Consider the following 57,671-nt stretch of genomic DNA (forward strand, 5'->3'; position numbering starts at 1 on the left):
GACTGGCCCCACCTTTAATCGCCGCCGTTGAGGCGTGCGTAAGGGTCCGGAAAAACGCCTTCTGGGTTACATCCGACTGAAAGCACAAGCGCTGATCACGAATAAAAAAACAGGAGTTTTGCTCCTGCAGCTGGCTTCCACGCTGGTTAGCAAGCACCAACATACCCCGGTTATTCAGAACAAAGGCGGCATCAGGAATCAGCTCCACTATTGCGGAAAGCGACTGTTCAGTATCCGGGCGCTGATGAAACGAGCTTGCCAGGCCAACCGCTTGCCGTATGAATGGCACAAGGCGGCTCATAGCTTCAAGCTCTTCAGGGAAATAAGGCCCTTGAACAACAGTGCGCTGCACAGTAAGAAGAATGATGTGTGTGTCTGAGGCATCCACTACCAGCCATGCAGAATCAAGCATGCTCTGGTCTGTCTCCCACCGGTCGTAGTTATCACCCAGGGAGGTATCACCCACTACCGACAAAGCCGAGCTGAACACCCCGGGCTGCTGGGTAATGGCATAATTGGTTACCGCATCGTGTGCGATCATATTGTTATCCAGATACCAGTCTACAAACTCATCCGATAACCCGGCATGCCAGATATGTTCGATAACTACCGGGGACTTCCGGATAAAGGAGAGCTGGGCCGCACAGCCGTTGACAGCTTCAGCCAGCATCGCCAGAAAATCATGGAAGCCTGCCTTGTGCTGCAACGACTCGTATAAGCACTGAATAAGCTCAGGCTCATTGGATAGAACATTCTGAGGATCCAACACCCCATAAGGCAACCGACACTCCATTGGTTCTCCTGCTCGCTTGACGTATAAAATGGCGCTTTGCCTGTTTTTTATAGAATCAAACTATAGAAGACTTTTGGCTAATGTGTAGTGCCAGGGGGTATATTCTGGATTTTAGACAGGATGACAGACTATCTGGTTAAAGATAGTCCGCCAGGATCGATAAGCTCAATGCATCAACGTATAGAGCTTACGACGATATGTGCGCACATCCGGGTTACCGCTACCCAACTTCTCAAACAACTCAACCAATGTCGTTTTGGCTATTTCATCCTTATATTTGCTGTCTACCTGCATCAGGCGAATAAGCAATTCCATCGCCTCTGCATTTTTCTCTTGCAGGACATTGTGAAGCGCCAGCAAATGCAGGGCATTGGGATCTTTCGGATCCTGCTCCAGCGCCATTTCCAGATCTTTCACCGGCGGAAGCTCGGCGGACTGTTTCAGAAATTTTATTCTCGCAGCCAGCTGCTTTGCCTGGTGCTGCAACTTTTCTTCTGGCGGCAGACTTTCGAGAACCTGCTCGGCAGTTTCAATATCACCCGTTTCCGCTTTCAGCTGGGCAAGGTCAATCAACACCTTAAGATTCTCAGGATCTTCTTTGTTCAGTTCAGAAAGAATTTCCATCGCTCCGCCGATATCGCCTTCTTCCCAGATACGGTGAGCTTTCTCATAAGGAGGTTCTTCAGGCAATTCCACGTATTTCTCGAGAACCTTGCGAACTTCACTCTCTGGCAGCGCTCCGTTAAAACCGTCAACGGCCTGTCCATCTTTCACCAGGATCACTGTCGGCAGGTTTCGCACACCGAGGCTGGCAGTCAGTTGCTCCTGCTCATCTGCATTTACCTTGGCCAGCCGGAATGCACCCTGATACTCATTCGCCAGTTTCTCCAGCAGGGGCATAAGCTGCTTGCAGGGCGCGCACCACTCGGCCCATACATCCACAAGAACGGGCACAGACGCAGATGCATCCATAACTTCCTGCTGAAAATTTTCCATAGTGGCTTCGAATATATAGGGAGAGCTGCTCATGTCGGGCACCTGAAATGTTCATTTGATTAATGCGTAGAGATGGGGCGCTCTACCCCGGAATTCAAGAGTGCCGGATCAGGGTATTCGTGGCACCCATGCTTGAAAATATGACTTTTGGCTCTAATTAGAGATAAGACACTCCTTCTACCGGGAAATAGTTACCGCATGAATCACGACAACGAAAACGACTCGCTGGAAGAATTCGAGGAAGACGTTACCGAATACATAGGCAAGAACGAACACAGCAAAGCCCTGGCCTTGCCACAGCATTCTCTGCCCAAACGGATATATGTACTGCCAGTTTCTAACCGGCCGTTTTTTCCTGCACAAGTCCAACCGGTCATGGTTAACCAGAATCCATGGCAGGAGACACTCAAGCGCGTAGGTGAAACCGACCACAAGATGCTGGGCATCTGCTTTGTCGATGATCATCAATCGGGGCAGGATATCCCCGAAAGCAGCGAGCTGGCACCGGTTGGCTGCGCCGTGCGAGTGCATCACGCGCAAAACAAAGACGGGAACCTTCAGTTTATCGCCCAGGGGCTGCAGCGTTTCCGCATCGTTCAGTGGCTCCGCCGCAAGCCACCGTATCTGGTGGAAGTTGAGTATCCGCAAGAGCCTGAAGAAGATGCAGACGAAACCAAGGCTTATACCCTGGCGATCATCAGTGCCATCAAAGAGTTATTGCGCACCAACCCGCTCTACGGCGAGGAAGTAAAGCAGTACCTTTCACGCTTTGGCCCGGAAGACAGCTCTCCGCTGACAGACTTCGGCGCATCCATGACCAGCGCCCCGGGCAGCGAACTGCAGGACATCCTGGATACCCTGCCTCTGCTGAGACGCATGGAAAAAGTGCTTCTGCTGATGCGCAAAGAACTGGAAGTGGCGCGCCTGCAATCCGAGATCAGCGAAGAAGTGAACGAAAAGGTGCAGAAGCATCAGCGAGATTTCTTCCTGAAAGAACAGCTGAAGGTCATCCAGCGCGAGCTGGGCATGTCGAAAGACGATAAAACGGCAGATGCAGAACGCTTTGAAGCCAGAATGGCGGAGCTGAACCCGCCCGAGGCCGTGCAGGAGCGCTTTGAAGAGGAATTGAACAAACTGCAGATCCTTGAGCAGGGTTCGCCGGAATATGGCGTTACCCGTAACTACCTGGACTGGCTGACCCAGGTGCCATGGGGACAACACTCGGAAGATCGCTTTGATCTGACAGAAGGCCGCAGCATACTCGATCGTGATCACGATGGCCTTGATGATGTGAAAGACCGGATTATCGAGTTCCTGGCAGAGGGTACATTCAAAGGCGAAATCAGTGGATCAATTCTGCTTCTCGTTGGCCCTCCGGGTGTAGGTAAAACTTCAATTGGCCATTCTGTTGCAAGTGCTCTGGGGCGTAAGTTCTATCGCTTCAGCGTTGGAGGCATGAGAGATGAGGCCGAAATCAAAGGCCACCGGCGAACCTATATCGGTGCCATGCCCGGCAAGTTTGTACAGGCCCTGAAAGATACCAAAGTAGCCAATCCGGTTATTATGCTCGACGAGATCGACAAAATTGGTACTTCCTATCAGGGAGACCCGGCTTCCGCGCTTCTGGAGACTCTGGACCCGGAACAGAACAGGGAATTTCTGGATCACTACCTTGATGTCCGCATGGACCTGTCCAAGGTACTGTTTATCTGCACGGCAAATCAGCTCGACACTATTCCGCGGCCGCTTCTGGACCGGATGGATGTGATCCGCTTGTCAGGCTATATCAGCGAGGAAAAGCTGGCCATCGCCAAGCATCACCTGCTCCCACGCCTGCTGAAACGGGCCGGGCTACTGAAAAAACAATTCAACATAACCGATGCTGCCATCCGTCAGATAATCGAAGGCTATGCCCGTGAAGCGGGCGTCCGGAATCTGGAAAAACTACTGCACAAGGTTATGCGCAAAGGCATAGTAAAACTACTGGAATCCCCGGATGAGCCGGTAAAAGTGAGCGTATCCGACCTGCAGGAATATCTGGGACAGCCTGCATTCCGGAAAGAAAAGTCTCTCAAAGGTGTCGGCGTAGTTACTGGCCTGGCCTGGACCGCCATGGGAGGCGCAACCCTGAGCATTGAAGCCGCACGGATACACAGCAGTCAACGCGGCTTCAAACTGACCGGTCAGCTCGGTGATGTAATGCGGGAATCGGCAGAAATTGCGTACAGCTACGTCAGCTCAAACCTGAAGCGGTTCAAAGGTGACCCGGGATTTTTCGATAAGTCCTTCGTTCACCTCCATGTACCCGAAGGTGCAACACCCAAGGACGGCCCCAGCGCCGGCGTCACCATGGCAACGGCTTTGCTCTCTATTGCCCGCAGAGAAGCCCCTCAGCAAAATACAGCGATGACAGGGGAGCTGACTCTCACCGGCCAGGTGCTTCCTGTTGGCGGTATTCGCGAGAAAGTTATTGCCGCACGCCGCCAGAAAATCAGCAACCTGATCCTGCCAGAGGCAAACCGCGGGGATTATGAAGAGCTGCCGGATTATCTCAGGGAAGGGCTGACTGTCAATTTTGCCCGGAATTACAATGATGTCTTCCAGGTGTGCTTTGGCAGCAAGCCCCGAAAGGGCTCGTCAGTTCACTGAGTTCAGAAGAATAAGGAAAAGGCTCAGGCCTTTTCCTTTTCTTTCCAGCCATCATCTTTCAGGACCGGGCCAACATCCAATACCGGTGACGCATCAATGTCGTCGGCATCCATCATGTTGGCAACCCTCTGTAGCGAAGCGAGAATCATATTCTGCTCCCATTCATGAAGGCTCTGAAACTTCTTGATGAAATCTTCCTGCAGGGGACTGGGTGCCCGGGAGAGTATATCCGCACCATCCTCTGTCAGGTGTGCGTGCACTTTACGCTTGTCCTGCGTGCTACGGACACGGTAAACCAGCTGGCGGTGTTCCAGGCGATCAAGAATGGTCGTAACCGTCGCCTGACTGAGACTCACCTTGTCGGCGATAGTCCCTATGGTAACCTCACCCATATCCCGGATTGTCCGCATGATCAACAGCTGCGGGCCGGTGAGACCGGCATTCTTGCTTAGGCGCTTGGAATGAAGATCCGTTGCCCGGATAACACGCCTGAGCGCTACCAGAACATGGTCATAATTATGCACTGTGTTACTTGCTCCACTGAAGCCTTTCAATATTTTGTTTACACCACTAACCATTAGAGGTCTTGCCCCCCTCAAATGCAAGTAGCAGTTTCCCGCAAACTGCACTTTCCCATATCATCCCCATGATGCCAAAGCCTGAGCCACTGGTTGTTAAATAATAAAAGAAGCCCGGGGCTAACTTGACAAGGCAGGATGTGTAGTGTTTGTTTAGATTTCTGAGAACATTAAGAATATCCCTGAACCTGACAGGACAGATACAAATGACAACTTCACTCAAAAAGCTCGTTACCGCTGTTAGCACTTCCGTTGCCCTGATGGGCGCCGGCCACGCAGCTGCGGATATTCAGATCGGCATCGCAGGCCCAATGACAGGCCCCGTCGCCCAGTATGGCGACATGCAGTTCTCCGGCGCGCGCATGGCCATTGAACAGATCAACGCCAAAGGCGGCGTTATGGGCGAGAAGCTCGTCGCAGTAGAATACGATGACGTGTGTGACCCCAAGCAAGCGGTCACTGTTGCAAACCGCCTGGTTAACGATGGCGTCAGCTATGTGATCGGCCATCTGTGCTCCAGTTCCACCCAGCCTGCCTCGGACATCTATGAGGACGAAGGCATTCTCATGATCACACCTGCATCAACCAGCCCGGAAATCACCGAGCGTGGTTATGAACTGGTGTTCCGCACTATTGGCCTTGACAGCATGCAAGGCCCGGTTGCCGGCAACCACATAGCCAAACAGAACCCGGAGCGGGTGGCAATCGTTCACGACAAGCAACAATACGGTGAAGGCATTGCAACAGCAGTACGCGATACCCTGAAAGACAAAGGTATCGAAATTGCCATGTTTGAAGGTATTACCGCAGGCGACAAAGACTTCTCATCCCTGATAACCAAACTCAAACAGGCTGATGTGGACTATGTTTATTTCGGCGGCTACCACCCGGAGCTGGGGCTGATCCTGCGTCAGGCACGACAGGCGGATCTGGACGCCATCTTTATGGGCCCTGAAGGCGTTGGCAACAAGGACATTAACACCATTGCAGGTGAGGCTGCTGAAGGGCTTCTGGTAACTCTGCCACCAAGCTTTGACGAAAAAGCAGAAAACCAGGACCTGGTAAAAGCCTTTGAAGCCAAGGGTGAAGATCCCTCAGGCCCATTCGTACTGACTTCTTATGCCGCCGTTCAACTGGTTGCTGAAGGCATCGAAGCTGCCGGTTCCAAAGACCCCTTCGATGTTGCAGCAGCACTTCGCAGCGGCAGCTTTGAAACACCGATCGGCACTGTGCAATACGATAAAGCCGGCGATATGAAGTCATTTGAGTTTGTTGTGTACGAATGGCATTCAGATGGCAGCAAAACTCCGGTAAACTAAGCCGAATCGTTAACTAACGGTAATACAAGAGAGCACCTTCTCACCGCGATCCGGGAGAGGGTGTTTTTCTAGGCTCCTTATGATCCTGCTTCACTTATGGCCCGGTTATCCCGTGTCTTCTGTGTTGCAGGGAAGGGAGCAGGCCTCCGGAGTCAAACAACAATGCAAGATCTGCTGTATTTCTCTCAACAGCTCATTAACGGGCTGACGATCGGAAGCGCCTATGCCCTGATCGCCATCGGTTACACGATGGTTTACGGCATCATCGGCATGATCAACTTTGCCCATGGTGAAATTTATATGATTGGCGCCTACACCGCGCTTATCGCCATTACGGGCCTCACTGCCCTCGGCCTCGCCTGGCTTCCCCTGATCCTGATCGTTGCACTTCTCTGCGCCATGATCGTTTCCAGTTCCATGGGATGGGCTGTAGAACGGGTAGCCTACCGACCGGTACGCGGCCGTCACCGCCTGATCCCGCTGATCTCTGCCATCGGCATGTCCATCTTCCTGCAGAACTACGTTCATCTTGCCCAGGGTTCCCGTAACGTCGGCTTCCCGGCACTTATTGAGGGCGGGTTTAACTTTAGCGCTGACGGCGCGTTCGAAATGTCGCTGTCTTACATGCAGATCACTATTTTCATAACGACGCTGATCTGCATGACCGCCCTGTCGCTATTTATCTCCCGCTCCCGTACCGGCCGTGCCTGCCGGGCCGTTTCACAAGACCTTGGCATGGCCAGTCTGCTGGGCATTGATACTAACCGAATCATATCCGCAACCTTCGTAATAGGCGCCGCACTGGCAGCGGTTGCCGGCCTGTTACTGGGCATGTATTACGGGTCGGTCGATCCATTGTTCGGTTTTATTGCGGGACTCAAGGCCTTCACCGCCGCGGTGCTCGGAGGCATTGGCAGCATTCCCGGCGCCATGCTCGGCGGGCTGATTCTCGGCGTTTCCGAAAGCATGACTTCCGGCTACCTGAGCGGTGAATACAAAGACGTTGTCTCCTTCGGCTTGCTGATCCTTATTCTGCTGTTCAAACCAACGGGCCTGCTTGGCAAACCGGAGGTTGAGAAGATCTGATGGCTGCTAAAAATTACAGACACGCCCTCTTCTGCGCGATTGTCACGCTGATAATCTCGTTTCCTATCCTCGGCTTTAACCTTGAGGCCAAAGGCATCAGCGTCACGCTCACCGGAGCAGAAACCTCAACGGTCATTGCGGTTGTTCTGGCGGCGGTGGCAGTTTTTGTTTTCCAGGCATACCGTGACTCCTTCACGGGACTCCTCGGCAAGCTACCCAGGCTCAATCCTCTCGCAGGCCGGGAGCCCATGGAGCAAGCCAAAAAAGCAAAGCTCGAATCCTGGATACTGACAGGCATAGTTGTGCTTGCATTATTCTGGCCATTTGTTGTGTCCAGAGGCTCTGTAGATCTCGCCACGCTGGTTCTGATCTACATCATGCTGGCACTTGGCCTTAATGTTGTTGTCGGCCTTGCCGGCCTGCTGGACCTCGGATACGTGGCCTTCTACGCAGTTGGCGCCTACACCTTTGCCCTGCTGTCGCAATATACTGGCATCTCGTTCTGGATGGCATTGCCAATCGGCGCTTTGCTTGCCGCCCTGTTCGGGTTGATGCTGGGTTTTCCGGTATTGCGACTACGCGGGGATTACCTGGCGATTGTCACCCTCGGTTTCGGGGAAATTATCCGTATCCTGCTCAATAACTGGACAACGCTGACCGGTGGACCCAACGGCATAGGAGGCATTCCCGAACCGACACTGTTTGGTATGGAGTTTGGCCGGCGTGTAAAAGAAGAAGGCAATACATCCTTCCATGAAACCTTTGGCATCGCCTATAGCGGCGAACACAAAGTCATCTTCCTGTACCTGATCGCACTGGTGCTGGCGGTTATTACCGCGCTGATCATTCGCCGGTTTATGCGCATGCCTGTAGGCCGCGCATGGGAAGCCTTGCGTGAAGACGAAATTGCCGCCCGCTCGCTGGGCCTGAGCCGCACTGCTGTCAAACTTTCCGCCTTTACTATTGGCGCTTTTTTTGCGGGCTTTGCGGGCACTGTATTTGCCTCCAAGCAAGGTTTCATCAGCCCCGAATCCTTTGTCTTTCTTGAGTCTGCAATAATCCTTGCGATTGTGGTTCTCGGTGGCATGGGCTCGCAGCTTGGCGTCATCCTCGCAGCTATCGCAGTGACCATTCTGCCGGAGCTGGCACGGGAGTTCTCCGAATATCGAATGCTGATTTTTGGCGCTGCCATGGTCCTTATGATGATATGGCGACCACAGGGCCTGCTACCCATGCGCCGCATTCATATCAAACTGAACAGGCAGGAGTGACAGACGATGCTTGAAGTACAGAATCTGTCCATGCGCTTTGGCGGCCTGCTGGCGGTAGATGGCGTTTCGCTGGACATTCAGGAACGGGAAATTGTTTCCATTATTGGCCCTAACGGAGCCGGAAAAACCACCGTATTCAACTGTATGAGCGGTTTTTACAAACCCAGCGGTGGCAAGATCATTTTCGAAGGCAAAGAGGTCCAGGGCAAACCCGATTATAAAATTTCCCGGCTGGGAATGGTAAGAACCTTCCAGCATGTTCGCCTGTTCACTCAGATGTCCGTGGTGGAAAACCTGCTGGTAGCCCAGCACCGCCACCTGAATACCAACATGCTTGCCGGGCTGTTCGGCACTCCCGATTACAAACGGCGGGAACAGAAAGCCCTTGACCGGGCCGCGTACTGGCTTGAGCGTGTAGGCCTCCTGGACCTTGCCAACAGGGATGCCGGCAACCTTGCATATGGTCAACAGCGACGGCTTGAAATAGCGCGCTGCATGGTCACAGAACCGAAACTCCTGATGCTGGACGAGCCGGCAGCCGGCCTCAACCCTGCGGAAACCAAAGAACTCAATCAACTTATCGTGAGTCTGAAAGAGGATTACAACGTTTCTGTCGTGTTGATTGAGCACGATATGAGCCTGGTCATGGATATCTCCGACCGGATCAACGTCATCAACCAGGGATGCCCCCTGGCCAGTGGCACTCCGGAAGAAATCCGCCAGAACGACGACGTGATCAAAGCTTACCTGGGTGAGGCCTGAATATGAGCATGCTTGTACTGGAAGACGTCCACACCCATTACGGAAAAATTGAAGCCCTTCACGGAGTTTCTGTTGAGGTGAACCGGGGTGAAATCGTTTCACTGATCGGCGCTAACGGTGCCGGAAAAACCACTCTGCTGATGACCGTATGCGGGACTCCGCAAGCCAGTTCCGGGCGCATAATCCTGGAAGGCCGGGATATCACCAGAGAACCCACCGCACGCATCATGCGCTCCGGGCTTGCCATAGTGCCGGAAGGCCGAAGGATATTCTCCGGCCTTACCGTTGAAGAAAACCTGCACATGGGCGGTTTCTTCAACACCAAATCCGAAATCCGCAAAAGCCTGGATCATGTATATGAGCTGTTTCCGCGCCTGCAGGAACGTGAGCACCAGCGCGCAGGAACCATGTCTGGCGGAGAGCAGCAAATGCTGGCCATTGGCCGGGCCCTGATGAGCAGGCCAAGCATGATTATTCTGGATGAACCATCACTGGGGCTGGCCCCACTTGTTATCAAACAGATATTCGAGATCATCAGCCATCTGCGGGACGAAGGCATCACCGTATTTCTGGTTGAGCAGAACGCCCATCAGGCGCTGAATCTGGCCGACAGGGGCTATGTTCTGGAAACCGGAAAAATCCGTCTGCACGACACAGGCAAAAACCTGCTCGCAAATCCCGATGTGCAGAATGCATATCTGGGCGGATAGACCTACCAGACAGATTAAAAAAACCGGAGTTCCTCCGGTTTTTTTGTGCCCTTATCAGCTACTCTTTTTACCCGAAAAAAGCAAAATAATTACTTAAAATCAAATGGTAACGTAAATATAGACTTGTCGCCGGCAAATCTGCACTATACTCAAGGCAGCGGTCTTTATACCTGTTTACAGGAATACGTCAGGGCCGTTCCCACATATTCAGCATCCGAGTTGGTTATGTGAATTTTGCGACAACAGCTAAAACATAAATCTAGGAGTGGATAATGAAAAAACTGATCGCAGGTGCAATTCTTCTGGGCGCTTCTTCCATGGCCTTTGCTCAACCTGGCTGCGGCGTTGGCGCCATGATCTGGAAAGGACAATCCGGCGTTGCTCCCCACGTGCTGGCTGCAACAACCAACGGTACATTCGGCAACCAGACATTCGGCATGACTACTGGCACCCTGGGCTGCCAGACCAACGAATCTGTGCAATCCATGGCTATGTACATGGACAGCAACATCGATAAAGTAGCCCGTGACATGTCACGCGGCAACGGTGAAAACCTGGAAACCCTGGCCATTCTTCTGGGTGTAGAAGAAGCTGACCGTGGCGCTTTCCGCCAGGTTCTGCAGGATAACTTCGCAACTGTATTCCCAAGCTCCGACACCACCGCTGGTGAAGCAGTCGACGCAATTGTCGCTCTGCTGGAACAAAATGAGTCGCTGAGCAAATACGTAGCGGCCTGATAACTGAAGTGCAGGGATGCCAGGGCGCCAAGGATGGCGCACTTCCCCGTTTCATCACCTCTAACGGAACCCGCATTACCCATGGGCAACTCGCTTCGCATTGGGCCAGCTGTGCTTTGGCTCATCACCAGCTTACCTCTGCAGGCTCAGACACAAGTCGCCGAAACTCCACTACACCTCGACCCCGCCTGGCTCACACTGGTTCACTACCAGCCGGACCAGTTTGGTGCCGGCTATACCAGCCAGGCCGATGATGCTGATTTTTTTCTGAGCGAAAACGGCAAAACTTCTCCAAAAGCCGAGCTTGAGGCCACCCTTGAGGCAATACAACAACCGGGAGATGGCGATAGTCACGCACGGTGTCGCTTCCCTGCGAGGGACAGCTGGCTTCGCAAGCAACTCGATATGCCGGCAGAAGCCCCGGAGTGCCCTGAATATGAGGAATGGACTGAAACGCTTAACACCGAAAGCGTTACTCTGGTGTTTGCAGCCTCGTACCTGAACAGCCCCTCATCAATGTTCGGCCATACCTTTCTCCGGCTGGACCCGCCACAGGAAGATGAACAGACAAACCTCTTGCTCGCCAACACAATTTCCTATGCCGCCGACGCTGCTGCCCATGACAGCGAACTGCTGTTCGCCTACCGTGGAATTTTCGGAGGCTATCCCGGTATAACCACTGTTCAGCCTTATTATGAAAAAATCCGGCTCTACTCTGATATTGAGCACCGGGATCTATGGGAATACAAACTAAACCTGAACCAGCAGGAAGTAGACTTCATGCTGGCTCACGCCTGGGAAATCCGGGATCGTAATTTCGACTATTACTTTTTCGACGAGAACTGCGCCTACCGCCTTCTTGCTCTAATTGACGTAGCCCGCCCGGGCACCGATCTTCTGGGTGAAGTAACCACGCACGCCATACCATCCGATACTGTGCGCTGGGTAATCGACAAAAACCTGGTTGAAGCTGTGCACTATCGCGCATCGGCAGCCACTGCCGTAGCACACAGCCTGTCGACGCTCCCCCAACCGAACAAGACGCTTGCAGCAGCCATTGCCAATGGATATGTGAAGCCGGACAGCGAGGAAGTCCGAGCCCTCCCGCCTCGTGAGCGTGCTCACTTGCTCGATGCCACCTATGACTATGTGCGCTACCAGAGCGAAGCAGATGGGTGGCCGAGAGAGATAGCCGCCCCGCTCTCTCACAGTCTGCTGCGGGAACGCAGTAAAATCGACGGGATTGCGCCAATAGAACAGCCACCAGAACCCGAGGTTCGCGACGATCAGGGCCACGATACGTTTCGTCTGAGTCTGGGAGCAGGGCAGATAGCCCACCGGGAGTTTACCCAACTGACATTCCGGCCTGCATACCACGACATTCTCGACCCTCCCGCTGGCTATCGCAGCGGCGCCCAGCTGCAATTCCTGCGTCTGGACGCCCGCTACTACACAGACAACGATGAACTGCAGCTGGAACAGCTCACCGGCGTGGAAATCCGTTCCCTGAGCCCGAGGGATGCCTTCTTTTCGCCCCTGTCCTGGCAGGTGAGCTTTGGTGGGCGTCGCACTGATACCGGCGAAAGCCGTGTTCTGACCCCATACCTGGAAGGCGGGGCAGGTGGTAGCTGGCGCCTCAGCCAACAAACACAGGCCTTTGCCATAGCCACTGCAGATCTCGAAATCGATGACGACCTGCGCCGTGGCTACGATGCCGCGCCCGGCGCTGACATCGGGCTTCTGCACCAGAACAACCATTTCAGTCTGGTTGCCGGAGCCAAAACCAAAGCCTGGATCGTGAGCAGCCAGCACCGGCAAGATCAGGTGTACTTGAAAGCCAACTGGCATATAGGTCGGGAGTTCAGCCTGTTTGCAGAATTCACCCGGGAAGATCACTACGACAGGTACCAGAGTACATGGCAAACAGGACTCCACGCTTACTTCTGAAAATGCCCGGGGTCAAAAGTGGCTTACTGACCCTGTTCCTCGCTGCCACTGTTTTGTTGCAAAGCGGGTGCAGCAGCCTGTTTTTCTACCCCGACAAAACCACTTACATAACGCCAGACCGCCTCAATCTGGAATATGAAAACGTCTATCTGGACACCGCAGACGGAGAAACCCTGCACGGCTGGTGGCTACCGGCTGAAAGCGAAGCGTTGGGAACCGTCTATTTCCTCCACGGCAACGCCCAGAACATCAGCAGCCACCTGCTTAACGTCGCCTGGCTACCCTCTGAAGGCTACAACGTCTTCACTATTGACTACAGGGGCTATGGCGAATCCTCTGGCGCCCCGGACATCGAAGGCGCCCTTCACGACGCTGAGACCGGACTGCGCTGGCTGGTCAGTGAACCCGATACACAAGACACGCCAGTATTCCTCCTTGGCCAAAGCCTTGGCGGGGCCCTGGGTCTGGCTCTCGCCAGCGAATGGGAAAAAAGGGGTGAAACGCCGGAACTCACCGGCGTCATACTCGACGGAACCTTCTCCGGCTTCCGCGGCATAGCCCGGGAAAAACTGGACAGCTTCTGGCTCACCTGGCCGCTTCAGGCTCCTCTGAGCTGGACAATTCCAGATGAATACGAAGGCATAGACCTGATTGCCAACATCAGTCCCGTACCCGTGATGATCATCCACAGTGTCCGCGACGGCATCATTCCCTTCCATCATGGCCAGGCCCTCTATGAGGCCGCAGCTGAGCCGAAAGAATTCCTGCAGACAGATACGCCCCACGCGGCAACCTTTATTATTCCGGCATACCGAAACGCTGTGCTGGAATTTCTTGACCAAAAGTAAGTTCTCCGACAACAGGTATTGGGCCGGGCTTTTCAAAACTGTGCGGAGCCATGGATGGCGGAGCCAAGCGTACAGGGAAGTATTCACAGCGTGTTTTGAAAAGCCCGGCCCAATACCTGCCCCTTCAAAGCTAAAAGCCAGAAAACAAAAAACCCGCCAATCCAGAGGAAAGGCGGGTTTTTTGTAGCTGCTAGCTATCAGTCAGAAAAGTCAGTCGGCTGCTCGCCTTCTTTCACTTCCTTCATGGAAAGCTTCACACGGCCACGATTGTCCACATCCAGTACCTTGACCAGAACTTCCTGACCTTCGCTCAGCTCGTCAGTCACGTTCTCGATCCGGCGATCGGAGATCTGGGAAATGTGAACCAGACCATCCTTGCCAGGCAGAATGTTAACAAAAGCACCAAAGTCCACAATGCGCTCTACGCGACCTTTGTAGATAGCACCTACCTCGATCTCGGCAGTGATTTCCTTAACCCGGTTAACTGCCGCCTGGGCCGCTTCCTGGTTATCTGCGTAGATCTTCACGTTACCGTCGTCATCCAGATCAATGGAAGCACCGGTTTCGTCACAGATAGAACGGATCATGGAGCCGCCTTTACCGATAACGTCACGGATTTTCTCAGGATTGATCTTGATGGCGGTGATGCTCGGCGCGCGCGCTGAAAGCTCGGTGCGCGACTCAGAGATCACCTTGTTCATCTCACCCAGAATGTGCTGACGCGCTTCGTAAGCCTGCTCCAGAGCAAGTTCCATGATCTCGTCAGTGATTCCCTGGATCTTGATATCCATCTGCAGGGCAGTAACACCGTCTTTGGTACCGGCTACCTTGAAGTCCATGTCGCCCAGGTGATCTTCATCACCCAGAATGTCGGTCAGGATGGCAAACTTGTCGCCTTCCTTAACCAGACCCATGGCAATACCGGCTACAGGAGCTTTCAGAGGAACACCTGCATCCATCAGGGCCAGACTTGAACCACAGACCGAAGCCATAGAGCTGGAGCCGTTGGATTCAGTTATCTCGGACACTGCACGAATGGCATAGGGGAACTCTTCCAGAGTCGGCATAACCGCCATAACACCGCGCTTCGCCAGACGACCGTGACCAACCTCACGGCGGCCAGGAGTACCAACACGGCCAGCTTCACCTACAGAGTACGGAGGGAAGTTGTAATGGAACAGGAACGGATCCTTGCGCTCTCCTTCCAGGGCATCAATTGTCTGTATATCCCGGGAAGTGCCCAGAGTCGTAGTAACGATCGCCTGAGTTTCGCCACGGGTAAACAGAGCTGAACCGTGAACGCTTGGCAGAATACCAACTTCGATTTCGATCGGACGAACCGTTTTGTTGTCGCGACCATCGATACGTGGCTTGCCATCGATAACCTGCTGACGAACAACTAACTTCTCGATTTTCGCGAAGTACTTTTTAACATCCTCAGCGGAAGGCTGGCCTTCTTCTTCGCCGGCCAGTTTCTCTACAGCATCAGCCTTGAGTTCAGCAAGACGGTCGTAGCGAGCCATTTTGTCGCGGATGCCATAGGCTTCTTCAATTGCACCGGAAAATCCGGACTTGATCGCCTCAAGCAGTTCAGTGTTTTCCACAGGTGGCAGCCATTCTCTGCGTGGCTTGCCATTTTCTGCAGCAAATTCCTTGATCGCTGTAACCGCTGACTGCATTTCCTGATGCGCGAACAGCACGCCGCCCAGCATCTGGTCTTCAGTCAGGCCTTTGGCTTCAGACTCAACCATCAGAACTGCTTCATCAGTACCAGCAACAACCATATCCAGCAGGGACGTCTTCAGCTCTTCAAAGCTCGGGTTTACAAAGTAACCTTTCTCATTGGTATAACCAACACGACAGGCACCAATAGGGCCGTCAAAAGGAATGCCCGAGATTGCCAGAGCGGCAGAAGCGGCCAGCATGGCAGCGATATCCGGATCCTGTTGCTTGCTGGATGACATGACCGTACAGATAACCTGAGTCTCGTTCATGTAGCCGCTTGGGAACAGCGGCCGAATCGGACGGTCGATCAGACGGGATGTCAGGGTTTCTTTCTCTGAAGGACGACCTTCACGCTTGAAGAAACCGCCCGGGATTTTGCCCACAGCATAGGTTTTTTCAAAATAGTTAACAGTCAGCGGGAAAAACGGCTGACCCGGTTTGGCTTCCTTGGCACCAACAACGGTACCCAGAACCGAGATATCACCGATGGTGACCAGAACGGAACCTGACGCCTGACGGGCAATACGACCCGTTTCCAGAGTGACGGTTTCGCCACCCATCTCAAATGATTTTTTACGCGGTTGCAGATCCACAACGAACTCCTGCGTTATCTGTTCAGAATGATTGAAGTGTGACTCTGAAAGACCCCTGTCTGAAAGCTAACAGGCTGTTGCAAAACCCCGGCCAGGCAACTGGTACGCTACAGCTGCGTACCGCCCGGGCTTTCAACAACCTGCTATCAATTTCGGCTTTCCAGTCCGACAGAAAATCCCAGGTTCACGGAATAATCAATGCGGTGATAAAAAACACAACCGGCAGGCCCCTTGAGGAACCCGCCGGCTGGTGGCTGCTACCGGGAAAATACCCGCGGCAGCCTTCAGGTCGTATAAGACCGGATTTAGCGACGCAGTCCCAGGCGCTTGATCAGCTCCAGGTAACGATCGGCATTTTTCCGACGGAGGTAGTCCAGCAGTTTACGACGCTGGTTTACCATCCGGATCAGACCACGGCGGGAGTGATGATCCTGCTTGTTGATCTTGAAATGATCCTGCAGCTTGTTGATGTTGGCGCTCAGCAGTGCAACCTGCACTTCTGGGGAGCCGGTGTCGCCATCAGCTTGCTGATAGTCTTTAACGATTTGTGCTTTTTCACTGGCAGAAAGTGCCATAACTCACCTCATGTTTGCGATGCTGTTAAATCCGGCCGAACCGCGCATCTCTACAGCCCGGCTATACAATGGCTTACCTAACGTTTGCCACTGTCACTTACCAGCCGGCGAGGCACCAATCTGGTTTCCTCGCCTTCCGGCATTGCTTCTGCGAGTCCTACAAAACCTTCGTTACCATAAATGCGTACGAAACCTTCATAAGCCAGGCCCGGTATTCTAACCGGTTGTCCGTTCAATATCGACACCAAAGGCTGGCCCGACAAGCGGTGCTCGGGGAACATCGAAAGAGCAGCATCAGGCGCAACCAAAAGGCCATCCAGACTTTCTCCACGATCACGCATAGCCTCAAGATCAGGCACCGCATGGACATCCGAGAGAGTAAACCCTGCTGCCAGGGTACGCCTCAGGGCGATGACATGAGCACCGCAACCGAGCGCCTCGCCGATGTCTTCGACGAGTGAGCGAATATACGTACCTTTGGTGCACTTCACTGCGATATCCAATTCGTTTTCACGAACATCCAGGAGCCGCAGTTCGTAAATGGTTACCGGGCGTGCCGGACGCTCTATCTCGATGCCTTCACGGGCATATTCGTATAGCGGGCGGCCGTTGTGCTTGAGCGCTGAGTACATGGAGGGAACTTGCTGGATATTACCGCGGAATTTCTCGAGCACAGGTTCGAGCACTTCTGGCGAGAGGCCTTCAGGGACAGGCCTTGTTGCAACAACAGAGCCTTCACTATCACCGGTTTCGGTACGTTCACCGAGACGAGCTGTCGCAATGTAGGCTTTATCGCTGTCCAGCATCATCTGCGAGAACTTTGTGGCCTCACCGAAACACAGGGGCAACACTCCCGTTGCCAGCGGATCAAGGGCACCTGTATGGCCTGCCTTCGCAGCTCCATACAGACGTTTTACCTCTTGCAAAATACCGTTAGAGGTAATGCCCAACGGCTTGTCGATGACAAGAATGCCATTAACCTCACGGCCCTTACGTCTGCGACTCAAGCGTTCGACTCCGGATCACTCTGGCTGTCATCTGCTGCCTTCACAGCCGGCTTGTCACCGACTGCTTCACGGATCAGATTGTCCATTCTGCGACTGTAACCCTGCAAGGCATCAAAGTGGAACCGCAGCTGGGGTATAACTCGCAGCTTCATGGCTCTTCCAACCTGACCACGAAGAAACCCTGCCGCCTTGTTCAGCACCGAAATTGAATCCTTCACTTCGGCAGACTCGGCAGTGAGCTCTTCAGTACTCAGCAAAGAGACATAGATATCAGCGTAGCCAAGATCACGACTGACCTTGACTGCATTGACTGTCACCATGCCCAGGCGCGGATCCTTGATCTCGCGCTGAATAAGCTGAGCAAGCTCACGCTGCATCTGATCGCCAATGCGATCAATACGACTGAACTCTCTAGGCATCAGGCCCCCGTAGATTCGAGTTTACGCTCGACTCTGACACGGTCGAAGACTTCGATCTGGTCACCGACCTTCACGTCATAGCCTTTAACACCGATACCACATTCCATACCGTTGCGGACTTCAGGAACGTCATCTTTGAAGCGACGCAGGGATTCCAGCTCGCCCTCGAAGATCACCACGTTATCGCGCAGTACGCGAATCGGTTTATTCCGGTATACGTTGCCTTCGACCACCATGCAGCCAGCAACCTGGCCAAACTTGGGCGAACGGAACACGTCACGGACGTCAGCGATGCCAACAATGTCTTCGCGGAATTCCGGTGCCAGCATGCCGGTCAAGGCTGCTTTCACATCGTCCAGAAGGTTGTAGATGATGCTGTAGTAACGCAGATCCAGGCCTTCCTGCTCCACAAGGCGCTTGGAGGCAGTATCTGCACGCACATTGAAACCGAAAATAACAGCACCGGTCGCCATGGCAAGGCTTACATCTGTCTCAGCAATACCACCAACGCCAGAGGAAACAATCTTCACCTGAACTTCGTCGTTACCAAGATCCATCAGCGACTTGGTAATCGCTTCCAGGGAGCCGCGAACGTCTGTTTTAAGAACAATGTTGAGGGTTTTCACCTCGTCCTTGCCCATATTCTCGAACAGGTTTTCCAGTTTGGCTGCCTGCTGGCGCTGCAAACGCTGCTCGCGCTCACGAATATGGCGGAACTCTGCCAGCTCTTTGGCCTTGCGCTCGTCGGCTACGGCAAAGAACTCATCGCCCGCATTTGGCGTACCATTCAGGCCAAGAACCTCGACAGGAATAGAGGGGCCAGCTTCTTTAACCTGCTTGCCAGCCTCATCCGTCATCGCACGAACCTTACCGAAGTAAGAGCCTGCAACAACCATATCTCCCTGGCGCAAGGTACCATTCTGAACAAGCACTGTGGCAACAGAACCACGGCCACGTTCAAGGCTGGATTCAACTACAACACCCTGCGCCGGAGCGTCAGGCGAAGCCTGCAATTCAAGTATCTCTGCCTGCAGCAATACAGCTTCCAGCAGGTTGTCGACGCCCTCACCTGTGTGAGCAGAGATAGGAACAAACTGAACATCGCCACCCCAATCTTCCGGAATAACCTCAATTGCTGCCAACTCGTTCTTCACACGGTCGGGGTCGGCCTGTTCTTTGTCCATTTTGGTAATAGCGACAACGATGGGAACACCGGCCGAGCGGGCATGTTCAACCGCTTCTTTGGTTTGTGGCATAACGCCATCGTCAGATGCTACGACCAGGATAACGATGTCTGTGCACTGGGCTCCACGAGCGCGCATCGCAGTGAAAGCTGCGTGGCCAGGTGTATCCAGGAACGAGATCATGCCGTGATCAGTTTCTACATGGTAAGCACCGATATGCTGGGTAATACCACCGGACTCCCCAGAGGCAACCTTGGTGCGGCGGATGTAGTCCAGCAGTGATGTCTTACCGTGGTCAACATGCCCCATGACACTCACAACAGGTGCGCGCTTGGCTTTTACCTTGCCCTCAACACTGAACTCGCTGAGTACGTCTTCTTCAAAGGCATCATCGCTGATGGGTTTGGCTTTGTGCCCCAGCTCTTCAACGACCAGAGTCGATGTTGCCTGGTCCAGCGCCTGGTTGATAGTTGCCATCACGCCCATGCCCATCAAGGTCTTGATGACATCACCGGATTTGACGGCCATCCGCTGGGCAAGATCGCCAACGGTAATAATTTCTGGAACTTCTACTTCTCTGACCATTGGTTTGGTCGGCCTCTCGAAGCCATGACGCTTCTCTTTGGGTTTCTTTTTCGCACGCAGCGGCTTACGCAAGGTGGTGTCTTCATCATCTTCAGAGATCACCAGCGGCTCATCTGCTGTACGACCGCGCGGGCCACGATGACCAGCCTGTTTCTTCTTGGGCTTGCCATCGTCGGTTTCTTCACCACGCTCACGAACTTTTTCTTTCTTCTTCTTCGGCTTGCGATCCTTACCGTCAGTTTCTGGCGGTGGGATAGGCATATCTTCCGGAGCAGGAACCGGCTCAGGTGCCTTTTCAGGCTCAGCCTCACCCGCAGGCGCTTTATCTTCGGCCTCAGCGACAGACTCTTCGGCTTTCGCCACTTCTGCCTCATTTGCTTCAGCAGCTGCCTGAGGCGCCTCCGCAGCTTCGGTAGCCACAACAGCAGGCTCAGCCTGAGGCTGCTCGACCGCCTGTGTTTCCTGCACTTCTTCCGGAGCTTCTACTTCCGCCTCTGGTGCCTGCTCTGTGCGTTTTACATAAGTGCGTCGCTTTCGCACTTCTACATTGACGGTCTTGGCTTTGCCAGCCTTGAGTGTCGTTGTGGTTTTACGCTTCAGAGTAATCTTGTTTGGCTCAGCGCCTGCTTCACCGTGGGTCTTTCTCAAATAGGCCAGCAACTGCTGCTTCTCATCACTGGATACAGCGTCGTTTTCTGAGCGGGCTTTCAGGCCAGCTTCCACGATCTGTTTCAGCAAACGATCCACGGGAGCGCCTACATCTTCGGCCAGTTGTTTTACCGTTACTTCAGCCATACTGGTCTCCTCCCGAATTAAGCCTGGTCTTCAAACCAGGGGGCGCGTGCGGTCATAATCAACTGTCCTGCACGCTCTTCATCCATACCTTCAATATCAAGCAAGTCATCAACTGACTGCTCCGCCAGATCTTCCATGGTACGCACACCCATTCCAGCGAGTTTAAACGCCAGGGTGCGATCCATTCCGTCCATATTCAGAAGATCTTCTGCCGGCTCAGAGCCATCGAGGGCTTCTTCACTGGCCAGGGCCTGATTCAGCAGGACATCCTTGGCCCGGCGACGCAGTTCAGTGACTGTGTCTTCGTCAAACCCTTCGATCGCCAACATTTCTTCCATGGGTACGTAGGCAACTTCCTCAATAGAGGTGAAGCCTTCGTCAATGAGCACTCCAGCGAACTCTTCGTCCACATCCAGGTGAGCAGTAAAGTGCTCAACCAGAGTTTTGTACTCCTGCTCCTGACGCTCACCAGCTTCTTCTTCGGTCATGACATTCAATGTCCAGCCCGTAAGCTCGGTTGCCAGGCGTACGTTCTGGCCGTTGCGTCCGATAGCCTGTGCCAGATTGTCTTCTGCTACAGCCACTTCCATGGTGTGACGATCTTCATCCATCACGATGGAGGCAACTTCTGCCGGGGCCATGGCATTGATAACCAGCTGTGCAGGATTATCATCCCACAGCACAATATCCACTCGCTCACCGCCCAGCTCATTGGAAACGGCCTGAACGCGGGAACCACGCATGCCGACACAGGCACCAACCGGATCAATACGACGATCATTGGTTTTCACAGCAATCTTTGCCCGTGAGCCACAATCCCGGGCTGCGCCGCGAATTTCAATAAGCTCTTCTGCAATTTCAGGCACTTCAATGCGGAACAGCTCAACCAGCATCTGCGGTGCAGACCGGCTAAGAATCAACTGCGGGCCACGGTGATCCGTGCGAATTTCGAGCAACAGCGAGCGAACCCGGTCGCCCATGCGAAATGTTTCACGCGGGATCAGATACTCTCTGGGCAGAAGTGCTTCTGCGTTCGCTCCAAGGTCAACAATAACGTTATCACGGGTAACCTTCTTTACAGTACCCGAAACCAGTTCTCCAACGCGGTCACGGTAGCTGTCGACGATTTTGCTGCGCTCAGCCTCACGAACCTTCTGGAAAATGATCTGCTTGGCTGCCTGAGCACCAATACGGCCGAAAGCGACAGACTCCGCCTTCTCTTCATAGATGTCGCCCGGCTTGAGCGCAGGATCAATTTCCTCCGCTTCCTGAAGCGTTAACTCGGTACCCAGCGCAGGAACGGCGTCGTTATCAACAACCAGCCAACGGCGGAAGGTTTCGTACTCTCCGGTGCGGCGGTCAATAGATACGCGAACGTCCGCATCTTCATCTTCGTAACGTTTTTTGGCAGCGGTAGCGAGTGCCAACTCGATCGCCTCGAAAATCACGTCCTTCTCGACACCTTTTTCGTTCGAGACGGCTTCAACTACCAGCAAGATCTCTTTACTCATTGGATTGCCCTGCCCTGAAAATAAACTGTGCATCTACTGAGTTGTTCAAATGGCTCACTCGAATACGGGAACGATATGGCCTTTCTCAATGCTGTCAAAAGGCAACAGATACTCATGATCATCCACGACCACGATGACATCATCGCCTTCCACACCTTTGATAAGCCCCTGAAACTTACGCCGGCCTTCAAACGCCATGCGCAAACGAATTTGTACTTGATGCCCTACAAACGCCTGATACTGCTCAGGCCGGAACAGGGGGCGATCCATACCAGGAGATGAAACCTCCAGTGTGTACTCGGTCTGAATAGGGTCTTCCACATCCATAACACCGCTGATCTGACGACTGACTTTTTCGCAGTCATCAATCCCGATACCCTTCTCGGCATCGTCAATAAACACCCGCAGCATGGATTGATAGCCCTTGGAGCGGAACTCAATGCCCCAGAACTCGTACCCCAACCCCTCGACCACAGGCCGAAGGATGTCTTCCAATTGCTTAAGCTTGCCTGACAAGTTAGGCGGTCTCCGTTATTAAATTTACCGGCCCCAAAAACAAAAAAAGGGCTGTTTATCAGCCCTTTTTACGCACCAGGGCCCGTTGCGCCAGGCCCCTTAATCAAAAAGCCCCGATAACTGGGGCCTTTTGTTGCAAGAACTCACAGGAAGCAAACCGGTATACCGCTTCCTGCTAACAGACACCCGGCCTGCCAGGAGCCCGACAACAAAAGATGTCTGACTCCAATATCCGCCGGAGTATAGAGACGCCGGACGAACTGGTCAAGGACTGAGCAAAAAAACGGCCTGGAAAATCCAGGCCGTTTTTCTTTTATATTGGTGCCCAAGGCCGGACTCGAACCGGCACGGCTTTCGCCACTACCCCCTCAAGATAGCGTGTCTACCAGTTCCACCACTTGGGCAACACTCTTACTCAAGCTCGGGGAGGTCAGACTCCCCGCTCCCGGTTTCGCTATTGCCAGCTTCACCCATATCTGCAGCATCCTGAACAGGAGCCTGCCGGGATTCCTCTACAACCGGAATACCTGCCTCACCTGCTACTTCGGCGCGCTGCTTGGCGAATACTGCCAGCGAAAAACTTGTCACAAAAAACACGATTGCGAGCATGGTTGTCATGCGGGTCAGAAAGCTACCGCTACCCTGACTACCAAATACAGTCTGGGACGCGCCGCCACCGAAGGCCGCACCTGCATCCGCACCCTTGCCCTGCTGGATCAGCACCAGACCCACCAGCGCCACCGCGATCACCACGTGCACAACGACTACCAGTGTTTCGATCCAATCCATATCGACTCTCGCGAACCTTTAACTTTAGGCATCCGCCGGAAAAGACCGGCAGATACACATAAATTCTTGTGCGACCAATGATGCGCCGCCAATCAAACCGCCATCTATATCAGGCTCTGAAAAAAGCGCCGCCGCATTATCCGCTTTTACACTGCCGCCGTAAAGCAGTGAAATATCTTCCGATGGAGCGCCCATATCTTTCAGCACTCCCCGAATGGCTGCATGCATAGCCTGGGCATCATCGGACGTGGCCGTCTTACCGGTACCAATTGCCCAGACAGGCTCATAGGCTACCACGACATTCTGCCACTTTTCTGCCGGCACCGAAGCCAGACCTGCGCGTACCTGAGCAGCAACCACTGATTCAGCCTGCCCCGCTTCCCTCTCTTCCAGAGTCTCACCGACACATACTATGGCAGTCAAACCACTGAAAACAACAAGCGATACTTTTTCAGCAACCAGCTTGTCCGTTTCACCGAAAAGCTGCCTGCGCTCGGAGTGACCAACAAGCGCGTAATCGCAACCTGCATCTTTGGCCATACCGGCGGAAATTTCCCCGGTATAAGCTCCCGACTGCCATTGCCCCACGCTCTGAACACCGACAGACAAGACATTCTGAGCCTGCCTTAATACATCCCCGATATAAATTGCGGGAGGAATAATAACAACCTCCACGCCGTTATCAAGAGTTCCGGCCTCAGACCGGATTGAGCCAACCAGTTTTTCCGAGAGGTCTTTCGACCCATTCATCTTCCAGTTTCCGGCTACAATCTTGCGACGCATATCAGTTCCCGAACGTTAGGGAGGCCGCACTATACAGCACTCCCTCAAAACAGACAACCGCCTGAAACCAACAAATCAGGGCGTTGATTTTTCCACAACCTGAGCAAGCTCCTCAGCAACACGACGTATACCATCAGCGCTCTGGCCTTCGGCCATTACGCGAATCAACGGCTCTGTCCCCGAGGCTCGCAACAGGACCCTTCCTGAACTACCAAGCTCCGATTCAGCCCGCCGTACAGCTGCAAGGATATCGGCCCGGCTCAATGGATCAAAACGCCTGGCAACCCGCACATTAATCATCGTCTGCGGCAGTTTGCTCATCCCCTGTCGCAGCTCAGCAAGAGTTTTACCAGATTTTCCGATCGATAACAGCACCTGAAGAGCAGAGACAATTCCGTCGCCAGTACTGGTGCAATCGCGGATAACCATGTGCCCGGAGCCTTCGCCGCCGAGCACCCAGTTATTGGCCAGCAAACGTTCAGTAACGTAGCGGTCGCCAACATTGGCCCGCTCGAACAGGATACCCATTTCTCTCAGGGCCAGCTCAACACCCAGATTAGTCATCAGAGTGCCCACCACACCGCCTTTAAGGCGGTCTTCAGCAAACCTCTGGGAAGCAATTATATAGAGCAGTTCATCACCGTCGACCTCGGAACCGTCGCTATCAACCATCAGCACACGGTCACCATCGCCATCAAAGGCTATACCCAGATCGGCACCTTTCTCCAGCACTGCCTGCTTCAGCGCGCCAAGGTGTGTCGAGCCAACATTGAGATTTATATTGAGTCCATCGGGGTCTGCACCAATAACAGATACCCTGGCACCAAGTTCACGGAATACTTTCGGTGCAACGTGATAAGTCGCGCCATGGGCACAGTCCAGGACAATATTCATATCGTCCAGAGTGAATTCATTGGGCACTGTGCTTTTGCAGAACTCCACGTAGCGCCCGGGAGCGTCCTCTACCCGAGAGGCCTTACCCAACTCACCTGGTCCGCAAACCTCAACGGGCTTATCCAGCCAGCGCTCTATTTCTGCTTCCAGCGAATCGTTGAGCTTGGTACCGTCAGCGGAAAAGAATTTTATGCCGTTGTCGTGATGCGGGTTATGGGAAGCACTGATAACGATACCGGCAGATGCTCGAAAGGTGCGGGTAAGATAGGCAATAGCGGGCGTCGGCATCGGGCCGAGGAGCTTTACATCTACGCCAGCGGCCGACAACCCCGCCTCCAGGGCAGACTCAAACATATAACCCGACAACCGGGTATCCTTGCCAATCAACACACTGTTCCGCTGGCCATCTTTCTTGAAGGCCTGCCCTGCAGCCCATCCCAGATGCAACATGAATTCCGGAGTAATCGGGTGCTCACCTACCCTGCCGCGTATACCATCTGTTCCAAAATATTTTCTTCCGGCCATCAAACTACCTCCTTTACAGCCATCGAAACTCTGACGGCGTCTACGGTTTCCCTGACATCGTGCACACGAACAATACTCGCACCTTTCATGGCCGATATGGTCGCGGCCGCAATACTCGCCGGCAACCTCTCATCAACTTCCCGGCCGGTTATCTGGCCGAGCATGGATTTTCTCGACATACCTACCAGCAGGGGATGGCCAAGAACGTGCAACTGCTCCAATGACGCCAAAAGCCGCAGATTATGATCAAGATTTTTCCCAAACCCGAAACCCGGGTCCAGAATTATGCTCTTTGGGCTGACACCCGCTTTCTCAGCGGCACGAATCCGCAAGGTCAGAAACTCACCCACCTCACGCAATACGTTCTCGTATACCGGCCGATTCTGCATGGTATCCGGCTCACCCTTGATGTGCATCAGGCACACAGGGACACCAGCATTTGCAGCAGCTGAAGCTGCGCCGTCTCGCTGAAGAGCCCGCACGTCGTTAATCAGCCCCGCACCAAGGCCGACCGCCTGAGACATCACCTCGGGCGTGCTGGTATCTACAGAGACAATCACGTCCAACTCCCGGGAGATAGCCTCTACCACCGGGCAAACCCTGTCCAGCTCCTCCTGAACCGACACCCTGGCCGCCCCGGGCCGGGTAGACTCTCCGCCCACATCAACAAACGCTGCGCCGTCGCGGGCCATCTGGCGCGCTTTCAGAAGCGCAGCATCCAGGCGGTTGAACCGGCCCCCGTCAGAGAACGAATCGGGCGTCACATTGAGAACACCCATTACATGACAGCGAGACATATCCAGCACTCGCCCGGCAAAATTCATTTCCATAAAAGATCTTCCTGGGCAGACACGCAGAAATCCGGGAAACCGCGCCTGGCAAAAACAAACGCCGCCCATAAACAGGGCGGCGCAAGTCACTTCAGATCAGCAAAAACCCTACGCCTCAGTGCTCTCCCGCAGGACGGCCAACATCGGGCTGATGGTTGTCGCCAGAAGGCGTGGTACCGGACGCCCGCTCCGGAGCGTCTGTCTTCGCTCCCCCGGCAGAATCCCTGTCATCCCAACCTTTCGGAGGACGCGGTACCCGACCTTCCATAATATCATCAATCTGGTGACGATCGATGGTTTCATACTTCATCAGCGCCTGCGTCATGATCTCCAGCTTATCCCGGTTATCGACCAGAATCTGCTTGGCCTTCTCATAACAGGTATCGATGATATTACGAACCTCTTCATCAATACGCTGCGCCGTTTCGGGCGAATAAACAGTGTGGGCCTGACCAGCGGAGCGGCCGAGGAAAGGCTCTTCACTATCGGTATCGTACTGCAGCGGCCCGAGCTTCTCGGACAATCCCCAACGGGTGACCATGTTACGGGCCAGGCTGGTGGCGCGTTCAATATCATTCGAGGCGCCGGTAGTAACGCCATCAAAACCAAGGGTCAGCTCCTCGGCGATACGACCGCCGAACAGACTGCAGATAGAACTGATAAGGAAGCGTTTGCTATGGCTGTACCTGTCTTCTTCGGGCAGGAACATTGTCACACCCAAAGCCCGGCCGCGGGGAATAATGCTCACTTTGTAGACCGGATCATGCTCTGGCATCAGCCGGCCAACAATCGCGTGGCCAGACTCGTGGTAAGCCGTATTGAGCTTTTCCTTCTCACTCATCACCATGGACTTGCGCTCAGCGCCCATCATGATTTTATCTTTCGCCAGCTCAAACTCTTCCATTGAAACCAGACGCATATTGCGACGCGCGGCAAAAAGAGCTGCTTCGTTAACCAGGTTGGCGAGATCAGCACCCGAGAAGCCTGGCGTGCCACGGGCAATCAGCGCAGGTTCAACGTTCTCATCCAGGGGCACCTTCTTCATGTGCACCTTGAGGATCTGCTCACGACCGATAATATCAGGCAGGCCAACAACGACCTGACGGTCAAAACGTCCCGGACGCAGCAGCGCCGGATCAAGAACATCCGGACGGTTCGTGGCAGCGATGACAATCACACCTTCATTGCCTTCAAAGCCGTCCATTTCAACCAGCAGCTGGTTCAGGGTCTGCTCACGTTCATCATGACCACCGCCCATACCAGCGCCACGATGACGACCAACCGCATCGATTTCATCAATGAAAATAATGCAGGGGCTTTGCTTCTTGGCTTGTTCGAACATGTCCCGCACGCGGGATGCACCAACACCTACAAACATTTCCACGAAGTCAGAACCGGAAATCGAGAAGAACGGAACCTTGGCCTCACCGGCAATAGCCTTGGCCAGCAGGGTTTTACCAGTACCCGGCTGCCCCACCATCAGGACGCCCTTGGGAATACTGCCACCAAGGCGCTGAAACTTGCTGGGATCCCGCAGGAAGTCCACCAGCTCCTTGACGTCTTCTTTGGCTTCATCGACACCAGCCACATCGGCAAAGGTGGTTTTGATCTGATCTTCGCTCATCAGGCGCGCTTTACTCTTGCCGAACGACATGGGGCCTTTGCCACCACCACCGCCCTGCATCTGGCGCATGAAGAACACAAACAGGGCAATAATAATCAGTATAGGGAATGCTGCCACCAGCAACTGAGTCCACAGACTCTGGCGCTCGGGCTCCTTACCGATCACTTCTACCTTGTTCGCGAGAAGGTCATCCATCAGTTTGTTGTCCGCCACCTGAGGACGGATTGTCTGAAACTGGGAACCATCGCCCCGGGTACCCTGAATTTCCAGACCATCAATAGTGACTTTGTTGACCTGGCCCTGCTGCACCATTTCAACGAATTGGGAATAATTGACTTGCTGCCCGCTGGTAGTGGGAGAGAAATTCTGAAACACCATCAGCAGTACGGCGGCTATTATCAGCCAGAGAACCAGATTTTTTGCCATATCGTTCAAGGATCATCACCTGTGAATTGAAGAGCGTGTCTGCGAAGAAGCGACTCTTTACCGACACCTTACACCAAATGTACGTCTATCCACCAGAAACGGCCTACCCGTAACGGCCACAGAAAAACGCAGCGGCGGATCAATCTTAAGACGCTTCTGAACGCCGGAATAATCCCCATGTTCTTTATATGTGGGCACCATCTCGGAAATTACAACGTCTGCAAGGTGATCTGTATGCAAGGTTGTCTGCTACAATCCGGCAATTATACGACGTTGCCAGCGAATATACCGCTGACCTTTTGTTAATAGCACCGATAAAGAGATTACATCATGAGCCTTTCACCGGAACAGCGCCGGGAATACCGGGCCATTGCCCACAACCTGAAGCCCGTCATTATTGTGGGCGACAAAGGCCTGACCGAAAATCTCCAGGAAGAGCTGGAGCGCGCCCTGAACGACCACGAACTTATCAAAATCAAAGTGGCGAGCCAGGATCGCGAAACCCGCCAGGAAGCAATAAATGCCCTTTGCGAATCCAGTGGCGCCGAAATCGTACAGACCATCGGCAAGATTGCGGTGATTATGCGCAGGGCCAAGAAGCCTAACCCGAAATTATCCAACCTGTTACGCCATAAACACTGACAGGCCCGGACATAAAAAAACCGACTGTGCAAAACACAGTCGGTTTTTTTGTTTCATTTACCCTGGAAGTGGCAACCCAGTGCAAATCAGATGTATTCCACCTGTTCGATCTCGTACTCCACTGTACCCGAAGGCACGCGAATAGCGACGACATCACCCTCATTCTTGCCAACCAGGGCTCGAGCGATAGGCGACGAGATGGAGAGTTTGCCTTCCTTGATGTCGGCTTCGTCTTCACCCACGATCTGATAAATCACCTGCTCATCTGTATCCATGTTCATCAGGTGAACAGTCGTTCCGAAGATAACACGACCGGTATTTTCCATTGTGGTGACATCAATCACCTGAGCCGCAGAAAGCTTACCTTCAATTTCCTGAATGCGACCCTCAATAAAGCTCTGCTGCTCCCGGGCCGCGTGATACTCCGCATTTTCTTTGAGGTCACCATGCTCCCGCGCATCTGAAATAGCAGCGATTACCCGGGGGCGATCCTCGGATTTAAGCTTTTGAAGCTCCGTACGGAGGCGGGACTCGCCCGCTTTTGTCATAGGTACTCTTTCGCTCATAACGTTACTTTCCTGCGTGAAGATCTTGCAGGCGGCGTACTGTACGCTCCGGGCCAAACTTAATAGCCCTACAGAAGGCTTCGCCGCCCGCCAGTGTTGTTGTGTAGGCTACCTTGGTCTGCAGAGCCGACTGGCGAATCTGCGCCGAATCAGACACTGCCTTGCGGCCTTCAGTTGTATTGATAATCAGCTGAACCTGTCCATTCTTGATAGCATCCACGATGTGTGGCCGGCCCTCGCCCACCTTGTTCACACGCTCCACATCAATACCCGCGTCACGGAGGGCTTTCGCAGTACCTGTAGTAGCAACGAGCCGGAAACCTGCGTCAACCAGATCCCTGGCAACCTGAACGGCTCCGGTTTTGTCTACATCACGAACCGACATAAACACAATACCACCGGAAGGCAGGCGCTCTCCAATAGCCAGTGAAGCCTTGGCAAAAGCCTCATCGAAGCTGTCACCAAGGCCCATGACCTCACCCGTGGACTTCATTTCCGGGCCGAGGATCGGATCAACCAGCGGAAATTTGTTGAACGGGAATACAGATTCTTTTACCGCGTAGTAGCCGGGCACCACTTCTTTGGTAAAGCCCTGCTCAGCAAGAGACGTCCCCGCCATGACCCGTGCAGCCACCTTGGCCAGAGAAACTCCGATAGCCTTGGACACAAAGGGCACTGTTCGCGAGGCCCGCGGGTTAACCTCAATTACGTAAATTTCATTATCCTGCCAGGCCAGCTGCACATTCATCAGCCCCACAACCTCCAGCTCGATGGCCATTTTCTTTACGGCCTCTCGCATGGCGTCCTGAACCTCGGACGGGAGAGTATATGGTGGCAGCGAGCATGCAGAGTCACCGGAATGAATACCTGCTTGCTCAATGTGCTGCATGATGCCGCCGATAACCACATCTTTACCATCACAGATGGCATCAATATCCACCTCGATGGCAGCATTCAGGAAGTGGTCGAGCAGTACCGGGCTATCATTGGAAACCAGCACAGCGCTACGCATGTAGCGGACCAGCTCTTCTTCTCCGAAAACAATTTCCATAGCCCTGCCGCCCAAAACATACGACGGGCGCACAACAAGAGGATAACCAATCTCGCGGGCCGCCAGAACACCCTCTTCATGGCTGCGTACAGTGGCATTTTCCGGCTGTTTGAGCCCCAGACGAGTAATCATCTGCTGGAACCGTTCACGATCTTCCGCACGGTCGATCGCATCCGGGCTGGTACCAATAATTGGTACGCCAGCCGCTTCGAGACCCCGGGCCAGTTTCAACGGTGTCTGACCGCCGTACTGAACAATCACCCCTTTGGGCTTCTCGACATTGATAATTTCCAGCACATCTTCAAGCGTGATCGGCTCAAAGTACAACCTGTCAGAGGTATCGTAGTCGGTCGATACTGTCTCCGGGTTGCAATTGATCATGATGGTTTCATAACCATCTTCACGCATGGCGAGTGCTGCGTGCACGCAACAGTAATCAAACTCGATACCCTGGCCTATTCTGTTGGGGCCGCCGCCAATTACCACAATCTTCTCACGATCGGTCGCATCCGCCTCACACTCCTCCTCATAGGTGGAGTACATATAGGCAGTATCGGAAGCAAACTCCGCAGCACAGGTATCTACCCGCTTGTAAACAGGGCGGATATCTAGATCGTGCCGCACCTGTCGCAGGCTCGCTTCGGCAACACCCAGAAGCTTGGCCAGGCGGGCATCGGAGAAGCCCTTGCGCTTCAGACGGAACAAGGTGGCATGATCAAGGCCGGCCATGCCGGCGGTTTTCAGCGCCTGCTCTTCCTTAATAAGATCTTCTATTTGCACCAGGTACCAAGGATCTACCCGGGTGTACTCGAATACATCATCAAGACTCAGCCCGGCGCGGAAAGCGTCACCGATGTACCAGATACGATCTGCTCCGGGAACACTGAGCTCACGGGTGAGCGTTTCCCGGGAACTTTCAGAGGAAAATTCTTCAAGCTTCTCGTCAAAACCGTCAGACCCGACTTCCAGACCCCGAAGGGCCTTCTGGAGCGATTCCTGGAAGGTGCGGCCAATGGCCATGACTTCACCCACAGATTTCATCTGAGTCGTCAGACGGGCATCAGCCTGAGGAAATTTCTCGAAGGTGAACCTGGGAATCTTGGTGACAACATAATCGATACTCGGCTCGAAAGACGCCGGTGTTACACCGCCGGTTATTTCGTTTCGCAGCTCATCAAGGGTGTAGCCCACAGCCAGTTTGGCGGCCACCTTGGCGATCGGGAAACCGGTAGCCTTGGAGGCCAGAGCTGATGAACGCGAAACCCGGGGGTTCATTTCGATAACAACCATCCGCCCGGTATCGGGATTGATACCAAACTGCACGTTGGAACCGCCGGTTTCCACGCCAATCTCACGCAGCACCGCCAGAGAGGCGTCGCGCATGATCTGGTATTCCTTATCGGTCAGAGTCTGCGCCGGAGCGACGGTGATAGAGTCCCCGGTATGCACGCCCATGGCATCGAAATTTTCAATAGCACAGACAATGATGCAATTATCCGCCTTGTCGCGGACCACCTCCATCTCATACTCTTTCCAGCCGATCAGAGATTCGTCAATGAGCAGCTCGTTGGTTGGCGAGAGATCAAGACCGCGCGTACAAATTTCTTCAAATTCATCGCGGTTATAGGCAATACCACCACCGGACCCGCCCATGGTGAATGACGGACGGATAATGCACGGGAAACCAATATCATCAGCGACTTCCCAGGCTTCAGCCATGGAATGGGCAATCGATGCGCGAGGGCACTCAAGGCCAATAGCCTTCATTGCAGCGTCAAAGCGGCTTCTGTCTTCGGCCTTATCAATAGTATCTGCATTGGCACCAATCATTTCTACGCCGTGCTCCGCCAGCACACCGTGTTTTTCAAGATCAAGTGCGCAGTTAAGGGCAGTCTGACCACCCATGGTGGGCAGCAGTGCATCCGGCTTTTCTTTTTCAATGATCTTGGCAACTGTCTGCCAGGTAATCGGCTCGATGTAAGTGGCATCCGCCATCACCGGGTCGGTCATAATTGTGGCCGGATTCGAGTTAACGAGGATTACCCGATAACCTTCTTCACGCAGGGCTTTACAGGCCTGAGCGCCGGAGTAGTCAAATTCGCACGCCTGCCCTATCACAATCGGGCCTGCGCCCAGAATCAGGATGCTTTTAATGTCGGTCCGTTTTGGCATGTCTTGGTAAACCTGTCAGCAACGTTTAAATTCTTGCAGCGCAAAAATGCGGCGCGTGTCCGGGAAGCCGTTTCTGTCCGTATGCAGGCATTACGCCCTGGCGGCTTCCATCAAACGGATAAACTCATCAAACAAGTGAGCCACATCACCCGGCCCCGGGCTCGCTTCAGGGTGTCCCTGAAAGCTGAACGCCGGCTTGTCGGTACGGCGAATACCCTGCAAAGTGCCATCGAACAGCGATTTGTGGGTAACCTCCAGCACCGCGGGCAAGGATGCCTCATCCACAGCAAAACCGTGGTTCTGGCTGGTAATCATGACCGTACCCTTATCAAGCCGCTGAACCGGGTGGTTGGCGCCATGATGACCGTGGCCCATCTTCATACTTTTCGCCCCGCTGGCCAGAGCAAGCAACTGATGCCCCAGACAGATACCAAACACGGGAACCTCGGTTTCAAGCACTTCCTGGATCGCCTTGATTGCATAGTCGCAGGGCTCAGGATCGCCGGGGCCGTTGGACAGGAATATGCCATCAGGATTCATTGCCAGAACCTCTGAAGCCGGCGTTTGCGCGGGCACTACAGTAATATCGCAACCACGGGATGCGAGCATGCGCAGGATGTTGAACTTGACGCCGTAATCCCAGGCCACAACCCTGAACTTCGTTTCGCCACCCTCAGCGTAGCCTGAGCCGAGCGACCACTCACCCTGGGTCCACTTATAGGTTTTGTCACAGGTAACCTCTTTTGCGAGGTCCATGCCCTTAAGGCCGGGGAACGCCTTGGCCAGCTCCAGCGCGCGCTCAGCAGAGGCATTGGCGCCGGCCACAATAGCGCCGTTCTGCGAGCCTTTGTCACGAAGGATGCGCGTAAGGCGCCGTGTATCAATATCGGCAATTCCAATCACATTACTGCTTCGCAGATAGTCGTCCAGCGACCCGCCACTACGCCAGTTACTGGCCACCAGAGGGAGATCACGAATAATCAGACCGGCCGCCTGTATGCGATCCGATTCCACATCTTCGTCATTCACACCGGTATTGCCGATGTGTGGGTATGTCAGGGTAACGAGCTGGCGAGCGTATGACGGATCGGTCAGTATTTCCTGATAGCCGGTCATGGCGGTGTTGAACACCACTTCACCACTGGTTTCGCCGTCAGCGCCAATAGCAGTGCCGTAAAACAGGCTTCCGTCTGCGAGTGCAAGGATTGCGGGTGTTCTCAAGGCTTGTATCCTCATCGAGTGGCGTATCGGTTCGTCACGAACAGGAACGCAAGCGCAAATTCAGGTCGCAAAAAAGCGAGAGGGAGTAAAAACTCCGTCCCGCTTTTTGTTATCCGGGAACGGTTTTTGTCCCCGAGCTTTTAAAAGCCTACGCTTGGTGCAGTTAAACCGCCTTATTATAGGAAATATGCGGTTTTATGTCCATGTAAAATCGCCATGCAAGCACTATTTTAGTGCCAGGACATCCTGCATATCATACAAGCCGGCAGGTTTATCTTTCAGCCAAAGCGCCGCACGCATTGCGCCCTTGGCGAATGTCATGCGACTGCTGGCCTTATGGGTAATTTCAATGCGCTCGCCCTCTGTGGCGAAGAGTACAGTATGATCACCCACTACATCGCCGGCACGGATGGTTTCAAATCCGATTTCCTTGCGGGTACGCTCCCCGGCAAAACCCTCACGACCATAGACAGCGCACTCTTTAAGATCACGACCAAGCGCATCAGCAACAACTTCACCCATACGCAAAGCCGTGCCTGAGGGAGCATCTTTTTTGTGGCGATGATGAGCTTCGATGATTTCTACATCGTAGTCATCACCCAGAGTTGCCGCTGCAGTACGCAAGAGATTGAGCACAACATTTACCCCCACGCTCATATTGGGAGCAAATACCACCTGGGTAGACTCTGCCGCCAGAGCCAACTGCTCCTTCTCGGCATCGGACATACCCGTGGTGCCGACGACGAGCATTTTGCCGTGAGTCTTGCAAAACTCTGCATTTTCCAGAGTCAGATCAGGAAAGGTGAAATCGATAAGCACATCGAAGTCATCCTTTACATCAGCCAGGGCACCCGCCATCTTTACACCGGTTTTCCCGATGCTGCTCATTTCGCCTGCATCGGCCCCTATGAGACTACTGCCCGGCTGGACAATTGCAGCACCGAGCGTAAGCCCCTCAGTACCATCAACCGCCTCAATCAGCACCTTCCCCATGCGCCCGGCGGCGCCGATGATTGCTACCCTCATGGTCATTTCCTATATGAAGCTGTTCAGAATTTCATTTCGTCAAAAAAGCTCTTAACACCCTCAAACCAAGAGGTCTTCTTCGGAGCGTGATTCGTACCACCGCTGCCATCAAGCGTAGCCTGAAACTCATTGAGCAACTCTTTCTGCCGCTTGGTCAGCTTGACCGGAGTTTCTACTATCACGCGACAGAGCAGATCACCGGAAGGGCCCCCACGAACCGGGCTTACACCCTTGTTACGCAACCGGAAGAGTTTTCCGGTTTGGGTTTCGGGAGGAATCCGGAGCTTCACGCGTCCATCCAGCGTAGGCACTTCCAACTCGCCCCCCAGTGCCGCATCCACAATACTGATTGGCACCTCGCAATAGAGATTGCGGCCATCACGAGTGAATATCGAATGCTCCCGTACCGACATCTGCACATACAGATCGCCTGAAGGACCACCATCTGTACCCATTTCACCTTCACCGGAGAGCCGGATACGGTCACCGGTGTCAACACCCGGCGGCACCTTCACGGAGAGTGTTTTCTCCTCCTGCACCCTGCCCTGCCCATGACAGGCCTTGCATGGATTTTTGATTATCTGGCCAGAGCCCCGACATGTAGGACAGGCCTGCTGAACAGTAAAGAAGCCCTGCTGCATCCGCACCTGCCCCATACCCTTACAGGTACCGCAGGTCTCAGGGCGGGACCCTTTCTCAGCCCCGCTGCCACCACATTCATCACACTCCCTGTGTCCGGGAATGGTGATTTTGACCGTCTTGCCTTTTACAGCCTCTTCAAGATCCAGTTCCAGGGTATACCGCAGATCCGAGCCGCGAGTACTACGGCTGCGACCTCCGCCGCCGCCACCAAATATATCGCCGAACACATCGCCGAAGATGTCGGAGAAGTTACCACCGCCCCCGAAGCCACCACCGGCCTGGCCATCTACACCCGCATGGCCAAATTGATCGTAGGCCGCCCGCTTGGATTGGTCAGCCAATATTTCATAGGCTTCGCTGGCTTCTTTGAACTTGTTCTCGGCGTCTTTGTCTTCCGGGTTCCGGTCAGGATGGAACTTCATCGCGAGCTTTCGATACGCCCGCTTGATTTCTTTCTCATCCGCACTCCGAGAGATTCCGAGAATGTCGTAATAGTCACGCTTGGCCATGCTTTAAAACCCTGTTTTTTAAACGAGGAAAACGCGGAGCAACTCCGCGTTTTCCAACTACCCAGATGTACGCCGGAATTACTTCTTCTCGTCGTCTTTAACTTCTTCAAACTCGGCATCAACCGCGTCATCAGCAGCATTAGACTGCGCATCTTCCTGGCCACCAGCCTGCTGGGCCTGACCATCCTGATCCGCATACATCTTCTGGGCCAGTTCACCGGAAACCTCAGTCAGTTTCTGGGTCTTCGCCTCGATGTCAGCCTTGTCAGAGCCAGTCAATGCCTCTTCCAGCTCCTTGATAGACGCTTCAATCGACTCTTTTTCGCTGTCGCTGACTTTATCACCTGCATCTGTCAGAGTCTTGCGCACAGCATGAACCATGGCATCGCCCTGGTTGCGGGCCTGAACCAGCTCTTCGAACTTGCGATCCTCGTCGGCATTCGCCTCTGCGTCGCGAACCATTTTCTCGATTTCTTCATCATTCAGACCAGAAGAGGCCTTGATGACAATGGACTGCTCTTTGCCGGTAGCCTTGTCTTTTGCAGACACGTTCAGAATACCGTTAGCATCGATATCGAAAGTTACCTCGATCTGCGGTACGCCACGGGGTGCAGGCGGGATATCTGCCAAGTCGAAACGACCCAGCGACTTGTTCTGCGCCGCCTGTTTGCGCTCACCCTGAACCACGTGAATGGTTACAGCAGTCTGGTTGTCATCCGCTGTCGAGAAGGTTTGAGACTTCTTGGTCGGAATCGTGGTGTTCTTGTCGATCAGCGGAGTAGCTACGCCACCCATGGTTTCAATACCCAGGGTCAACGGAGTCACGTCCAGCAGCAGAACGTCTTTCACATCCCCTGAAAGTACGGCCGCCTGAATCGCAGCACCCATGGCAACAGCTTCATCCGGGTTAACGTCTTTCCGGGCTTCTTTGCCAAAGAACTCTTTAACTTTTTCCTGAACCAGCGGCATACGTGTCTGGCCACCAACAAGGATAACCTCGTCTATTTCACTGGCTTTCATGCCTGCATCTTTGAGAGCGACCTTACAAGGCTCCAGGCTGCGCTGAACCAGTTCTTCCACAAGCGACTCAAGCTTGGCGCGGGTCAGCTTGATGTTCATGTGTTTAGGACCGCTGGCATCTGCAGTAATGTACGGCAGGTTTACATCGGTCTGCTGACTGCTGGACAGCTCGATCTTGGCCTTCTCACCAGCTTCTTTCAGACGCTGCATGGCCAGAGAGTCTCCACGCAGATCAATACCACTGTCTTTCTTGAACTGGTCAGCCAGGTACTCGATAATTTTCATATCGAAATCTTCGCCACCCAGGAAGGTGTCACCATTGGTTGCCAGCACTTCAAACTGATGTTCACCGTCAACATCTGCAATTTCGATAATGGACAGATCGAAGGTACCGCCACCCAGATCGTAAACCGCTACAGTACGGTCTCCGCTTTTCTTGTCCAGACCATAGGCCAGAGCAGCAGCGGTAGGCTCGTTGATAATACGTTTTACTTCCAGCCCGGCAATTTTGCCTGCATCTTTGGTCGCCTGACGCTGACTGTCGTTGAAGTAGGCCGGTACAGTGATAACCGCTTCAGTAACTTTCTCGCCAAGATAGTCTTCCGCAGTCTTCTTCATCTTTTTCAGAATTTCTGCAGACACCTGAGGTGGCGCCATCTTCTGGCCTTTGATCTCTACCCAGGCATCACCGTTATCCGCTCCCGCGATCTTGTAGGGAACCATCTTGATGTCTTTCTGGACAACTTCGTCTGTAAAGCGACGACCGATCAGACGTTTGATAGCGTAAATAGTGTTATCCGGATTGGTAACCGCCTGACGCTTGGCCGATTGACCAACCAGGATTTCACCATCATCGGTGTAAGCGATAATGGATGGGGTCGTACGGTCACCCTCGGCGTTTTCAATAACCCGGACCTTGTCACCATCCATGATGGCCACACACGAGTTGGTTGTTCCAAGGTCAATACCGATAATTTTGCTCATTGAATCGCTCCAGTTCTTCTGAATGCTGTACTAAATAGTTGCCCGGAAAAGTTAGTTCCGGCTTCTGCCGTTTAATGGATATATTGGCGCTTTAACTGCTTTTTCAAGCCTGCTCATCGATTTTTGGTGCATCCTGAGCCTTGGCCACCACCACCATTGCCGGACGAACCACACGCCCATTCAACAGGTACCCTTTTTGAACCACAGCCACCACACTGTTCGGCTCTGCATCCGGTGCCGAAACGAGAGACATGGCCTCATGCAACTGAGGATCAAACGGCTCTCCAACAGGGTTGAGCGGCTCGACATTGAATTTTTTCAGGCTCGATTCAAGCAGACTGAGAGTCATCTCGACACCCTGACGAATAGACGCCACCAAATCACCGGAATTTTCCTGTCCTTCCGTACTTTCAACCGCCTTTTCCAGGCTGTCAGCTACCGGAAGCAGCTCTTTGACAAATTTTTCCAGTGCAAACTTGTGCGCCTTCTCCACATCCATCTCTGCCCGGCGGCGCACATTCTGCATCTCGGCCTGAGAGCGCAACACCTGCTCCTGGAATTCCTTAACCTGATCCTTCAGGGCCTCTACCTCAGATGCCTCACCCTGCTCAACCTCCTGTTCATTCGCCTGGGCGTTGTCAGCTGCCGCCTCGGCGGCCGCGTTCAACTCATCTACCTGCTCATTGTTGCGGTTTTCGTCGGTGCTCATGACTACTCCTGCCAGATCTCCGGTGGCCGGCTCAAACGCGGCCAATTGAACATAGGCTCCAGCCCCGCGGAGCCGGAAGAATGTTATTGCGAACGGATATGGGGGCCAGAGCTCAGGTTTCAACCATCAGAGCCCGCATTACCCAAGAAAATCTCGGTCTTGGGTTTGCAAACCCGAAAAACCCTGTATATATTCACATGCACTGTATGTACAGACAGTATCTTTTTACGGCGGAGGTTATCTGCATGCTCACACAGCTCACAGTTTCCAATTATGCGATTGCCGAAAGGGTAGAACTGCAGTTCGGCAAAGGTATGACAGCTCTTACTGGTGAAACCGGCGCGGGCAAATCCATAGTGCTGGACGCATTGGGCCTGACCATGGGAGGTCGCGCTGACGCTGGAGCTGTGCGCCACGGAGCTAAACGTGCAGATATAACCGCCACATTTGATGTATCCGGCATTCCCGACGCCCTGCAATGGCTGGAGGAGCACGAACTGGATGACGACAGCGACTGTATTCTGCGCCGGGCGATAAGCAAGGACGGGCGATCACGAGCTTACATTAACGGCCAGCCCTGCCCCCTTACCCACCTGAAAGAGCTGGGGGGTCTGTTAATGGATATCCACAGCCAACACCAGCACCAATCTCTCCTGCGTAAAGAAACACACCGCAAACTGGTTGACGAATTCGCAGGCGCAGAGGATCTAGCCAACCAGACCCGAGAGGCGTGGAAAACCTGGAATCAGATTCGCACAAAGCTGGCCGAGCGCCAACAGAACGCAGAAGAGTCTGAAGCCAGATTACAGCTATTGCGTTATCAGGTTGAGGAGCTTGACCGGCTCGCAATGGAAAGTGGCGAACAGGAACTGCTGGAGCATGAACAGGCACAATTAAGCCAGGCGGATGCAATATTGCATAGCAGCCACCAGGCAGCCCTGCTTTGCACTGAAGATGAAACCAGCGCTGCAGGCCTGGTTCAACATGCCCTGCAACAACTGGAACAACTTCCCGTCGAAGTCCCCGCACTTGCGGATACTATTCAGATGCTCAGCGAAGCCCAGATTCAGATCAGTGAGGCCGGCAATAACCTTCGCCACTTTGTGGATGACTACGAAGCTGACCCCGCGCGCCTGGCCGAAGTTGAAGAAAGGCTCAGCGCTATCTACCAGATGGCGCGCAAACACCGTATCAACCCAGAGGAACTTCCAGAATTTCATCAACGGTTAAGCGCAGAACTGGCGGAACTGGATGGCGGAGAAGGCAGTCTGGAGAAGCTGGAAGCAGAGCTGGAAATCCAGCGCAACAACTTCGACAAACTCGCCAGCAAGCTTTCCAAAGCCCGGGCCAAGGCAGCCGCAGAGCTGGATCAACGTATTGCGGGCGAACTGGTTCAACTGAGTATGCCGGCAGTGCAGTTTATCACCCAACTGAATCGCAACGACCAGAACGACCCGGCGCCACACGGCGCAGAAGAAATAGAGTTCTTGGTCAGCGCCAACCCCGGACAACCAGCAAGACCACTTGCCAAAGTTGCGTCCGGAGGCGAATTATCACGCATCAGTCTGGCCATTCAGGTTGTGGTTGCCCAGACATCCACAACCCCGACCCTGATCTTTGACGAAGTCGACGTAGGCATTGGCGGCGGCACAGCAGAAGTGGTTGGCAAGCTGTTACGCTCGCTGGGAGACAGCGGCCAGGTTATCTGCGTAACCCACTTGCCCCAGGTTGCAGCTCAGTGCCATCAACACCTGTTTGTCAGTAAGTTCACCCAACAGGAAGCGACTTTCTCGAAAATCGAATCATTGGATGACCAGGGAAGAATCAGTGAAGTTGCAAGAATGCTGGGCGGCGTGGATATGACCGAGCATACCCTGGCCCATGCTACAGAAATGTTTTCCAAAGGACAGGCTACCCACCACTGAGGTGGTAGTTACTTTTCCCCTCTCAACCCTGAGAGCTATTGGGGCAAGCTTCACGGCCTGCCCCTTTTTTTATTTCGTCATTAACACCGCATTCCTATGACTTGATAGGCTTTACGTAAAGAATAAGGCTGTGCTCGACAATTTCGTAGCCATGCTCTTTCGCAATCTTTTTCTGACGCTCCTCAATCACCTCGTCAACAAACTCGATTACCTGCCCGGTCTGGGTACAAACCATGTGATCGTGGTGGTCTTCGCCAGCCATCTCGAAAACCGCATGCCCACCTTCGAAATTGTGGCGCAACACCAGACCCGCTGTCTCAAACTGGGTAAGAACCCGGTAAACGGTGGCCAACCCCACGTCATCACCCTGATCCAGGAGTCGTTTGTACACATCCTCTGCACTGAGATGGTGGTCCTTGGAATTCTCCAGGATGTTGAAGATCTTCACTCTTGGGAGAGTGACTTTAAGACCGACTTTTCTTAATTCGGTGTTTTCAGATGACATGTTACTATTCACTCTTTGGTGTGCCTCACGGCTTCCGGTATGATGAAGCCGCCATTTAACGGTTAACCCGTGCCACACCTGCCCCTGGCAGGCGATTTCAAGATAGAGGATTTCCTCCGGCGATGCAAAAGATCACAGCTCTCATTCTCACCCTGATTCTGTCCGGTTGTTCTTTCCCGGGTGTTTACAAGATCAACGTCCAGCAAGGCAACATTGTTACCGATGAAGAGCTGTCCAAACTTAACGAAGGCATGCCGCGTAGCCAGGTTCAGGCGCTGCTGGGCAGCCCACTGTTGCTGAACCCTGTTGACAGCTCCCGCGAATACTACGTGTACACCTTCCAGCGCAGCGGCGGTGAAATCGAAGAGCAACGTATCATCATCTATTACGATGGCGACCGTTACTCCCATTATGAAGCCCAGCTTCTGGAAGAAACACCAGCCTACTGATCCTGTCAGGACTTCTTTTTTGCCCGGTTCAGGCGCGCCTGTTTCGGGTCAATCTTGAGTGGGCGATACAGCTCCACCCGGTCCCCGTCACGCAACTCATGCTCAGCAGGTTTTTTAATAACCTTGCCGAAGATTCCCATATCAATCGAATCTGCGTCGATTTCCGGGAAGATTGCCACGATGCCCGACAGTTTAACCGCCTCAACAGCGGTCGTACCCTCCGGCACCTGAACAGGAACGATCTCCTGCTTGTCCGGCCGGGCATAAGCCACTTCAACGTGCGGCATCCGGCACCCCCTTATAGATATCATCCGCACGACGACAGAAAGCATCCACCATGGTGGTCGCTGCCTGATTGAACACCGGCCCAAAGGTCATACGTGACAGGGTGCCGGAGAATTCAAATTCCAACGTCAGAATCACTTTGCAGGCATTCTCATCCAGCGCTTTGAAGTGCCAGCGACCCGTAAGGTTATGAAAGGGCCCATCCACCAGATTCATTTCAATCGCTTCCGGCATCAATAGCTCATTGCGAGTCGTAAGCTTGTGCCGTATCCCGCCTTTGGCTATCTCCAGCGAAGCCATAATCTGCTCCGGGCTCTGCTGATGGATCTCTGCACCCGCACACCACGGAAGAAACTCGGGGTATCGGGCAACGTCATTAACCAGATGAAACATGCGCTCGGCAGAGTGCATGACCAGGGCTGTCTTATCAATCTGATGCGCCATTGGAACGGGTCGTCCTGCTTACAAACACACTTTAAAAATGATGACAGGTGCATAAAGAACCCGCACGACTGCAATCAGACGCTATGATAAAGGATATCGTCGTCTTTAGGGGCATTTTCAGGGGGCAATTGCTCTTCTTCATGCTCCGTCTTGGGCATCTGCTCTGCAGGTAGCCGTGCCGCTGAACCCTCAACCGCCTTCTTGCTTGCCAGTGCGTCGTCTCCGGCATCTTCTTCAACACGGCCACCTGCACCCGCCACTTCAGAAGGGATTTCACTCTTTTCCTGCAAAACCATACCTGGCGCAGGTTCACACCAGAAGGCCCTGCTACCGTTGTCACACAAGGTTACCAGTGAAGCGGCCGTGTAATGGGTTCCGATATAGACAACAACTACGGGCAATACCAGACGCATTACCCAGAACCATATATCACCAAAGAGCCTGGGCGCTGCTCCAAGCATGATTTTCGAGAGGTTGCGGGTCATGCACCAACCGGTAAAAAGCGCCACAAGAATCGCTACCAAAGGAATCATCAGCCCCCCGGTTATCAATTCCAGCCAGCGAAAAACCGTCGCACCACCAGCTCTGTAGTCCGCCCAAATATTGAACGAAAACAAAGTTGCCAGACCCGCAAGCCAAACCGCCAGCCCGACAATAATCACCGTCAGCCCCCGGGGCGCACTCGTCCATTCACGAAACCAGCCAACAACCGGCTCCAGCAAGGCCAGAGCGGTCGCCCACACAATCATTACCACCAGCAGAAAAACAGTGGCGATAATGAACTGGCTTCCGGGAAGCTCAGCAAGCGTCACAGGCAGCGATACAAACAACAGGCCAAAGCCACGCTCACCATCAAAAATGTTGTTTTCGGTAGCCATGGTGAAAATCATCAGGCCGGCGAGAATCGCTACCAGCGTATCCATTAAAACAACAGCCAGAACGGAACGCTTCAAGCGCGTGTCGGGGGCTGTATAAGCACCCAGAACCGACCACACACCCATCCCAAGACCCAAGGTAAAAAACGCATGGAACAAGGCTGCACGCAGACTACCCCATGTAAGATCCTGCGGGTGCATACCAAGAATCTGACTAATGGCTCCGTCAATCCGACCGTGCCATGCAGCAAGACCAAATAAAGCAAACAGGAGCAAAAGCGTGCCCGGCACCACAATTCTGAACGCCCGCTCAAGACCTCCCACCACACCTTGCCCGGAAACCCATAGCACCATAATCAAAAAGAAAACATGCCAGCCCATGAATGTCCGGTGAGCCCTTGGATCAGAAACCAACCCGGCAAGAATCCCGGTAGCCTCAACCTCACCTGCTCCGGCAAACTTGCCCGTAGCACCGAGAAACACATAGGCCAGAGTAATAGCCCCGAATACCGCAGTGAATGACAACACCAGAAAAGCCGCCAGTATGCTGAGCCTGCCCGCAGCCATCCACGCCCTTGAACTTCCCGCACGGCGAATCAGGCCATCCATGGCTAATACAATCCCATGGCGGGCATAGCGACCAATAGAGACTTCAGTAACCATCAGAGGCAGTGTTACCAACAGCAAACACCCGAGATACAACAGAATAAACAACCCACCGCCGTGCATGCTTGCAAGGTAAGGAAACTGCCACAGGTTAGCCAAACCCACAGTTGCGCCCACTGCAGCCCAGAAGAAGGTTGATTTCCGGGTAAATGACCCGATATGTACTTGATATGGCGTTGGCATTTGCGCCACTGACCTCAGGAAAGTGTCTGGCCTGATAGTGTAGCCGAAGGAATCCGCCACTTACGAACTGACTGTGTCTTTCACGGCCATTTCGTGACCAGTCTGGCACTCCTGGGCTACAATGCGCCTTTTGCCGACCCGCGTGCGGTCGGCCCGTTCATTCGTCCGAACCCGGATAATTAATTCATGAGCAAGAAAAAGCCCGGTACGCAGAGTAGTACCATCGCCCTGAACAAGAAGGCGAAGCACGAATATCACATAGAGCAACGCTTTGAGGCGGGTCTTGTCCTTCTCGGCTGGGAAGTGAAATCACTACGCGCTGGCAAAGCCCAGATAACCGACGCCTATGTCCTGCTGAAAGATGGCGAGGCCTTCCTGCTGGGCGGACACATCCAGCCCCTGACTACGGCCTCCACACACGTTATTGCCGACCCTACCCGCACACGCAAGCTGCTTCTGCACACCAAAGAACTGGCCAAGCTGATCGGGGAAACGAGCCAGGCAGGCCAAACCTGCGTACCCCTGGCACTGTATTGGAAAAAGAACAAAGTGAAGTGTGAAATTGCCCTTGTGAAAGGCAAGAAGCTGTTTGATAAACGTGCCACCGAGAAGGAGCGGGACTGGAATCGCCAGAAACAACGCATCCTGCGTGACGGCAACGCCTGACGGTTAGTTAACCGACAATTTTGCTGACCCGCGTCATAAGCCGCGGGTTGCTTGTGTAGCATACTCGCCCTCTATGCACCTTTTTTATCGCTGCCTATACTGCAGTTGTCCGGTGCAGCACTGAAGAGAGAGGCCTATGCCAGCAACTCAGATACCCATGTCGGCCGTCGATCGCGCGTGGCTGCGAATGGACACGCCCGAGAACCCGATGATGATATGCGGCGTTCTTACTCTAGAACGCCGCATACCCATGAACCGCCTCAAACATACGATTGAAGAACGGTTCCTGCGCTTCAGTCGTTTCCGGCAAATGGTTGTGGACACAGGGGACAAAACCTACTGGCAGGAGGACCCTCTGTTTGACCTGGACAATCACCTCCATCAGATAGCCTTGCCGGGCAGAGCTGACAAGGCTGAACTTCAGAAACTAGCCAGTGACATGAACAGCTCCTCACTGGATTTCCGCCGACCTCTCTGGCAAATGCACTATATAGACAACTACGAAGGCGGCAGCGCACTGTTAGTGCGTATCCACCACTGCATTGCAGATGGTATTTCACTGGTTCGGGTCATGTTGTCCCTCACTGACAAAACACCAGACCCCAAACCGAGAAAGATTGCCCCCAGACGGACTTCAAAAACAAACCAGAGATCCTCGCTTCAGCAACTGCTCCACCGTGCTGTCGACAATGCCCAGACTGCTACAAGTCAGGCCCGCCTGTTCATTCAATCCATGCGTGAAGAGCCCAGTTATCCGATCAAACTGGCCTCGACCGCCAGCAGCGTTATTTTGGATCTGGTAAAACTGGGCCTTGCACCCTTTGAGCCAAAAACCGGACTAAAAAATCCACTCTCAGGCCGCAAACAAGTAGCCTGGGCAGACCCGCTGGACCTTGCCGAAGTAAAGGCCTGCTCCAAAGCTCTGGGCGGCACCATCAACGACGTGCTGCTATGCACGGTAACCGGGGCCCTTCAGCGACACTTTGCAGCCAACAAGGAAGCGGTACCGGAACGAGGAATCCGTGTCGCCGTTCCGTTCAACCTGCGCCCTCTCGATCAACCTATCGAAACCCTGGGCAACAAATTTGGCCTGGTGCTGGTAACGCTCCCGGCGGAAGTGACGGATCCACTTATGTGCTTCCAGCAGGTTCAGGAGAATATGAACCGGCTGAAACGGTCGTACCAGGCGCAGGTTACCTACAGCCTCCTTGATTTATTCGGCCGGGGCCCCGACATTCTTGAACGGAGGGCGCTGGAACTACTCAGCAACAAAGCATCTGCCGTGCTAACCAATGTGCCCGGACCGAAAGAAGCCCTGTACCTGGCGGGGAGCAAGGTAACCCAACCCATGTTCTGGGTACCTCAAAGCGGAAATATTGGCATCGGCATGAGTATTTTCAGCTACGCAGGCACAGTTCAGTTTGGCATTACCGTCGACAAAGCTATTCATGCAGATCCGAACGCCGTGATGAACTACTTCCGCGAGAGCTTTAAAGCCTTGAACCGCGCGGCCCTGGCCGGCCGGCACAAGAGCACAAAGCTAAAGACAGGCTGACATTTAAAAGGATTTCGAAGCAGCTAGTGCAAAACAGCAACAAAGAGACCTTGAAGTTGGGCAAGACGCCCACATATACTGTGGATAAGGGGACGACATGGCTTCGACGCTGGTGGCGAACCCTTGGGTGCATGTCGAGATGGCAGCGAATCTCGTTAATCCAAAGCTGCAATGCAATAGTCGCAAACGACGAAAACTACGCACTAGCAGCGTAAGCTGCTAGTCGTCCTGACTGGGTCGCCCGTAGCCCAGAGCTACATTTCAGGACGTCATCGCTTACGGGATGCTCCGTTATCCAGAGTTCACTGGCTAGCGGCTAAGATTTAAAGAACTCGCCTCTTGCACCCTGGCCTTCGGGTCGCTTGAGGTTAAATCAATTGAAGGACATAAGCATGTAGATCTCAAGGCACAGTGCTGGCGGACGCGGGTTCAATTCCCGCCGTCTCCACCAACCAAAGAGAAGAAAGCCCCTGATTTTAGGGGCTTTTTTTATTGCTTCATAGAAATAAATCGCGAGGAGTGGCCACCACGTGTCCACCGAGGACGAGGATAAATTCAAGTGGAAAGGTGTGCCTATGACTTCAGAGGCACACTTAATCGACACATCCCTTTTTCGTCGAGCAGTGCTGATCCCAGTATTTCTCGGGGTAACCTTAATGATTGTGGCTGCATTGAATAGCAGCAATAAATTAACGCCATGTTTTGAAATCGAATGCTTCGGCACGTTCTTCAATCTTTTCAAATTCCAGTTTGCTGTCATGGGGCTAGCCATTCCACTAGGAGCACTGGTGGCCTCACACCACCGCTCTATGCAATCAGCGGCTCAGATCAAAACGCAACTTAATCAGAATATTTTTTCGAACTACATCGATCACAAGAAGCTATTTGAGCAGTTCTTTCGCGACAATGATCCACTGCGACTAAATGACATAAAAAACAGGCAAATTTGGGAAATATACGACAGAGTGTTTCCTGGGGCACCTTATGGGGACCTTTTACCAAATGCTGCATTGAAACCCTTCATGGACAAAGTTGCAGAGCAGTTCAACGAAATCGTTGAAAAGACGAAAAGTGATCTCCACGAAGATTCCCTTGCCTTAACAACAAGCAGCATTCCGAGACTATGGGTATATGCAAATATCACGGTGTCGAATTTTCTGGGCCTGCCCAGACCCGTCGACGCTGCAGCGATTAATAGAGACCCTGTAAATCTGCTTCGATCCTACGCTGACTTCACATTAGCAGTGGCAAACGGACTCCAAGACTGTGCAAATTTCCATAAATTCTATGACAATTATTCAGCTCTATCTCAAATAGAGAGCGACTACTCAGATCTAAAAAACGATCTCGAATCCCTTCAAGCGGTTAACGATGCAAGATGTAAGATATTGAATGCTATTGGAAATGCTACCGAGGCTTCCGGGGAATTAAATCGAAAAGACGAATACGCAGCACGATCCTTCAGCAATCGCCTAAAAGAGTTCACGGACGAGCAGAATCCAAGAGACTATATCTCTCCAGAAAACGCGAGGTTAGTTTTTGAAAACTATATCCCTGAATCACATAGAAAGGTGTTTTTACAGCATATTCCAGCAGCGTGGCAGATTGAGCTGCCCAAGAACACTGAAACCACTACGAAAGGCGATTAACACCCTATGACAAGCTGTTTAAAGGAGAGAGTCTCACTGCTCGATCCAGGTGATCGGGAGCCAAATGCGAATAACAAAGTGTCATTGTCAATGAGCTGTGCCCTAGGATCTCTCTCAGTGTAACGATGTCACCACCATTCATTACAAAATGGCTTGCGAAAGTTGGGAGCAGGTCAGGAAATACCAAGCTTCCTTTCCCTCAGAATGATCAAGAATGAGAGTATCTTCAGGTAAAAAAAAGCCGGGGTTTCCCCGGCTTTTTTTACTATAGGAGGCGTCTCATCCTACAGCTGCGCAATCATCTTCAAAATGACAGTCGTCGACTGAGTCAGATTCTGCTTTCGTAGAACCCATTTCTACTGATTTCTCCCTGAGAATCCGCTTTTTCTCTGAATCAGCGAACCGCTTGAGGACCTGCCTGATAAGCGGCTGGTAGCCGATACCGTGTATATCAGCGATCATTTTGAAATCTTCAATGAGAGATTTTTGCAGTCTAATGGAAATCGGGTGCAGCTCAGCTGCAGCATTCAGGGCGTCCTCACTAACACTTTTAGAGACGCGTACATATTCTTCCTCTCTTCCTAATTCTCCATTTTCCCAAGCGTCGGGGGTTCCTTTAATTTTTTTCATGCTCTTTGCCATGGTAATCTCCCGTCGCGAGGCCACAAAGCTCTTGCCGGCTCTTGGACCTTCATAGCGACCTAATGAGATGGGTTTCTCTCTTTTACGCGTACTTTATGTAAATACGCTTTTCGTCTTCGTTAGGCACATACGCAGTTTTAACAACCACGTCACCGTCTTTAAGAATGAAAACGATTTTTAGTTGTCGACCACTGTCGGTTTCAGCAATAAACCACTGAGTAGGTGGATCTGACTTGTGATCTTCTCTCATGTCTTCCAGAAACTTACCCGTACGATTCGCGATACACTCCTGAACTTCCTCCAAGCTGACTCCATGCCTTTGAGCCAACTTTTGCTTAACCTGCGGTGAACACTTTAGCCCCATCGGATCCCTCTGACGATTTGTATATACAAAGTATATACGCTATTGACGGAAACAGCAATAACGATCACGTGCAGGAAAAACGTCAACAACGTAGTGGTTTTCCGAAGACCCGCGCAGAGAATTTCCAGCACAAAATCCTGTTTTCTAATGGAAATCGGAACCCTGGACAGGTCTGCCTTCCTCGATCATAGGTTGTTTCGATACCGTGTACATGCCATATCGCGGTAGGCCTTGCTCTTTTCAGTACCATCCTTTTCATATTCAGCCTGCCAGAATTCGCATAGCTCGCGATTCTTTTGAACCATTGCCAGCTTCCGCTCAGCTTCTCTCTGTGCAGCTGCCCGCCTACGCTCCCGATCCTTTTGCGATTCTTCCCACTGACTCTGAATGTCACGAGAAGACGGACCAGGTGTTGGAACAGTTATTGGAGGGAATTCTTGTGAAACTTGCTCATCCATTTTCCTTCCCATGAAATCAGTCATGGAATCAAAAACCACGAAGAAAATCACCCAACCGATGATGCTGATGATGATCCACGATACGATATTGGCAACTACTACTGCAGAAAACACCTTGAACCAAGACATCGTTCACTCCATTGAAAGACCGATAGGAAGCTTACCTAAGGTGTCAACAAAGTGTCCACGATCCTGTGATTTACTGTGGTTTTCCGCGGAACTCGATTTTCAGAAGTAACTGATTTGGCACGAAGAGTGGCTTACTGTGTTTCTTTGAACGGTTGCGGCATCGGGTTCAATTCCCGCCGTCTCCACCAGCCAAATTTCTTGAGGCGCCCGGAACCCGGAGCTTTGAGAGACGTTCTTTTCATTGCCGAACAGAGTCGGGGCTGAACAACCGAAGGCAGCAATGCCCCCTTTTACGGTCTCGTTCCGGAAGCTGGTTTCCCCAACTGTTTGGGGAGTATGCGATAAGCGTCTTCAACCCAGTCGCAAAGCAATCGGCGACTATCTCTCGGATCAATCATGTTCTGCACGCCAAATTTTTCAGCTGTGCGGAACGGTGAAGCGATTTTTTCCATATTCAGACTGATTCGCTCCAGTTCCCGCTCCCGGTTTTCCACCACGTTAAGCTGGGAGCTAAAGGCTGCTTCAATGCCACCACGTGACGGCAGTGAACCCCAGGTACCCGACGGCCAGGACCAGCTGGGCAATGCCCGATGGCGATTGACCATACCAGCACCACCTACTCCAAAGATTCTGCGCAGAATCAGCTCTGCCTGGGGTACCCGGGCCTGATAGATGGCAGAAATTGCCCTGACCCCGTGGCGTATCGTACCTCGACGCTCCGCTGCAGAGCCTATGGAAACGCCACCCTGATCGGTCAAGCTGACAACAGGCAGATGGAAGGTATCGCAAAGGTCCACCAAACGAGTAACAGCCTGTGCTCCCTCTACAGTCATGGTGACACCCTTGAGCGGGTTGGTCGCGAGAATACCCACCGGATAACCATTTAACCGGCCGAGAGCCGTCACAGTAGAACCACCATATTCAGCATAAGTGAAGACAGAACCCCGATCGAAGACCGCCTCAAGAATGGCATTGATGTCATAAGGTTTTCTGGAGTTCCTGGGGATAGCACTAAGCAGTTGTTCCTCTCGCCGTCCCACAGGATCATCGCAAACCTGCCGGGGAGGCAGTTCGTCCACACTCCGCGGCAAATAGGACAAAAACTTCCGAATAACATCGAAGGCCTCCCGCTCTGTGTCGACCAGGCGTTCAACCACCCCGCTTTCCGCATGAATTCCGGCACCACCCAGCTCTTCCAAGGTCAGATCTTCACCCGTACTGGCTTTTACTATTGGGGGGCCGGCGGTAAATGCCTGGCCGATGCCCCGGACCATTACAGCGAGGTGCGACATCGCGAGCCTGGCGGCACCGAGCCCTACAACTGGCCCTAACGCTGCGGCAACAACTGGCACTAGTGAGAGATTATCAACAACCGCATCCCAACCCGGGTTGATGGGGACATAATGAAAGCCACGTTCGAGCGCCATCTTGACACTACCACCGCCGGAAGCGCCGTCGAGCAATCGTACGACCGGCAAGCGCATATCCCTGGCGTAGGTTTCGAGGAAGATCTGCTTACCGTGAATCGCGGCATCACCCGAACTCGCCCGCAACGTAAAGTCATCGATTCCAACAGTCACTTTGCGTCCATTGAGGCGCACAGTGCCACCGATAAAATTGGCGGGTTTTAGGTTGATCAGGTTGCCCTGTTCGTCGTATTCGGCAAACCCTGTAAGCGCCCCGACCTCTGTAAATGTGCCTTCGTCGGCCAGGTCCTCGACGCGCTCGCGGGCGGTCAGTTTTCCTTTGGCTTTTTGCTTACTGACTTTGTCCTTGCCGCCCAGCTGTTGGGCCATCGCGAAACGCCGCTGGCTCTCTTCAACTTCGGCGCCCCAGCCTGCGTCCTGCTCGTCGAATAGTGGAGGAGAAACTGTTCTTTCGTAGTTCGCTAATGAGTCGGCGTCACCGGGCTCAATAGTGGCAAGAATGTCGTTCTCCCTGATGACATCACCAACCTGAGCCGTAACTGCACTTACCCGGCCGCTGTATGCAGCCCGGACAGACTGCTCCATTTTCATGGCTTCGATCACCATGAGCGGCTGCCCCTGCTGGACAAGATCCCCGATTTCGACATCGACAGAAATGATCATACCCTCCATGGGTGCATGGATGGCGTGGCCAGTATCGAAGCCCATCGTGAGAGCCGAGGCATCCTGACGACTTTGGTGCTTATCACAACTCCCGTCTTCGAGCGCAGGGAAAGCTAGTGGAGAAAAGGTACTAATAGCCGTTTGTATCTCCTGCTGATGAGCAGCAATGAAGTAGGTGCTGTACTCCCCCCGAAGAAATGCTGGATTACTCAGAATTGCTCCAAGGAGCGGGATGTTTGTAGGCAGACCGGTGATGTGGAATTCGCGCAGGGCTCCGGTGAGGGTTGCGGCAGCAGAGAGAAAACTCTCACCCCGCGCAATCACTTTCGCGACCAACGAATCGTATCGGTGACTGGCATTGTAACCGGGGTAACCATAGCTATCGACACGCACTCCCGGACCGGAGGGAGGGATAAACCCGGTAATAAGGCCGGATCTGGGCCTGACTATTCCGTCTGAAGTGAACTCTTCAAGGTTGACCCGAGCCTGTATCGCAAAGCCATTGGCTGGCGGCGCCGACTCCAACCCCAATTCAGAAAGAGATTTCCCCGCAGCGATTCTGATTTGAGTCTGCACCAGATCAACACCGGTAATTTCCTCAGTAACTGTATGTTCAACCTGAAGCCGGGGGTTTGCCTCCATGAACCAGAAACCACCCTCGGAGACCAGAAACTCAAAGGTGCCAATATTTTCATAACGAGCCTGGGATGCCAGTATTTGCGCTGCTTCAAGTATGTGCTCACGCATCGACTGAGGGAGTACAGGGCTTGGCGCGATTTCCAACAGCTTCTGGTGGCGCCTTTGCACCGTGCAATCCCGTTCCCAGAGGTGAGTGACCCGGCCAGAACCATCGCCAACAATTTGCACTTCGATATGGCGTGCGTTATGAAGCAGCTTTTCCACATACAGGTCGCCGTTACCGAATGCCTGCTCTGCTTCGGACTGGCAGCGCAGATAGGCATCATCGAGCTCCTCGATTGACTTCACGACCCTCATTCCTCGGCCACCGCCCCCGGCTATGGCTTTCAGTATAACCGCCCCGCCGTTTTCCAGTGCGAAGGCCTTGGCCTGCCTAAGCGAAGTCGGGCCAGATGTACCCGGCATAACCGGTATACCTGACTCAGAAGCCGCCTTCAGCGCATTAACTTTATTGCCAAACAGATCCAGTGTTTCCGATCGTGGGCCTATGAAGCGGAGGCCTGCATCCTCACAATGCCTTGCAAAGCCACTATTCTCACTCAGAAATCCATACCCTGGATGGATGGCCCAACAACCTTTCTCCAGCGCAGCCGAAATAATGGCTCTACCATCCAGATAGGCAGCAGAACCTTCACGGGGTAGCTCACAAGCTTCATCCGCGAAACTGGTATGCAGTGCCTCGGCGTCATCACCCGCATATACCGCAATCGTCTGATACCCCAGTTGACGTGCAGCCCGGATTATCCGAATGGCGATTTCGCCACGATTGGCGACCAGAATCCTCTCCATCTGCTTCCACCTTTGTCTTGTTGTTCAGTATTCGGGCCTACTACCAGTCTGCAATGCCTTCAGCGCGGCTCTTGCTCCGTAATCATCTGCTTCAGTTTGTATTTCTCTATTTTGTTGGTAGGCGTTACTGGCAAAGTATCCACGATGCGAATATGGCGGGGGCGCATATATTTCGGCATGTGATCCGCAGCAAAGGTAGCAATGTCGTTCTCTGTGGTACTCCCCGCTTCCTTGAGCTCAATGAATACAGCGATATCATCCTCATTCCCTTCCTGTGCTGGCATGGGCACAGCAGCCACGGCCCGAACTTCCGGATGATCCACGAGCAGGGATTCCACCTCGTAGGAAGAAACGTTTTCGCCACGCACCCGGAAATAGCCCCCCATTCGGTCAACAAACCGAAAAGTGCCGTCATCTCCTTCAACCACGGCATCTCCGGTATGGAACCAGAGATTTCTCCAGGCTTTGAGTGTGGCTTCAGGCTTATTAAGATATTGCTGAAGCAGTAGTCCCGGGAACCTTGGCCGGAATGCCAGCTGTCCAACCTGGCCTGGCGGCAGACGGTTGTCGTCCTCGTCCAGAATGGCAACATCCACCAACGGTGATGGTCTGCCCATAAAGCCCGCCGGCAGATCTTGTTCACCACTAACAAGCAGTCGGCCGGCTGCTTTGGCAGAAGCCCGGAGTTCGTCTTTCGACAACCCCTTGTAGAGTTCCGGCTGCGTGCCTGGCTGATCACCCAGCTCGTCAATGATCGCCATAAAACCGGCGCCGGACTCCGTCTGACCAAATCCGCAAGTAACAAAGTCAAACCCGAAACGCTTGGCGACTTCGTAGTGGTTAGCCGGAAGCGGCTGCATATGCACCTTATTGAGGGTGTTATTTCGGTCGTCGTCCGAGGGGGGTGCCGACATCAGCCATGGAATCATGACGTCTAACAGAATTCCGGTGCTTGCTCCGCACTCGCGGATCCGGGACCAGTATTCCGAGGGACTGAACCGGTTCCAGAGGCCCACGGTATTGCCCTTCCAAACCGCTTTAACCAAGAGCGCATAGGCACCACCAACGTGATACATCGGCAAATCGCAATACACCACATCTTCCGGGGTCCACTGGCTGCGGCCCGCAAAGGCATACTGATTGATCCACCGGAATGGAAGCAAAACACCCTTGGCAGGCCCAGTAGTTCCGGAGGTATAGATAATGGTCGCCGGATCAAAAGGACCCAGCCCGGGATCAGCCAGTGAGATTTCAGAAGCCGCAAGGGTATCAAGCCGATGCACTGTTGAATTTGGCAATTCAACATCAGACTCACCAGCCTCTCCGGAGGTATCCGGCCCAAATACTACATGGCACGGAGCAATATCCGACCCTATTTTGTGTAATTCCGAACCAAACGAAGGATCAGTAATCAGTACAGGAGCTGCAGTATCGCTGATCTGATAGCTAAGCAGCTTGCCCTTCAGGTTGAAGTTGATCGGCGCATAGATCGCCCCGACCTGCCAACAGGCAAACATGGAAATCGCAGCCAACAGCGAATTACTGGTGAGTACGCTGACGGGCTGGCCTCGCTGGATGCCCAATGAAGCCAGCCCACAAGCAATATTCAGACTTCGGTCATACATTTCTCTAAAGGTCAGGCTTTCGCCCGTTTCCCCGTAGTAGATGAATACCTTGTCGCCGTTTTCGAAGGCATGCCTTTTAAGCTGATAGAGCGGTACATCCCCTTCGGACACCATCTGATCAAAAATTTCTTGTGGTTGTTTCATGCAGGCCCTCCTTTTGTTTTTGTTACTCTCAGCTTTCCTGGCGAAGTTACCAGGTGTCTACCATCGGACGGCGACGTCCGATGCGGGGCCCTGGTTTCCTTGCCGACTTGAGACCACGGAGGATCCAGTTGCGAGTATCAGCCGGGTCGATAACCGCATCTATTTCCAGAGATACAGCCATACTCAGGGCCTTGCCTTTTTCGTACTGCTCCGCCACAAGCTTTTCGAACATCGCCTTCTGGGCAGCTTCGTCACCGGCATTAGCGATTTCGTTGCGATAACCAAGACGAACCGCACCCTCAAGCCCCATCCCACCAAACTCACCGGTGGGCCAGGCCACGTTAAAGAAAGGCGCATGGAACGAACCCGCTGTCATACCCATGGCCCCAAGGCCGTAGCCTTTCCGCAGAACAACGGAAAACACCGGGATCTTGAGGCTGGCGGCGGTGACAAACATCCGAGTGGTATGTCGGACCAGACCAGTTTTCTCAGCCTCAGGGCCTACCATGAAGCCCGGGGTATCACAGAGACTGATCAGTGGTACATCATAGGCATCACATAGCTGCATGAAGCGGGACGCCTTGTCGGCACCATTCGCACAGATTGCACCACCCAGGTGGCGCGGGTCATTAGCGATCAGGCCAATCGGCCGCCCTTCAATACGGGCGAAAGCAGTTACCATACCGGGCGTAAACTCCGGCCGGAGTTCAAGGTAGCTATTGCTATCGACCAGCGTTCGAATCAGTGACCGGATGTCATAGGAGCGTAGCCGGTTCTCCGGAATGCTGGACCGAAGAAGCCGCTGATCTGCACAGGTCCACTCCGGCAATTTGCCCTGGAAGTACGACATGATCTGACGAGCAACCTTTGCCGCCTCCCGCTCGTCCTCAACCAGGCAATCCACGACGCCATTGGCAACCTGGACAGACATGGGACCGACCTCTTCCGCAGAATAGACTCCCAGACCGCCGCCTTCGATCATTGCCGGCCCGGCCATACCCAGGCTGGCGTTCCTTGTTGCAATCAACAGGTCGCTGGAACCCGCAAATACGGCGTTACCGGCGAAACAGCGTCCTGAAACAATCCCGATACGGGGCGCCAACGCGGTCATCCTTGCATACTGCAGGAAGCTGGACTGGTCGAGCCCGGCCACCTTGGTGGCGTTATCTGTATCCCCCGGACGACCACCACCGCCTTCCGCAAAAAATATAACCGGCAACTGCTGCTCTTCAGCCACTTGGAGCACACGGTCTGTTTTTTTGTGGTTCATGGTTCCCTGGGTCCCGGCCAACACAGTGTAGTCGTAGGCCAAAACAGCACACCGAGCCTGGTCCTCATCAAACATTTGACCATTCACCGCTCCTAAACCGGCAACCAGACCATCCGCAGGGGTCGAACGCATGAGGTCATCAACCGAGCGTCGGCGCCGCTGCGCAGCAAAGGTGAGAGCACCGTACTCAATAAAGCTACCGGAGTCGCAGATGTTGTCGATGTTCTCGCGAGCAGTGAGCATGCCCAGCTTGTGGCGCTTCGCCACTGCATCAGGTCGGACTTCATCGAGAGTCAGACGATGGCGCTCCATAGTTTCCGCCAGATCCGGACGGATATAATCAAGATCAATTTGTTGTTCAGTTACCTCTTCATCCTGGCCGGTGTCGCCAGGCTCAATATAGGCGATGGCCTGGCCTTCGTTTACATAATCACCCTCAGCCAATGGCAGCCCCCGGATAATGCCGGCTACCGGCGCCTTGATCTCATGTTCCATTTTCATGGCTTCGAGAATGGCCAATGTTTGCCCCTTGGCCACACTGTCACCTTCACCCACCAAGGTCGTCACGAGCTGCCCCTGCATGGGAGCAGAAGCCGACTCAGAGCCTTCCGGCGCCTCTTGTATGGCCTCGGTTTGGTTCACCCCCCCGGACGCGCCGGAGCTACAAAAAAGCTGCGGATGATCCTGCTGTCCCTCGACCACAAGGTCAGCCATGTGGTCATCAACGAAACGTGTGTATATGCAGTTTTCGGCGACGTCTTCGCGACAGAGGAGCGACTGCAGGAAGGAAGCGTTAGTCTTTACTCCCTCAACCCGGAACTGACAAAGGGCACGATAGGCCTTACGGACCGCCTGCTTATAATCCGCTGCCCGACTGTGAACAATCAACTTCGCCAGCAACGAATCAAAGTGCGGACTTGTGGTGTATCCCCGGTATCCGAAAGTATCGACACGAAGCCCCGGCCCAGAGGGCGGTTCGAATGTCTCCAGGGTGCCGCCACTGGGGCGGGTTGTGCCGTCGGCGTCCATAGACTCCATATTCACTCGGCACTGTATGGCATAACCATTCGGCTCAGCTATTTCAGCTTGAGTGAGGTTGAGGTCTGCCAGACTCGCCCCCCCCAGAACAGCAATCTGGGACTGGACAAGGTCAACACCGGTAATCTCTTCAGTAACAGTGTGCTCCACCTGAAGCCGGGGATTCGCTTCAATAAAGAAAAAGTCTTTACCGTTTTCATCC

At 53.4% G+C, this 57,671-nt stretch carries 47 protein-coding genes, 1 tRNA gene, 1 other RNA gene and 1 pseudogene (2 of these 50 cut by a window edge); 16 read left to right on the forward strand and 34 right to left on the reverse strand.

Annotated elements, in window-relative coordinates:
- Positions 1-793 carry the 5' portion of a helix-turn-helix transcriptional regulator gene (locus DS878_RS11995; RefSeq protein ID WP_113816173.1) on the reverse strand. 350 nt of this gene lie to the left of the window's left edge, so 793 of the gene's 1,143 nt are visible here — the first part of the coding sequence; the start codon lies at positions 791-793; its stop codon lies beyond the left edge, outside the window.
- A 165-nt stretch (positions 794-958) separates the two neighbouring features.
- Positions 959-1,822, reverse strand: coding sequence for a thioredoxin family protein (locus DS878_RS12000; RefSeq protein ID WP_113816174.1), 864 nt, complete (start codon positions 1,820-1,822; stop codon positions 959-961).
- A 165-nt stretch (positions 1,823-1,987) separates the two neighbouring features.
- Here DS878_RS12000 and lon point away from each other — a divergent pair, with 165 nt between their 5' ends.
- Positions 1,988-4,438, forward strand: coding sequence for an endopeptidase La (gene lon / locus DS878_RS12005; protein WP_113816175.1), 2,451 nt, complete (start codon positions 1,988-1,990; stop codon positions 4,436-4,438).
- A gap of 23 nt (positions 4,439-4,461) precedes the next feature.
- Here the strand turns inward: lon and DS878_RS12010 are convergent, their stop codons facing one another.
- Complete coding sequence (locus DS878_RS12010; protein WP_113816690.1) at positions 4,462-4,962, reverse strand: MarR family winged helix-turn-helix transcriptional regulator; 501 nt, start codon at positions 4,960-4,962, stop codon at positions 4,462-4,464.
- A gap of 260 nt (positions 4,963-5,222) precedes the next feature.
- On the opposite strand from DS878_RS12010, the gene DS878_RS12015 reads away from it, so the two are divergent.
- The 8 genes from DS878_RS12015 (at position 5,223) to DS878_RS12050 (ending at position 13,696) form a co-directional block, all read left to right on the forward strand.
- Positions 5,223-6,335 carry a branched-chain amino acid ABC transporter substrate-binding protein gene (locus DS878_RS12015; RefSeq protein ID WP_113816176.1) on the forward strand — a complete coding sequence of 371 codons (1,113 nt, stop codon included), beginning with the start codon at positions 5,223-5,225 and terminating at the stop codon, positions 6,333-6,335.
- A gap of 162 nt (positions 6,336-6,497) precedes the next feature.
- Positions 6,498-7,421: a high-affinity branched-chain amino acid ABC transporter permease LivH gene (gene livH / locus DS878_RS12020; protein WP_113816177.1), complete on the forward strand. Its 924-nt coding sequence runs from the start codon at positions 6,498-6,500 to the stop codon at positions 7,419-7,421.
- Complete coding sequence (locus DS878_RS12025) at positions 7,421-8,692, forward strand: high-affinity branched-chain amino acid ABC transporter permease LivM (protein ID WP_113816178.1); 1,272 nt, start codon at positions 7,421-7,423, stop codon at positions 8,690-8,692. The genes livH and DS878_RS12025 overlap by 1 nt, the downstream gene beginning before the upstream one ends.
- 6 nt (positions 8,693-8,698) lie before the next feature.
- Positions 8,699-9,454, forward strand: a complete 756-nt coding sequence (gene livG / locus DS878_RS12030) for a high-affinity branched-chain amino acid ABC transporter ATP-binding protein LivG (protein ID WP_113816179.1) — start codon at positions 8,699-8,701, stop codon at positions 9,452-9,454.
- 8 nt (positions 9,455-9,462) lie between these two features.
- Positions 9,463-10,164: an ABC transporter ATP-binding protein gene (locus tag DS878_RS12035; RefSeq protein ID WP_113816691.1), complete on the forward strand. Its 702-nt coding sequence runs from the start codon at positions 9,463-9,465 to the stop codon at positions 10,162-10,164.
- Positions 10,165-10,436: 272 nt separating this feature from the next.
- The gene (locus tag DS878_RS12040) at positions 10,437-10,901 is read left to right on the forward strand and encodes a DUF3015 domain-containing protein (protein WP_113816180.1); all 465 of its coding nucleotides are present in this window, start codon (positions 10,437-10,439) and stop codon (positions 10,899-10,901) included.
- Between the two features lie 81 nt (positions 10,902-10,982).
- Positions 10,983-12,848 (forward strand): DUF4105 domain-containing protein, encoded by a 1,866-nt coding sequence (locus DS878_RS12045; protein WP_113816181.1) that lies wholly within the window; start codon positions 10,983-10,985, stop codon positions 12,846-12,848.
- Positions 12,818-13,696 (forward strand): alpha/beta hydrolase, encoded by an 879-nt coding sequence (locus tag DS878_RS12050; RefSeq protein ID WP_113816182.1) that lies wholly within the window; start codon positions 12,818-12,820, stop codon positions 13,694-13,696. The genes DS878_RS12045 and DS878_RS12050 overlap by 31 nt, the downstream gene beginning before the upstream one ends.
- Positions 13,697-13,893: 197 nt before the next feature.
- Here the strand turns inward: DS878_RS12050 and pnp are convergent, their stop codons facing one another.
- The 13 genes from pnp to ftsH form a co-directional block, all read right to left on the reverse strand.
- Positions 13,894-16,008, reverse strand: a complete 2,115-nt coding sequence (pnp, locus tag DS878_RS12055) for a polyribonucleotide nucleotidyltransferase (protein WP_261977887.1) — start codon at positions 16,006-16,008, stop codon at positions 13,894-13,896.
- Between the two features lie 311 nt (positions 16,009-16,319).
- The gene (gene rpsO, locus DS878_RS12060; RefSeq protein ID WP_113816184.1) at positions 16,320-16,589 is read right to left on the reverse strand and encodes a 30S ribosomal protein S15; all 270 of its coding nucleotides are present in this window, start codon (positions 16,587-16,589) and stop codon (positions 16,320-16,322) included.
- A gap of 77 nt (positions 16,590-16,666) precedes the next feature.
- Positions 16,667-17,596, reverse strand: a complete 930-nt coding sequence (truB, locus tag DS878_RS12065) for a tRNA pseudouridine(55) synthase TruB (protein WP_113816185.1) — start codon at positions 17,594-17,596, stop codon at positions 16,667-16,669.
- Complete coding sequence (gene rbfA / locus DS878_RS12070; protein ID WP_113816186.1) at positions 17,593-18,015, reverse strand: 30S ribosome-binding factor RbfA; 423 nt, start codon at positions 18,013-18,015, stop codon at positions 17,593-17,595. The genes truB and rbfA overlap by 4 nt, the downstream gene beginning before the upstream one ends.
- Complete coding sequence (gene infB, locus DS878_RS12075) at positions 18,015-20,579, reverse strand: translation initiation factor IF-2 (RefSeq protein WP_113816187.1); 2,565 nt, start codon at positions 20,577-20,579, stop codon at positions 18,015-18,017. Before infB ends, rbfA begins: the two co-directional genes overlap by 1 nt.
- 17 nt (positions 20,580-20,596) lie before the next feature.
- The gene (gene nusA / locus DS878_RS12080; protein WP_113816188.1) at positions 20,597-22,090 is read right to left on the reverse strand and encodes a transcription termination factor NusA; all 1,494 of its coding nucleotides are present in this window, start codon (positions 22,088-22,090) and stop codon (positions 20,597-20,599) included.
- Between the two features lie 54 nt (positions 22,091-22,144).
- Complete coding sequence (rimP, locus tag DS878_RS12085; protein ID WP_113816189.1) at positions 22,145-22,606, reverse strand: ribosome maturation factor RimP; 462 nt, start codon at positions 22,604-22,606, stop codon at positions 22,145-22,147.
- A gap of 319 nt (positions 22,607-22,925) precedes the next feature.
- Positions 22,926-23,010: transfer RNA gene (locus DS878_RS12090), tRNA-Leu, on the reverse strand.
- A 7-nt stretch (positions 23,011-23,017) separates the two neighbouring features.
- Positions 23,018-23,395 carry a preprotein translocase subunit SecG gene (gene secG / locus DS878_RS12095; protein ID WP_113816190.1) on the reverse strand — a complete coding sequence of 126 codons (378 nt, stop codon included), beginning with the start codon at positions 23,393-23,395 and terminating at the stop codon, positions 23,018-23,020.
- Between the two features lie 24 nt (positions 23,396-23,419).
- Positions 23,420-24,178: a triose-phosphate isomerase gene (tpiA, locus tag DS878_RS12100; RefSeq protein ID WP_113816191.1), complete on the reverse strand. Its 759-nt coding sequence runs from the start codon at positions 24,176-24,178 to the stop codon at positions 23,420-23,422.
- Positions 24,179-24,253: 75 nt separating this feature from the next.
- The gene (glmM, locus tag DS878_RS12105) at positions 24,254-25,597 is read right to left on the reverse strand and encodes a phosphoglucosamine mutase (RefSeq protein WP_113816192.1); all 1,344 of its coding nucleotides are present in this window, start codon (positions 25,595-25,597) and stop codon (positions 24,254-24,256) included.
- On the reverse strand, positions 25,597-26,427 hold the full coding sequence (gene folP / locus DS878_RS12110) for a dihydropteroate synthase (protein WP_113816193.1): 831 nt from the start codon (positions 26,425-26,427) through the stop codon (positions 25,597-25,599). Before folP ends, glmM begins: the two co-directional genes overlap by 1 nt.
- 115 nt (positions 26,428-26,542) lie before the next feature.
- Positions 26,543-28,477: an ATP-dependent zinc metalloprotease FtsH gene (ftsH, locus tag DS878_RS12115; protein WP_113816692.1), complete on the reverse strand. Its 1,935-nt coding sequence runs from the start codon at positions 28,475-28,477 to the stop codon at positions 26,543-26,545.
- Positions 28,478-28,807: 330 nt separating this feature from the next.
- Here ftsH and yhbY point away from each other — a divergent pair, with 330 nt between their 5' ends.
- The gene (gene yhbY / locus DS878_RS12120; RefSeq protein ID WP_113816194.1) at positions 28,808-29,119 is read left to right on the forward strand and encodes a ribosome assembly RNA-binding protein YhbY; all 312 of its coding nucleotides are present in this window, start codon (positions 28,808-28,810) and stop codon (positions 29,117-29,119) included.
- Between the two features lie 86 nt (positions 29,120-29,205).
- Here the strand turns inward: yhbY and greA are convergent, their stop codons facing one another.
- From greA to grpE, 7 genes are all read right to left on the reverse strand, one after another.
- A complete protein-coding gene (gene greA / locus DS878_RS12125; protein WP_113816195.1) occupies positions 29,206-29,685 on the reverse strand; it encodes a transcription elongation factor GreA in 480 nt (159 codons plus the stop codon).
- A 4-nt stretch (positions 29,686-29,689) separates the two neighbouring features.
- Positions 29,690-32,908 (reverse strand): carbamoyl-phosphate synthase large subunit, encoded by a 3,219-nt coding sequence (gene carB, locus DS878_RS12130; RefSeq protein WP_113816196.1) that lies wholly within the window; start codon positions 32,906-32,908, stop codon positions 29,690-29,692.
- 90 nt (positions 32,909-32,998) lie between these two features.
- Positions 32,999-34,129, reverse strand: a complete 1,131-nt coding sequence (gene carA, locus DS878_RS12135; RefSeq protein WP_113816197.1) for a glutamine-hydrolyzing carbamoyl-phosphate synthase small subunit — start codon at positions 34,127-34,129, stop codon at positions 32,999-33,001.
- 225 nt (positions 34,130-34,354) lie between these two features.
- Positions 34,355-35,155: a 4-hydroxy-tetrahydrodipicolinate reductase gene (gene dapB / locus DS878_RS12140; protein ID WP_113816198.1), complete on the reverse strand. Its 801-nt coding sequence runs from the start codon at positions 35,153-35,155 to the stop codon at positions 34,355-34,357.
- 23 nt (positions 35,156-35,178) lie between these two features.
- Positions 35,179-36,306: a molecular chaperone DnaJ gene (gene dnaJ / locus DS878_RS12145; RefSeq protein WP_113816199.1), complete on the reverse strand. Its 1,128-nt coding sequence runs from the start codon at positions 36,304-36,306 to the stop codon at positions 35,179-35,181.
- Between the two features lie 78 nt (positions 36,307-36,384).
- Positions 36,385-38,310, reverse strand: a complete 1,926-nt coding sequence (gene dnaK, locus DS878_RS12150) for a molecular chaperone DnaK (RefSeq protein WP_113816200.1) — start codon at positions 38,308-38,310, stop codon at positions 36,385-36,387.
- Positions 38,311-38,413: 103 nt separating this feature from the next.
- On the reverse strand, positions 38,414-39,019 hold the full coding sequence (grpE, locus tag DS878_RS12155) for a nucleotide exchange factor GrpE (RefSeq protein ID WP_113816201.1): 606 nt from the start codon (positions 39,017-39,019) through the stop codon (positions 38,414-38,416).
- A gap of 245 nt (positions 39,020-39,264) precedes the next feature.
- Here grpE and recN point away from each other — a divergent pair, with 245 nt between their 5' ends.
- Complete coding sequence (gene recN, locus DS878_RS12160; protein ID WP_113816693.1) at positions 39,265-40,944, forward strand: DNA repair protein RecN; 1,680 nt, start codon at positions 39,265-39,267, stop codon at positions 40,942-40,944.
- A gap of 94 nt (positions 40,945-41,038) precedes the next feature.
- On the opposite strand, the gene fur is transcribed toward recN, so the two are convergent.
- Positions 41,039-41,449 carry a ferric iron uptake transcriptional regulator gene (fur, locus tag DS878_RS12165; protein WP_096780559.1) on the reverse strand — a complete coding sequence of 137 codons (411 nt, stop codon included), beginning with the start codon at positions 41,447-41,449 and terminating at the stop codon, positions 41,039-41,041.
- Positions 41,450-41,571: 122 nt separating this feature from the next.
- Between fur and DS878_RS12170 the strand changes: the two genes are divergently transcribed.
- Positions 41,572-41,898: an outer membrane protein assembly factor BamE gene (locus tag DS878_RS12170; protein ID WP_113816202.1), complete on the forward strand. Its 327-nt coding sequence runs from the start codon at positions 41,572-41,574 to the stop codon at positions 41,896-41,898.
- 5 nt (positions 41,899-41,903) lie between these two features.
- Here the strand turns inward: DS878_RS12170 and DS878_RS12175 are convergent, their stop codons facing one another.
- The 3 genes from DS878_RS12175 to DS878_RS12185 form a co-directional block, all read right to left on the reverse strand.
- The gene (locus DS878_RS12175) at positions 41,904-42,185 is read right to left on the reverse strand and encodes an RnfH family protein (RefSeq protein WP_113816203.1); all 282 of its coding nucleotides are present in this window, start codon (positions 42,183-42,185) and stop codon (positions 41,904-41,906) included.
- Positions 42,172-42,627 carry a type II toxin-antitoxin system RatA family toxin gene (locus DS878_RS12180; protein WP_113816204.1) on the reverse strand — a complete coding sequence of 152 codons (456 nt, stop codon included), beginning with the start codon at positions 42,625-42,627 and terminating at the stop codon, positions 42,172-42,174. Before DS878_RS12180 ends, DS878_RS12175 begins: the two co-directional genes overlap by 14 nt.
- Positions 42,628-42,701: 74 nt before the next feature.
- Complete coding sequence (locus DS878_RS12185) at positions 42,702-44,351, reverse strand: sodium-dependent transporter (protein WP_113816205.1); 1,650 nt, start codon at positions 44,349-44,351, stop codon at positions 42,702-42,704.
- 186 nt (positions 44,352-44,537) lie between these two features.
- Here DS878_RS12185 and smpB point away from each other — a divergent pair, with 186 nt between their 5' ends.
- The 4 genes from smpB to DS878_RS12205 all read left to right on the forward strand — a co-directional run bounded on the left by smpB (position 44,538) and on the right by DS878_RS12205 (position 48,221).
- Complete coding sequence (gene smpB, locus DS878_RS12190) at positions 44,538-45,017, forward strand: SsrA-binding protein SmpB (RefSeq protein ID WP_113816206.1); 480 nt, start codon at positions 44,538-44,540, stop codon at positions 45,015-45,017.
- A gap of 136 nt (positions 45,018-45,153) precedes the next feature.
- Positions 45,154-46,572, forward strand: a complete 1,419-nt coding sequence (locus tag DS878_RS12195) for a WS/DGAT/MGAT family O-acyltransferase (RefSeq protein WP_113816207.1) — start codon at positions 45,154-45,156, stop codon at positions 46,570-46,572.
- 88 nt (positions 46,573-46,660) lie between these two features.
- Positions 46,661-47,023, forward strand: a transfer-messenger RNA (tmRNA) gene (ssrA, locus tag DS878_RS12200).
- 79 nt (positions 47,024-47,102) lie between these two features.
- Complete coding sequence (locus DS878_RS12205; RefSeq protein WP_113816208.1) at positions 47,103-48,221, forward strand: hypothetical protein; 1,119 nt, start codon at positions 47,103-47,105, stop codon at positions 48,219-48,221.
- 4 nt (positions 48,222-48,225) lie between these two features.
- On the opposite strand, the pseudogene DS878_RS15645 reads toward DS878_RS12205, so the two are convergent.
- From DS878_RS15645 to DS878_RS12240, 7 genes and pseudogenes are all read right to left on the reverse strand, one after another.
- Positions 48,226-48,384, reverse strand: a pseudogene (locus DS878_RS15645) (integrase); the annotation flags it as partial.
- Between the two features lie 116 nt (positions 48,385-48,500).
- Positions 48,501-48,863 (reverse strand): BrnA antitoxin family protein, encoded by a 363-nt coding sequence (locus DS878_RS12215; protein ID WP_222837466.1) that lies wholly within the window; start codon positions 48,861-48,863, stop codon positions 48,501-48,503.
- Positions 48,864-48,945: 82 nt separating this feature from the next.
- The gene (locus DS878_RS12220) at positions 48,946-49,167 is read right to left on the reverse strand and encodes an ADP-ribosyl-(dinitrogen reductase) hydrolase (RefSeq protein ID WP_261977799.1); all 222 of its coding nucleotides are present in this window, start codon (positions 49,165-49,167) and stop codon (positions 48,946-48,948) included.
- Positions 49,168-49,412: 245 nt separating this feature from the next.
- Positions 49,413-49,814 carry a hypothetical protein gene (locus DS878_RS12225; protein ID WP_113816210.1) on the reverse strand — a complete coding sequence of 134 codons (402 nt, stop codon included), beginning with the start codon at positions 49,812-49,814 and terminating at the stop codon, positions 49,413-49,415.
- 290 nt (positions 49,815-50,104) lie between these two features.
- On the reverse strand, positions 50,105-53,392 hold the full coding sequence (locus tag DS878_RS12230) for an acetyl-CoA carboxylase family protein (protein ID WP_113816211.1): 3,288 nt from the start codon (positions 53,390-53,392) through the stop codon (positions 50,105-50,107).
- Positions 53,393-53,451: 59 nt separating this feature from the next.
- Positions 53,452-55,161 carry an AMP-binding protein gene (locus DS878_RS12235; RefSeq protein WP_113816212.1) on the reverse strand — a complete coding sequence of 570 codons (1,710 nt, stop codon included), beginning with the start codon at positions 55,159-55,161 and terminating at the stop codon, positions 53,452-53,454.
- A 46-nt stretch (positions 55,162-55,207) separates the two neighbouring features.
- Positions 55,208-57,671 carry the 3' portion of a carboxyl transferase domain-containing protein gene (locus tag DS878_RS12240; RefSeq protein ID WP_113816213.1) on the reverse strand. The gene runs 836 nt beyond the window's last position, so 2,464 of the gene's 3,300 nt are visible here — the last part of the coding sequence; the start codon falls outside the window, past its right edge — the gene reads right to left on this strand; the stop codon is at positions 55,208-55,210.

The sequence above is a fragment of the Marinobacter sp. F3R11 genome (assembly GCF_003318275.1).
Taxonomy (GTDB): Bacteria; Pseudomonadota; Gammaproteobacteria; order Pseudomonadales; family Oleiphilaceae; genus Marinobacter.

Coding starts and splice junctions, on each gene's coding strand:
- DS878_RS12000 (WP_113816174.1), bottom strand. CDS start 1,822: ATGAGCAGCTCTCCCTATATATTCGAAGCCACTATGGAAAATTTTCAG.
- lon (WP_113816175.1), top strand. CDS start 1,988: ATGAATCACGACAACGAAAACGACTCGCTGGAAGAATTCGAGGAAGAC.
- DS878_RS12015 (WP_113816176.1), top strand. CDS start 5,223: ATGACAACTTCACTCAAAAAGCTCGTTACCGCTGTTAGCACTTCCGTT.
- livH (WP_113816177.1), top strand. CDS start 6,498: ATGCAAGATCTGCTGTATTTCTCTCAACAGCTCATTAACGGGCTGACG.
- DS878_RS12025 (WP_113816178.1), top strand. CDS start 7,421: ATGGCTGCTAAAAATTACAGACACGCCCTCTTCTGCGCGATTGTCACG.
- livG (WP_113816179.1), top strand. CDS start 8,699: ATGCTTGAAGTACAGAATCTGTCCATGCGCTTTGGCGGCCTGCTGGCG.
- DS878_RS12035 (WP_113816691.1), top strand. CDS start 9,463: ATGCTTGTACTGGAAGACGTCCACACCCATTACGGAAAAATTGAAGCC.
- DS878_RS12040 (WP_113816180.1), top strand. CDS start 10,437: ATGAAAAAACTGATCGCAGGTGCAATTCTTCTGGGCGCTTCTTCCATG.
- DS878_RS12045 (WP_113816181.1), top strand. CDS start 10,983: ATGGGCAACTCGCTTCGCATTGGGCCAGCTGTGCTTTGGCTCATCACC.
- DS878_RS12050 (WP_113816182.1), top strand. CDS start 12,818: ATGGCAAACAGGACTCCACGCTTACTTCTGAAAATGCCCGGGGTCAAA.
- rpsO (WP_113816184.1), bottom strand. CDS start 16,589: ATGGCACTTTCTGCCAGTGAAAAAGCACAAATCGTTAAAGACTATCAG.
- rbfA (WP_113816186.1), bottom strand. CDS start 18,015: ATGCCTAGAGAGTTCAGTCGTATTGATCGCATTGGCGATCAGATGCAG.
- infB (WP_113816187.1), bottom strand. CDS start 20,579: ATGGCTGAAGTAACGGTAAAACAACTGGCCGAAGATGTAGGCGCTCCC.
- nusA (WP_113816188.1), bottom strand. CDS start 22,090: ATGAGTAAAGAGATCTTGCTGGTAGTTGAAGCCGTCTCGAACGAAAAA.
- secG (WP_113816190.1), bottom strand. CDS start 23,395: ATGGATTGGATCGAAACACTGGTAGTCGTTGTGCACGTGGTGATCGCG.
- tpiA (WP_113816191.1), bottom strand. CDS start 24,178: ATGCGTCGCAAGATTGTAGCCGGAAACTGGAAGATGAATGGGTCGAAA.
- glmM (WP_113816192.1), bottom strand. CDS start 25,597: ATGGCCGGAAGAAAATATTTTGGAACAGATGGTATACGCGGCAGGGTA.
- folP (WP_113816193.1), bottom strand. CDS start 26,427: ATGGAAATGAATTTTGCCGGGCGAGTGCTGGATATGTCTCGCTGTCAT.
- ftsH (WP_113816692.1), bottom strand. CDS start 28,477: ATGGCAAAAAATCTGGTTCTCTGGCTGATAATAGCCGCCGTACTGCTG.
- yhbY (WP_113816194.1), top strand. CDS start 28,808: ATGAGCCTTTCACCGGAACAGCGCCGGGAATACCGGGCCATTGCCCAC.
- greA (WP_113816195.1), bottom strand. CDS start 29,685: ATGAGCGAAAGAGTACCTATGACAAAAGCGGGCGAGTCCCGCCTCCGT.
- carB (WP_113816196.1), bottom strand. CDS start 32,908: ATGCCAAAACGGACCGACATTAAAAGCATCCTGATTCTGGGCGCAGGC.
- dapB (WP_113816198.1), bottom strand. CDS start 35,155: ATGAGGGTAGCAATCATCGGCGCCGCCGGGCGCATGGGGAAGGTGCTG.
- dnaJ (WP_113816199.1), bottom strand. CDS start 36,306: ATGGCCAAGCGTGACTATTACGACATTCTCGGAATCTCTCGGAGTGCG.
- dnaK (WP_113816200.1), bottom strand. CDS start 38,310: ATGAGCAAAATTATCGGTATTGACCTTGGAACAACCAACTCGTGTGTG.
- grpE (WP_113816201.1), bottom strand. CDS start 39,019: ATGAGCACCGACGAAAACCGCAACAATGAGCAGGTAGATGAGTTGAAC.
- recN (WP_113816693.1), top strand. CDS start 39,265: ATGCTCACACAGCTCACAGTTTCCAATTATGCGATTGCCGAAAGGGTA.
- fur (WP_096780559.1), bottom strand. CDS start 41,449: ATGTCATCTGAAAACACCGAATTAAGAAAAGTCGGTCTTAAAGTCACT.
- DS878_RS12170 (WP_113816202.1), top strand. CDS start 41,572: ATGCAAAAGATCACAGCTCTCATTCTCACCCTGATTCTGTCCGGTTGT.
- DS878_RS12175 (WP_113816203.1), bottom strand. CDS start 42,185: ATGCCGCACGTTGAAGTGGCTTATGCCCGGCCGGACAAGCAGGAGATC.
- DS878_RS12180 (WP_113816204.1), bottom strand. CDS start 42,627: ATGGCGCATCAGATTGATAAGACAGCCCTGGTCATGCACTCTGCCGAG.
- DS878_RS12185 (WP_113816205.1), bottom strand. CDS start 44,351: ATGCCAACGCCATATCAAGTACATATCGGGTCATTTACCCGGAAATCA.
- smpB (WP_113816206.1), top strand. CDS start 44,538: ATGAGCAAGAAAAAGCCCGGTACGCAGAGTAGTACCATCGCCCTGAAC.
- DS878_RS12195 (WP_113816207.1), top strand. CDS start 45,154: ATGCCAGCAACTCAGATACCCATGTCGGCCGTCGATCGCGCGTGGCTG.
- DS878_RS12215 (WP_222837466.1), bottom strand. CDS start 48,863: ATGGCAAAGAGCATGAAAAAAATTAAAGGAACCCCCGACGCTTGGGAA.
- DS878_RS12225 (WP_113816210.1), bottom strand. CDS start 49,814: ATGTCTTGGTTCAAGGTGTTTTCTGCAGTAGTAGTTGCCAATATCGTA.
- DS878_RS12230 (WP_113816211.1), bottom strand. CDS start 53,392: ATGGAGAGGATTCTGGTCGCCAATCGTGGCGAAATCGCCATTCGGATA.
- DS878_RS12235 (WP_113816212.1), bottom strand. CDS start 55,161: ATGAAACAACCACAAGAAATTTTTGATCAGATGGTGTCCGAAGGGGAT.